Here is a 57,671-nt window from a genome sequence, read left to right as displayed (position 1 = left end):
TAATAAAAATAAGTCGAGGAAGCGCACTTGTGTTGCATCAATACCGACTGGGCTAAACGGGTTCACATCTAATGCGCGCACTTCGATGTATTCAACCCCTGCCCGCGCCAATGCTTGCGAAGGTTTTTCGCCTTTCTTTGTCACTCGTTTGGCACGAATTGGTGCATAAAACTCGTTTTCAATTTGTAAAATATTGCTGTTAAGTTGACGGAACTCACCATCAACATTAACCCCAATTTGAGCAAACTTTTTCGATGGCATTTTAATCGCGGCGCCCACACCTTCGAGATATTCTGGCAATGAGTTGTAGCTGATATTTAACGTGTCTTGCTCTTTGTTGGTGTAGCCTAAATCACTCATACGCAACGAGGTTGCATAAGGCAAATATAAGGTGCCCTTTCCGGTTTTTTCAAACTCAAAGTCGACTTCTTGATCTTTAATAAACGAGCTACATAACGCAGGCGATGAACCAAATAAATACGGTAATACCCACACTAGGCGGCGGTAGTTACGGATCATGCCAAAATAAGACTCAGAAACAAAATCATCAAAAGTGATACTTTTGCTGCAACACGCGGTGCCATTGCCGTTAGCAATTTTGTCGTCATACAAACGTTGCCATAAGTCATTGGATACCGAAAAGTTAAAATGCACACCCGCAATAATTTGCATGAGGGCACCATATCGGTGAGTTAAGCCTTTACGGTATAACGTTTTCATCTTACCGGTATTGGAAGTGCCATAACGCGCAACGGGGATGCTAGCGACGTCACCGACAAAACAAGGCATGCTGACTGGCCACAATTTTTGGCCATTAAGATTGCGAACGCTGTAAGCATGAGTTTGAGTTAAGCCTTCAAGTAAATCATCGATACTTTTACTTGCAGGAGTAATAAATTCGAGTAATGCTTCACTGTAATCTGTGGTGATCCGCGAGTTGGTTAATGCTGACCCAAGCGCTTTTGGATGCTCGTCTTGAGCTAAATGACCTTTTTCATCAATACGCAATGCTTCACGTTCAATACCACGTAACATGCCCAATAATGCCTCTCGGCCTTGAGTGTCGCTTAAGTGTTCGACTTTTTCATTGAAAGACTTCAATTTATTACTCTCTTTTATGGATTCGCATTGCGAGTAAACAGCTAGACCTGATAATAAAGGATATTGTTACTAAATTCGCAAAAAATGTTTCTCTACGTGAACTAGTCATCTTGCTAGCTACGCTGAATAAAATAAAAACGGCAACACACTACGGTTACCGTTTATAAGGCCTAAGCCGTTCAAATACTTTAATGACCGACGTTGATGAGCTAATACGAACGATGGCGATTAGTTTGGTCAATGACATTAAAAAAAGCCAGTAAGCATCGCCTCTGGCATAACAATATGAGGTTAACACTGGCTTGTTTCAAGTGCCAGTGTTAACTCGGAGCGTATCAAGTGTTCAACTACTGGGCAAGTGTTACTGTTTCAACCTGATAACCCAGTGCGCGTAAACTCGGTTCAATGCTGGCTTTGTCGCCGACAACGAGCATTACCATATCGTCAATATTCAATAACTTATTCGCAAGCTGGTTTAACTCTTTTGTCGTGATATTGTTAACGATTTCATCTTGCTTTTGGGTAAAGTTTTTATCGAGTTGATAACGTTGAATCATTCGCAAAAATCCTGCTTTTTGATACGGCGTTTCGTACTCAAGTGCTTGGCTTTGTGCAATCGAGCTGCGCATAAAGTTTAGCTCATCGTCGCTCATGCCGCTTGCTTGATAAGCGTTAATCTCATTTACAAACTCGACTAAAGCATTTGCTGTCACATCACTACGCACACTGGCGTAAGCCATAAACTCACCCGAATCTTCGGCACCGACAAACATGGTTCTTGCGCCATAGGTGTAGCCTTTGTCTTCACGTAGGTTCAAGTTAATACGGCTATTAAAAGCACCACCTAATGAGTAGTTCATCAGGTAAGCTTTAAAGTAATCGCCTGTGGCATCGTAAATTAACGATGTTTTGCCAATGGTAATCACCGATTGTGCAGCACCTGGTTTATCGATTAAATAAATGGTGTTTTTGGGGTGCACAGGTACATCAGGTAACTTAGCGACTTGAGTTGCATCACCTTGCCATTGTGAAAACACTGATAATTTAGGCAATATTTGTTGTTGGTTTAAATCTGACACCACGACCATCTGCGCGTTACCGGCACGATATTGCTGCTGATAATATTGCTTTACATCATCTAAGGTCATAGCCGATAACGATGCGACCGTACCGTTGCTGCTAATGCCCATTGGGCTTTGACGCCCGTAAAGTAGCTCATTAAATCCGCTGCTGGCAATGTAGTTAGGATCAGACAATTGATGCTGTAAACCTTGTATTGCCTGCTGCTTTACACGGTCAAAATCAGCTTGTAAAAAACCTGGGCTAAATAAACGCTCTTCAACCAATGCTAAGGTAGCATCTAGATTTTCAGTTAAGCTCGATACTTTAATGTAGCTTTGTTCACTACTCGCGCCAAAGCTAATGGTTGAGCCTAGCATGTCTAATGCACCGGCAAGCTCTTCGCTGCTGCGCTTAAGGCTTGACTCATTTAACATTGAAGCTGTTAAATCGGCCACGCCGGCTTTATCAAGCGTTGCGAGGCGATGACCGCCGTTTAGGTAAATTAATAACTCTACGGTCGGCGTTTCGTTACTTTCTGTGCCCATCACGTTAATGCCGTTCTCAAGCTTAGCTTGCCAAAGCTGCGGCACTGTAAGTGACGGCGCGGCTGAAGATGCTGGCATGTTATTGCGGTCAAAAGATGATTTAGCAAATGCGGTGTTTGTTAACCCTGTTACCGCATCTTGCGCTATTGGTAGCACTGTCGGCTCAAAGTTGTCAGCATGGGCAATTAATTGCGTTTGCCCTTCTGGCACTATGCTCATGACTACCATTGGTTTGTTTTTGATGTAAGTATTAAACACTCGCATGACATCTGCTTTAGCCACATTGGCATATCGGGCTAAATCAGAGGCCACCATATCTGGCTGACCAAAGAAAGTTTGGTTAGCCGCTAATGTAGACACTTTACCTTGCACACTTTGCATGCCAAATATGGTATCGGCTTCAAACTGCACTTTGACTTTTTGTAAGTCATCATCGGTCACACCACGTTGCTCAAACTCAGCAATAGTCTGGTTAACCTTGGTTTCAATGTCAGCGAGATTACCGCCTTTAGCGGGGTTTGCAACCGCATACAAAGACAACTGACATGCTAGTTCCTGGCAAGGATGGCTGACACCGGCTTGTACGGCGAAACCTTCTTTAACGAGGTTTTTATAAATCAGTGAGGTTTTACCGCCACCTAAGATATTGGCCAATAAGTCGAGTGCGGCTTCATCTGGATGCTGGGCATACACGGTTGGAAAACCAATATAAAGTAACGGCAAATGGACTTTATCTTCCATCGAAATATAGCGAGTTTTATCTAATGTCACTGACGTTTTTTCGTCTGGTTTGACTTCTGGCCCACGCGGAATTTCACCAAAGTATTGGTTAATCCAGGCTAAAGTTTGCGCTTCATCAAAGTCGCCGCCAATCGTTAATGTGGCATTGTTGGGGCCGTACCAGCGTTGAAAGAAGTGCTTAACATCGTTTGCAGTAGCACGGTCTAAATCTTCTGGCCAACCAATAACCGGCCAAGAATAAGGGTGTCCCGCTGGATAAAGTGCTTGATTGAAGCGTTCATTTAAGCGCCCATAAGGGCGGTTGTCGATGCGCTGGGCACGTTCGTTTTTAACGGTTTCGCGTTGTACTTCAAATTTTTTGTCGGTTAATGCTGGCAATAAAAAGCCCATGCGGTCTGACTCTAGCCAGAGCATTTTTTCGAGTTGATTGCTCGGTACGGTTTCAAAATAGTTAGTGCGGTCGGTATTAGTGGTACCGTTAAGTGTGCCACCAGACTCGGTCACCACTTTAAAATGCTGCTCGTCTGCGACATGCTCAGAGCCTTGAAACATCATGTGTTCAAATAAATGTGCAAAACCACTGCGACCTGCAAGCTCACGAGCTGAGCCTACGTGATAAGTCACGTCAACATGCACTAATGGATCTGACTTGTCTTGATGTAAAATTACCGTCAGGCCATTAGCCAGTTGGTACTTTTTATAGGGAATACTCACTTGGTTTTCGGCCTGGGTAACAGCTTCAATTAAGCTGACACCTTGAGGCAATGATGATGCTTGTTGCCCATCATATGCACAGCCTGCAAGAGCAGCACTGATGGCACTGGCCAATAACCATTTTTTTAAATGTAGTTTCAAAATCGAGTCCATCCTTTTAGTAAAGCGTCTAACGCACAAGGAACTTGTTGCGCTAGCCTATTCATTCGAGATTCATTTCATATTGTCATACCGACAGAAAGATGAAAACAATCACACTGTAACGTAATATTTTTCCGACAAATATCAATAATGTTGATGCCACTAGAGGCCACTTTAACCAGCCAGCAAGCAGACATAGCACATCACCCACGAGTGGCAACCAAGATAATAACAACGACCAAATGCCGTAACGTTCAACCCACACCAAGGCGGTTTGATGAGATTTGCTTTGAATGTCTTGCGGATTTTTAGCCATCCGACCAGCGCGGCCTAAGCCGTAACTCGTCAACGCGCCCAACGTATTGCCTAACGTCGCCATAAGTAGCAATTCAGGCCACATTGTCGACGTATCATTGAGTAACGCCACCAGCAAGACTTCGGAGCCGCCCGGTAATAAGGTGGCCGCTAAAAAAGCGCCAGAGAACATCATCCATAAACTGGTCATGACTTGTTTTATCGTCTCGCAAAAAGGTTATGAGTTAGCGGGCCATACGTTAGACCAACAAAAATCGGTTTTGTTATTGAAATAGGTTAAAAAAGCGTAAAAAAATTAAAGTTATAATAACAAACCCACTTATTCTTATAAGTTATAACAAAATAACGTTGTCGGCTATGAGTTCAGTTCATACAATGCAATTAATAATTATTAACCTTATGCGGGATCACTGGACGTTTTAAACGCCATGGCCTGCTATTTAACCCATTAACATGCTATCGAATTGGCATAACACCGTGGGTTTACACTTGGAATTGACATGATACTGCAAACGCTCAATCGTATTCCGTTTTGGCAAAAAGTTATTGCTGGTTTTGTATTGGGTACCCTCACCGGAGTTGGTTTAGGTGAATCGGCGGTCATACTAAAACCCCTTGGCGATTTATTTATCAGTGCGATTAAAATGCTGGTTGCACCGCTGGTATTTTGTGCCATCGTGGTCAGTATTACCTCGCTAGGCTCGCAAGGTAATTTAAAGCGCTTAAGTTTTAAAACCTTAGCGATGTTTATGTTTACTGGCACCATTGCCTCGTTTATCGGTCTCACCATTGGTAGCCTTATCGACATGGGCGGTAGCCTGACGCTGGCCACCACAGAAGTGCGCGAACGTGATATCCCTGGGTTTGCACAAGTATTATTAAACATGATCCCGGTGAATCCATTTGCTTCGCTAGCTGAAGGTAACGTGTTGCAAATTATTGTATTTGCTGCGTTGGTGGGCATTGCAATTAATGCTGTGGGCGAAAAAGCCGTTCCGCTTAAAAATATCATGGAAGCGGGCGCGGAAGTGATGTTCCAGTTAACTCGCATGGTACTTAAATTAACCCCTATCGGCGTATTTGGACTGATGGCTTGGGTTGTGGGCGAGTATGGCTTAAGCACGCTTTTGCCGTTAGGTAAGTTTATTATGGCGATTTATATTGCTGCGCTTATCCACATTATTGTTGTTTACGGTGGCCTTGTTAAGTTTGCAGCAGGGTTAAGCCCAATACAGTTTTTCCGCAAAGCATTGCCAGCGCAGGTCGTGGCGTTCAGTACCGCATCAAGTTTTGGTACTTTACCGGCCAGCACCCGCTGCACTGAAGCCATGGGCGTGTCTAAACGTTATAGCGCGTTTGTACTGCCACTAGGCGCAACCATGAACATGGACGGTTGCGGCGGAATTTACCCTGCCATTGCTGCAATATTTATTGCGCAAATTTATGGTATTCCACTGGATATGACCGATTACATGCTGATTGCGGTGACCGCTACGGTAGCTTCGGTTGGGACTGCGGGCGTGCCTGGTAGTGCGATGGTGATGTTAACGGTAACATTAGGTGTGATTGGTTTACCGCTTGAAGGTATTGCCTTTATTGCGGCCATTGACCGTATTATTGATATGATCCGCACTGCCACTAACGTCACAGGCGATATGATGACAGCCGTTGTCATTGGTAAAAGCGAAGGTCAGTTGGATGTAGAGCAGTTTTATGCTGATGAAAAGCCGGTTGAACAAACCGCATAACGTTATCGATGTGAACATATAAATCATTAAGCCAGCACTAACGTGCAGGCTTAATGATATTAACGATATAGATTAATGATTGTCTGACGGTTTCAATACCCTATCTCGGACTCGACAGCTTTAACCCCACGATAGCGATAACGCTGTTAGTCATAGCACGCTTAAGTAAATAATCTCAACTCTAGATACATAATATAAAACCGCCCAAACCGGTTAAGATTTGGGCGGTTAATAATTTGATATGCCAATATCTAAATCAGGATGTTAAGGCTAATCTTGAATCTCAACCTTGAAACTCAATCTCAAAAATAAGCCAATCTGTGATTCAGATAATATTACCCTAACACAGCCAATAATACCCCAGCAGCTACAGCGCTACCGAGCACACCTGCAACATTTGGCCCCATCGCGTGCATGAGCAAGAAGTTTTGGTCGTTAGACTCTAAACCCACCTTGTTAACCACTCGCGCCGCCATAGGTACAGCAGATACACCAGCCGCGCCAATCAACGGATTAACTTTACCGCCAGACAGCTTACACATTAACTTAGCCATTAATACACCCGTTGCAGTGCCAATACTAAAGGCTACCGCGCCAAGGATTAAAATCCCTAAGGTTTCTATGCGTAAAAACTGATCGGCTGATAACTTTGATCCCACAGCTAGCCCTAAAAAAATGGTCACGATGTTGATCAACTCGTTTTGTGCCGTTTTAGACAAACGGTCAACCACGCCAGATTCACGCATCAAATTACCAAGACAGAACATCCCAACAAGTGGTGTTGCTGCAGGCAAAAACAGAATGGTCATTCCCAATACCATCAAAGGGAAGATGATTTTTTCTTTTTTGCTGACTTCACGCAGCTGCTCCATTTTAATTGCACGTTCTGCTTTGGTCGTCAGTAATCTCATAATTGGAGGCTGGATTAACGGTACTAATGCCATGTAAGAGTAGGCCGCAACAGCAATAGCACCTAACAAATCCGGTGCAAGCTTAGAGGCCAAGAAAATAGCCGTTGGACCGTCTGCACCACCAATAATGGCTATAGCAGCAGCATCTTGCATCGTAAATGAAAAGCCAGGTACGGCATTAAGTGCTATCGCCCCTAATAAGGTCGCAAAAATACCAAACTGAGCAGCGGCACCTAATAACAAGGTTTTCGGGTTAGCAATTAGCGCACCAAAATCGGTTAATGCCCCTACGCCCATAAAGATCAGTAGCGGAAATACACCTGTCTCAATCCCAACATGATAAGCAAAGTAAAGTAAGCCGCCTTCTTCAGTAAAGCCTGCATTAGGGATATTGGCCAAAATAGCGCCAAAACCGATAGGTAGCAGTAAAAGTGGTTCAAAACCTTTCACAATGGCTAAAAATAATAACAAACACCCTACTGCCATCATCAATACTTGGCCGCCAGAAAAATTGGCAATACCCGTTTCAGACCAAAAGGCCATTAATCCTTCCATTTTGACCTCTTATGCTAATGCAAGTAATGCTGAACCGACTGTCACGCTGTCACCTTGCTTAACAGCAAGGTTAGCGATGATACCGTCTTGTGGTGCGCGAATTTCGGTTTCCATTTTCATAGCTTCTAAAATAATGACCACCTCACCGGTTTTAACCGCTTGGCCGTTGCTTACAAGCACTTTAAAGATATTTCCCGATAGAGGCGCAGACATAGTACATTTAACCTCACCAGCAGAGGCTGGAGCAGCTTGAGCTGGTGCACTGGCCACTGATGTTGCTGATGTTGGCGCAATATTGCTAATGTCACCGCCCTCACTGACTTCAACGACAAAGCTTTGACCATCAACATTAACGGTATAGGTTTGTGGGCCTTTATCAGCAGTAACCTGCAAATCATCTGCGCTCGGTACGGGTTCAAATGCATCCGGATTGCCACGATTTTTAAGAAACTTAAGACCAATTTGATTAAACAACGCGTAAGTCATGACATCGTCATCTAACTCAGCCGCTAAACTAAAGCCCTGTTCTTTTGCAGCTTGTTCAAGCTCAACACGTAATTTATCCAGTTCTGGTGCAATCAAATCTGCGGGACGGCACGTAATCGGTGACTCGCCTTTTAACACACGTGCTTGTAGCTCTGCATTAACCGGCGCTGGAGTGGCACCGTATTCGCCTTTTAGTACGCCTTCGGTCTCTTTGGTCATGGATTTGTAGCGCTCGCCCATCAATACGTTAATCACGGATTGTGAGCCAACAATTTGCGAGGTAGGTGTCACTAATGGTAAAAAGCCAAGATCTTCACGTACCCGTGGGATCTCCTCAAGCACGGCATCCATTTTGTCTGCAGCTCCCTGCTCTTTTAATTGGTTTTCCATGTTGGTTAGCATGCCGCCAGGCACTTGTGCACGTAAGATACGTGAATCAATCCCTTTTAACGCACCTTCAAAGCGCACGTATTTTTTACGCACTTCACGGAAGTATGCGGCGATTTCTTCTAACAGCACCATGTCATAGCCCGTGGCTCTGTCAGTATCTTCGACCATAGCAACAAGTGTTTCAGTGGCACTGTGACCATAAGTTTGACTCATTGAAGAGATCGCGGTATCCAGTACATCAACCCCGGCTTCAATCGCCTTTTGATAGGTTGCGGTGCTTAACCCTGTGGTGGCATGACAATGCATCGAAACCATTAAGTCAGTTTGCGACTTTAAACGGCTAATAAGCTCATAGGCCTGCATTGGCTTAAGTAAACCAGCCATATCTTTAATACATAAAGAATCTGCGCCCATGTCTTCTAAACGCTTAGCCATATCCACCCAGGTATCGATGGTATGCACTGGGCTTGTGGTAAATGAAATTGTACCTTGTGCATGTCCGCCAACGTTTTTAACTGCCTTAACTGCCGTTTCAAGGTTACGTACATCATTCATTGCATCGAAAATACGGAACACATCGACACCGTTGGTATGAGCACGCTCGACAAAGCGAGTCACGACATCGTCGGCATAATGACGGTAGCCTAGTAAATTTTGCCCACGCAATAACATTTGCTGCGGCGTATTAGGCATGGCTTTCTTTAATTCACGAATACGGTCCCACGGATCTTCGCCAAGATAACGAATACAAGAGTCGAATGTGGCCCCACCCCATGACTCAAGTGACCAAAATCCAACTTTATCTAATAGCGGTGCAATGGGCAGCATATCGTCGATACGTAACCGCGTGGCCAGTATTGATTGGTGGGCGTCACGTAGGACAACATCGGTTAGTGCTAATGGCTTGCTCATATTGACTCCAAATTTATTTCGCGCGGTATTGATGTATCGCAGAGGTAATTGCGCTTACCAGCTTAGGATCTAATGCTGACTGAGCCGATGCTCTTGGTGCTATCGACGCAGGTGTTGGTGTAGCCACTGGCGCAGGAAAAAGCTTTGCAACAATCCCTATACCCACGATCAATAGACTTAAAAAGATAAACACTAGGCCCATGCCCATTATCATGATGCCCAGCGCATCGGATAACTGCTCAGATATCGATGTCATGCTTCCTCGCTTATTTTTCTAACCATTAAATCTTATGTCGTAAATTGTTGAGGCTGTCGATGCACCATCACTGTGCGCGATGGTGACAAGTCGATTTGCAGCCGTAATGTTGAGCCACGGATTAACAATTGCTAATTCAGAAAGCATAAATATTCAATTTAATATCGATTTAATACTCTGTTCCATTGAGTCAACGTCACGATTAACGCGACATAAACTCAAAATCCTGTCACAAAATATAAACAATATACGTCAACATTGCTATCCTTTTGTAAATTGGTCTTACCAAAAAAAATGTTCAATGACAGTGCAGCAAAGGAATGTTCAAAATAAACCACCAATAAATAAAGATTCTATAATTATTTACGTAATTTCAATCTATAAATCACAAAATAGATAACATTAACGGTCAAGCAACATGCCGAAATAGTGCATCATACTTAAGCAAACGAATAAAATAACTGATATTAAGCAATAAAAATGAATAATAATGTAATTAATTAACCTGAACTCGAGATAAGAGATGGAAACAAAATGTTTAATATCAAATCATTAAGGTTCAAATGTTTCAAACTTGTGATTTTTTGCTAACAATACCAATTCCATTAATTATCTGGTCATTCAGCGGGAGTTCTGTGCCTTCTAGGCAAGTAATAGAATTGTAGGCATAGTTGTTCTCGGCAACAGCTCCTGCGTTGCTCTACCTTCTGCATCCATGCAGTCGTACGTCAAAATGCTATTAAGCAGCATGGAAGACACAGAAACCCGCCTTACAGGAGACACTCAGACCGTTCATTTCTTTGTTGCATTGCCTTAAAAGGGAATAACCATTATTTCAACAATGCGCCTCAAACTGAACAATCTGAGTGGCTCTGATTGGTCACATAATTAATAGAATTGGTATAAGGTGAATTAACGCGTCAATAGCTAGCCGATTGCAAGTTCATTCAACGCATTTAGCGAGACAAAAGGCTTTTTGAAAACCTTTCATTATTCCCAGTTCAGATTGGTTAAGAAATATGTACTTGATTGAGCCTAAATCATCACGTTAATGAGCCCAACGAATAGCAGAAAGGATATGAAAGAGGATTAGCAATGTGAATGAGACTAGCAAACAGACATAAAAAAACGCCCTGTATAAATACAGGGCGTTTTTAATATGGTGCGCGTGGGAGGATTCGAACCTCCGACCGCCTGGTTCGTAGCCAGGTACTCTATCCAGCTGAGCTACACGCGCAAAATCGGTACAACATGCCATTTATTAGTAACACAACCATTATAGCTGCTAAAACAATAAATGGCGGAGAAGGAGGGATTCGAACCCTCGATGGGATTTAAAGCCCATACTCCCTTAGCAGGGGAGCGCCTTCGGCCACTCGGCCACCTCTCCGCAAAAATGGTGCGCGTGGGAGGATTCGAACCTCCGACCGCCTGGTTCGTAGCCAGGTACTCTATCCAGCTGAGCTACACGCGCGAAATTTGGGTTTTGGTGAAACATGAATGGTGCGCGTGGGAGGATTCGAACCTCCGACCGCCTGGTTCGTAGCCAGGTACTCTATCCAGCTGAGCTACACGCGCATTCATGGTTAACACATTAATAGTAAATGGTGCGGATGGGAGGATTCGAACCTCCGACCGCCTGGTTCGTAGCCAGGTACTCTATCCAGCTGAGCTACATCCGCATCGATTTTACTATTTTAAGAAATGGCGGAGAAGGAGGGATTCGAACCCTCGATGGGATTTAAAGCCCATACTCCCTTAGCAGGGGAGCGCCTTCGGCCACTCGGCCACCTCTCCGTTTTCTTGGCGCACATATTACTGTTTGACGAAAATAAGTCAAACCCTTTTTAGGGATCCTATCTTCATTTGGACTGTTTTTAATCACATTGGGGATAATAGCTTCAAATAGTCGTGAAAACTGTATTCATTTTTACGAATATTACTTTAAAAAATGATTTTCAAAGACTTTTTTATACCGCTCAAAAATGATCATTTACTCAAAAAACAAAAAAGTCAGCAAACTGCTGACTTTATTTTTATCGGACAAAATAGCCGAAATTAGTAATTGCCACCTTCTGGAGGCGTACCTGATTTCTCAGATTGAATACGTTGGTAGATCTCTTCACGGTGAACCGATACTTCTTTAGGTGCATTAACACCAATACGTACCTGATTACCTTTAACACCTAACACAGTAACGGTGACTTCATCACCAATCATTAATGTTTCGCCTACACGACGAGTCAAAATTAGCATTCGATTGCTCCTTTAGTTCAATCTGCATAACACGCTTTGTCCGTAATATGCGTTTATTATAAGGTTCGCTCTACATAAAATCATAGTATCTATTTCTAAATACGTCAGTTTATAAAGCATTATCTATTCGGAAATTTTAAAGTCTGACGAAAATATCAACTATCAATACGTAATAAGTCCAAATTCATCATATTTGCACTCACCACGGTGTTAAATAAATCTAAACAGCAAAACCAATAACAAAACGACAGAGATAAAACCATTAATGACCTGTGTACGCACACAGTTGCAATCACAACTTATTACCCTAGTAATCCCTTTAAACGCTTTTTACTGTTAGCGAGTTACTTCACTATGCCAAATCTACTGTTAGCACTCAAGTTATAAAGTTGAATATCTTAGACTTTATGCCCTAAGTGCCAATTAAAGCGCTATTTTGGCTAAATGTTAGCTCAAACGCTCAGTAATCCAAGGTTCAACAGATGCTAATGCAGCCGCTAAGTTCTCAGGTTGTGTGCCACCAGCTTGAGCCATATCAGGGCGTCCACCGCCTTTACCGCCTACTTGCTGAGCGACCATAGCAACCAGTTCACCTGCTTTAACTTGTTTAGTTAAGTCATTGCTAACACCCGCAATCAGGTTAACTTTGCCATCTTTTGCAGTGCCAAGCACAATAATGGCTGATTTAAGCTTCTGCTTTAATTCATCTTGCAAACCACGCAATGAGCCAGGGTCTACGCCCTCCATCAATTTAACCAGCACTTTAACGCCATTAATGTCTTTAGCATCACCTGCCATATCCGCGCTGGCTGCAGCCGCTAATTTATCTTTAAGTTGCGATAACTCTTTTTCAAGCTGCTTCACTTTATCTAATTGGGCTTTTAATTTAGTCACAACAGATGCATTGTCTGATTTGAGCAACTGCGCAGCTTCTTCTAGCATCGCCTGTTGCTCTGCAACGTAGCTCATAGCCGCAGCACCCGTTACGGCTTCAATACGACGTACACCCGCAGCGATACCGCCTTCGGAAGTGATTTTGAATAAACCGATATCGCCCGTGCGGCCAACGTGAGTACCGCCACACAATTCAATAGAAAAGTCACCCATCGTCACAACACGTACTTGGTCATCGTACTTTTCACCAAATAGCGCCATAGCGCCTTTTTCTTTGGCTTCATCAATGGCCATTTCGGCAGTTTTTAATTGATGATTACGACGGATCTGGGTGTTAACTAATTCTTCTACCGCTTTTAATTCTGACGGTTTAACCGCTTCAAAATGTGAAAAATCGAAACGCAGACGCTCAGGATTCACTAACGACCCTTTCTGTGTAACATGTGAACCTAATACTTGACGTAATGCAGCATGCAACAAGTGAGTCACAGAGTGATTTAACTGAGTACGGTGACGTAATTTTTTATCCACTTGTGCAGATAACGTTTGCCCTACGACTAATTGACCTTGCGCTAATTGGCCTTGATGACCTGTCGCTTGACCAAACTTTTGAGTATCACTCACTGTAAATTCAATACCTTGAGCCGTTAACAAGCCTTTATCACCAACCTGCCCGCCTGATTCAGCATAAAATGGGGTATTGGCTAAAACGACAATAGCATCTTGACCAGCAACAACTTGCTCAACAGCTTTACCATCAACATATAAACCCGTTACCGTTGACTCACCCGTAAGCTCGGTATAGCCACAGAACGCGGTTTCAGCATCAATAATTAAATTACTGTTGTAGTCTGCACCAAAGTTACCTGCAGCTTGAGCACGACGCCTTTGCTCTGCCATTGCGACTTCAAAACCCGCTTCGTCAACATGAATATCACGTTCGCGACATACGTCAGCCGTCAAATCGACAGGGAAGCCATAAGTGTCATACAGTTTAAAGACCGTTTCACCATCTAGCGTGTCGCCTTTAAGGGTATTTAATGCGCCGTCTAAAATGACTAAGCCGCGCTCTAGGGTTCGGGCAAACTGTTCTTCTTCTGCTTTTAAGGCTTTTTCAACAATCGCCTGCATGGCTTTTAAGCCGTTTGCCGCATCGCCCATCACGCTGATTAGCGTCGGCACTAATTTGTAGAAAAAGGCATCAGTTGCGCCTAACTTATTACCATGGCGCACTGCGCGGCGAATAATACGGCGCAGCACATAACCACGCCCTTCGTTTGATGGCATAACACCGTCAGCGATTAAAAAAGCACATGAACGGATATGGTCAGCAATAACGCGTAGCGATTTATTTTCTAAATCGGAGACACCAATAATGTCAGCAGCTTTAGCGATTAATTGCTTAAAGATATCGATTTCGTAGTTTGAATGAACACCTTGCATGATGGCTGCAATACGCTCAATACCCATACCGGTATCAACTGAAGGTTTAGGTAATGGCAACATTTCACCGTCGGCTTGACGGTTATATTGCATAAATACAATATTCCAAATTTCAATAAAACGATCGCCATCTTCTTCTGGAGTGCCAGGACGACCACCCCAAATGTGATCGCCATGATCATAGAAAATTTCACTGCATGGACCACAAGGACCGGTATCACCCATTTGCCAGAAGTTATCTGAAGCGAACGCAGCACCTTTGTTGTCACCGATACGGATCATGCTTTCAGCAGGTACGCCAATTTTCTGGGTCCAGATGTCATAAGCTTCATCATCGGTTTCATAGATGGTGACGCATAAACGTTCTTTAGGCAGTTTTAAGGTTTCGGTTAAAAATGTCCATGCAAAACGAATCGCTTCTTCTTTAAAGTAATCACCGAAACTGAAGTTACCGAGCATTTCAAAAAAAGTATGATGACGTGCGGTATAGCCTACGTTGTCTAAATCGTTGTGTTTACCACCCGCACGAACGCAGCGTTGTGAAGATGTCGCACGTGTATAATTTCGCTTATCCATGCCGAGGAACACATCTTTAAACTGGTTCATACCCGCATTGGTAAATAACAGTGTTGGATCGTTTGTGGGAACGAGTGAGCTGCTATCAACAACCTGATGTCCGTTATCTTCAAAATACTTTAAAAAAGCACTTCTTAACTCTGCTGTAGTCTGAAACATGAAATGGCCCTGAAATAGAAGAATACAAAGGTAACCAGCTTGACATGCAAGCCAGTAAATGTAGGCATTATATACTGAATTTAACGCAAGAAGCGAGACGAGCGAGCCGATTATCATCTGAGCAAAAATCGATGAATGAACGATACATTTCACAGCCATTCTCAACAGATGAAACATGTTTGCTCATTAAGTGTCTTATTAGATTTTTTACTGATTCTAGGGTCTGTTGTTCTTTGATGGTTGAATTTTGTTCGAGTTAAAAACGTTTTAATCGAGACGAATGGATTGATGCCTAGTCATCTAAGCAAAGTACATTCAACAAAGAGTAAAACGTTTTTAGCCGAACCTTTCGGGCAGCGTTTGTTGACCACTTTTACGGCGTAATCTACTTTTTATGTAGAATAACTATACCTCACAGTTTCTGCAGCGCAGTAATATATGTAAGTAGTGGCCAACAATTCGCTGCAAAAACAACCTTGAAAGATTAATAGGCCCTAAGATTAGGTCAGATTAAATATAACGCGGAACAGTGCTTAGGCGTCTCACATAAAAAGTAGGTACAGAATTTGAGTTAGAAGTGTATCGCGAGGAAATTTAAGACACTGACGCATTAAATAATTACGCTTTAGATAGAGATAACTGAAGAAAGAGATAACTGAATCGTTTTAATATTTACCGCGTTTTCTATAAAAAAATCGCGGTGCACAATATGCGCACCGCGACACTTTATTCATTTTACTTGTCAATCTATGAGTCAGATGACTAAGGCTTAATTAAAAAACTTCGCCCGTTTCTAAATCAATGTTTTCATCACCGTCATCAGCACTTGATGAACTGCCTGTACCACTAGCAAGTAACATTGAACGTAAGGTAGTATCAATTTCTGTCGCAATGGCTGGGTTTTCAGTTAAGAATTTACCTGCATTTGCACGACCTTGACCAATTTTCTCACCTTTGTAGCTATACCATGCACCGGCTTTGTCGACGATTTTGTGAAGTACACCTAAATCAACTAATTCGCCGGTACGGTTAATACCTTGGCCATAAAGAATTTGGAATTCAGCTTGTTTAAAAGGCGCTGCAATTTTGTTTTTAACGACTTTAACGCGTGTTTCGTTACCCACTACTTCATCACCGTCTTTTACAGCACCGGTACGACGAATATCTAAACGTACAGAAGCATAAAACTTAAGTGCGTTACCACCTGTTGTGGTTTCTGGGTTACCAAACATCACACCAATCTTCATACGGATTTGGTTGATGAAAATAAGTAAAGTATTTGACTGCTTAAGGTTACCCGCAAGCTTACGCATTGCCTGGCTCATCATACGTGCGGCTAGGCCCATGTGTGAGTCACCGATTTCGCCTTCGATTTCCGCTTTAGGTGTTAGTGCTGCTACCGAGTCGACAATAATCACATCAACAGCGCCAGAGCGAGTTAAGGCATCACAAATCTCAAGGGCTTGCTCACCAGTATCTGGCTGAGAACACAATAAGTTATCAATATCTACGCCAAGCTTTTTCGCATAAATAGGATCTAATGCGTGCTCTGCGTCGATAAACGCACAGGTTTTACCTTGACGTTGAGCTGCTGCAATCACTTCGAGTGTTAATGTTGTTTTACCTGATGACTCTGGTCCGTAAATTTCAACGATACGGCCTAGAGGTAAACCACCAGCACCTAGGGCGACGTCCAATGAAAGTGAACCGGTAGAGATAGTTTCAACATCCATTGTGCGGTCTTCGCCCAATTTCATAATTGAGCCTTTACCAAATTGCTTTTCAATTTGGCTTAATACGGCGGCAAGTGCTTTCTCTTTGTTTGGATCAACCTTCATTGTAAAACCCTCTTAAGGCATTCAATACGTTTAGTAAAATGCGATTTTTATTTAGGTGAGATGTTATAACTCATCTCAATATGTTCATCAGTATACTGTATAGTCATACAGTATCAAGTGTTGATCGTAATTTTTTTTATTCCTAGCCGAATTGCCTTTTTACATCAATATTTTACCCACCAAGCATTTTTATTGTGAATTGATTTATACCCCGAAGATAAAAATTGTTAATATTAGCGTCATAAAGTTTCATGCCCCAAGATTGATAGAGTGAAGAGTCCATAATGACTGTAATTGATACCAGCGATTTAGAAAAACATACCCCGATGATGCGACAGTATTTGAGCTTAAAAGCCGCTCATGCCGACATGTTGCTGTTCTATCGAATGGGCGATTTTTACGAGTTATTTTATGATGATGCTAAAAAAGCATCTGAACTGTTGGGCATTTCATTGACCGCTCGCGGTAAAAGCGGTGGCGACCCAATCCCAATGGCGGGTATTCCTTATCATGCTGTTGAAGGCTACTTAGCTAAGTTGGTACAGATTGGCCAGTCTGTGGCCATTTGTGAACAAATTGGCGATCCTGCTACATCAAAAGGCCCAGTTGAACGTCAAGTGGTACGTATTGTGACTCCTGGCACATTAACTGATGAAGCGCTATTACAAGAGAAGCAAGACAACTTACTCGCGGCGCTTTATCAAGGTAAAACGGGTTTTGGTTATGCCACGCTCGACATTTCATCAGGACGTTTTGTTGTTGCGGAACTACCGACTCGTGAAGCATTAGAAGCAGAGTTACAGCGTACTCATCCAGCTGAATTACTTTACAGCGAAGATTTTACTGACATGCTGTTAATCAATAACATGAAAGGGATCCGACGCCGCCCTGAATGGGAATTTGATTACGATACCTGTGTCAATTTATTGCTCAATCAATTTGGCACTAAAGATTTGCATGGCTTTGGTATTAGTGACGCACGCTTAGCATTACAAGCTGCAGGCTGCTTAATGCAGTATGTCAAAGACACCCAAAAAATGGCCTTACCGCACATCAATTCGATTGTGCGCTTTAATCAATCTGAATCAATCATTTTAGATGCTGCGACTCGTCGCAACTTAGAGCTAACCCAAAATTTATCTGGCGGCCGTGATAACACCCTGGCATGGGTACTCGACAATACAGCAACGCCTATGGGCAGCCGCATGTTGCAACGTTGGATCCATGAACCACTTCGCGACCGCAAAGCCGTTCAATTACGCCACGGCGCTGTAAATGAATTAATTGAACAAGACCTTTACCACACTCTGCACGAGCAACTGAAAAGCTTAGGTGATATTGAACGTATTATGGCCCGCCTTGCTTTGCGCAGTGCCAGACCACGTGATTTTTCGCGTTTAAAGCAAGCTTTAGCATTGCTGCCGACCATTCAACAAACGCTAGCAACTTGCCAGCAACAGCAAATGTCTACGTTAGCGGCGCAATTGGGTGAGTTTCCTGAGCAGCACGACTTGCTCGAACGCGCTATTGTCGATAACCCACCGATGTTAATTCGTGATGGCGGCGTGATTAAAAGCGGTTACCATGCTGAGTTAGACGAATGGCGTAAGCTGAGTGAAGGCGCCAATGATTACTTGGTCGAAATGGAAGCTCGCGAAAAACAGCAAACTGGGATCAGTACTCTCAAAGTGGGCTATAACCGCGTGCATGGCTATTACATTGAAGTCAGTCGCTTACAAGCAGATAAGGTCCCATTAAGCTATCAGCGCCGCCAGACACTAAAAGGAACTGAACGCTATATCACCCCAGAGCTTAAAGAATACGAAGAAAAAGTACTTTCAAGCCAAGGTAAAGCGTTGGCAATAGAAAAACAGCTATGGGAACAACTGTTTGACTTACTGTTACCTAAATTACAAGAACTGCAAATCTTCGCCACTGCAGCCGCACAGTTAGATGTATTAAGTAACTTTGCCGAACGAGCAGAAACCCTCAATTATCAGTGTCCACAAATGACAAACGATATCGGAATTCATATTGATGCAGGTCGCCACCCTGTGGTTGAGCAGGTGAGTCAATCAGCCTTTATTGCCAACCCAGTTAGCCTGACGCCTCAACGCAAAATGTTGATCGTAACCGGCCCCAATATGGGCGGTAAGTCAACTTATATGCGTCAGGTAGCACTTATCACTTTAATGGCTCACATTGGGTGTTTTGTGCCCGCAGATTCTGCTCAAATTGGTGAAATTGATCGAATATTTACACGTATAGGTGCATCAGACGATTTAGCATCGGGTCGTTCAACCTTCATGGTAGAGATGACCGAAACAGCCAATATTTTGCATAATGCGACAGCCAATAGTTTGGTATTAATGGATGAAATAGGCCGAGGAACCTCAACCTATGATGGTTTGTCGCTAGCGTGGTCTGCTGCTGAATATCTCGCTAAACAAGTCAGTGCGCTGACCTTGTTTGCAACACATTATTTTGAGCTAACTCAATTGCCAGAATTATTACCAGCCGTAGTCAATGTGCACTTAGATGCGATTGAACATGACGATACCATTGCCTTTATGCATGCCGTTCAAGAGGGTGCAGCCAGTAAAAGTTATGGTTTACAAGTTGCCGCATTAGCCGGTGTGCCAAATCAAGTGATCAAAGCGGCTAAACATAAACTGCATCAACTCGAAAATCGCGATAGTGCAGTATCAGAACATGCACCATCACAAGTGAGCATGAATTTACTTGCGCCGATGCCGGAGCCTTCACCCGCTTTGGTTAAGCTAACGCAAATAAATCCTGACGATTTTACGCCTAAGCAAGCTCTTGATTTATTGTATGAATTAAAACGTTTAGCACGCTAGGACCACAAAAAACAGGCCATAAAAAGGACACTGCAATGTGTCCTTTTTTATTGTGGGCAAGTTAACATTACTCTTAATATGCTAAATATTAATCCCTAAAAAGCGCTTCTACTGACAATCCTTGCGAGCCGAGTAAATCTTTTAGACGCTTTAACGCTTCAACCTGAATTTGACGAACTCGCTCGCGCGTTAGCCCTATTTCAGCCCCCACGTTTTCGAGTGTTGATGGTTCATAGCCTAACAAACCAAACCGTCTTGCAAGCACTTCACGTTGTTTCGTATTAAGCTCATTTAACCAACCTACAATTGAGTTAGATAAATCTTCACTTTGTACTCGATGATCTGGCCCAACGGAGTCGTCGTCAGCAATCACATCTAATAATGCTTTTTCATTATCGCCACCTAAAGGTGAATCAACGGAGGTAATTCTTTCATTCAGTTTAAGCATGCGACTCACATCGCCCGTTGAAACATCGAGTTTTTCAGCAATTTCTTCCGCGGTGGGTTCATGGTCAAGTTTTTGTGCAAGTTGCCTTGCAGTGCGAAGATAGACATTTAATTCTTTTACAACATGGATAGGAAGTCTGATCGTGCGAGTTTGATTCATAATGGCACGTTCAATGGTTTGTCTAATCCACCAGGTCGCATAAGTCGAAAAGCGGAAACCACGTTCAGGGTCAAACTTTTCTACCGCTCTGATCAGGCCTAAATTGCCTTCTTCAATGAGATCGAGCAACGCTAAACCACGATTGTTGTATCTTCTGGAAATTTTAACGACAAGACGTAAGTTACTTTCTATCATGCGGTTGCGAGATTTTTCGCAGCCTTTGAGGGCTTTACGTGAAAAATAGACTTCTTCTTCAGCTGTAAGCAAAGGAGAAAAACCAATTTCACCTAAATATAATTGAGTGGCATCGAGGTTTTTTTGTAAGTCTTCTTGGACTTTGTCTTCTATTTCGAGTTGCTGCACCAAATCGCCTTTTTTGGCTGCAACCTCTTGTGGTTGTTTAGCTAGATCGACAAGTGGTTCTGCTATAGCAGTACTGTTTTTGCGGCTCATAATTGCTCTCCCAAACCTAATTTGTGATATGTAATCTACTTCACTTGCCTATCCTCCGTTATTTATGTTGCTAAACAATTACTGTTTAGGTAGATATCGTAATGGGTTAACCGACTTGCCGTGATAACGCACTTCAAAATGAAGCATCACTTGGCTTGTCCCTGTACTGCCCATTTTTGCAACTGTTTGGCCTGCGCTAACATATTGCTTTTCTTTAACCGTAATCGTGTCTGCATGAGCATAAGCACTTAAAAAATCATCGTTATGTTTGATAATCACTAAGTTGCCATATCCTCGAAGCGCATTGCCTGCGTATACGACTCTACCATCTGCTGCGGCCTTAATAATGTCTCCGCGATTACCAGCAATCTTAATACCTTGATTGCCTTGTTCTGACGCCGAAAAATACCCGATTATTCGACCTCTAACTGGCCAGTGCCATTGCTGAACTTGTTGTGGCAAGTTTGCGACAGGACCGTTTGCATTTTGGTTAACTATTTGTTGGGTAGTTGTTACAGAATACGCAGGCTTTACTTTGTGATCAAGATCTTTTTTCGTTCTGTCTGATACGACCACTGGCTGTGGCTTTGCGACTGCAACAGGTTGGATTGTTTGCGATTCAGTACGACGGGGAACCGATGAGTATGGCTGAGTAATGGCTTTAGTTTGCACCGGTGAAGCATAAGCTTGTGGTGCGCTAGCACCAGTAGACACTGAACTATTAGCGCTTGCTAAATTAAGTGTTTGCCCTGGATAAATAGTATAAGGCGCGTGCAGATTATTCTCTCTAGCAAGCGCAGCAAAGTGTCGCCCAGCGCCCCATGCAATAGAATACAAAGTATCACCTTTTTTTACGGTGTACTTATGGGTTTTAAGCGAGCCTTTGTGATAACGAGGACCATGATTTTTTGATGATAAACTATCAACCGGCGCGGGACGTTCAGCTTGAAAGCTACATCCTGTCAGCATGATTGCTAAGACCAAACCATTTGGCCAACCGGTATTCATCAAACAATGTCCTTAAGGAAAATACATAGGCGCACAGCGAATAGGCGCATTTTACATGATAAAGCATCACTCAGATCAAAACATGAAGCAGAACTCATGTTTTAGGCTAAATCACCATTGATTAATGGCACAAATTTAACCGCTTCGATTATTTCAGAATGGAACGTTGCGCCAGTACGAGTAATTTTAAGCAATTGTTGTGTATCTTCGCCCACGGGAATAATTAATACCCCGTTATCAGCAAGCTGTTCAAGTAATGCTTGTGGGACAGAAGCCGCCGCAGCGGTCACCATAATGCCATCAAATGGACCACGATTAGGCCAACCTTGCCAACCATCACCGTATTTAAATGACACATTGTGCAAGTCTAGGCGCTTAAGCCTTTGTCTGGCTTGAATTTGCAGGGCTTTAATTCTTTCTATTGTACAAAGCTCTGGAATGAGCGAAGCAAGCACTGCCGCTTGATAACCCGAACCAGTACCAATTTCGAGTACTTTTTGTGGGTTATGCTGCAGCAAAAGCTCTGTCATGCGCGCCACAATGTACGGCTGAGATATTGTTTGACCTTGGCCAATGGGTAACGCGGTATTTTCATAGGCTTTGTGCGCTAAGGCGTCGTCGAGAAATAACTCACGCGGGGTGGTGGCCACTGCGTGTAATACCGCAGGGTGGCGGATCCCAGCATCAGACAACTTTTTTGCCAAATTCATTGCTGATGTTGAAGCAACCCTAGTCATATTTTTGTTATCCACTCAGCTAATCCGTTTAGTTGATTGTATGCAGTTAAATCGACAGTTAACGGTGTAATCGACACGTACCCGGCTGCAACAGCACCAAAATCAGTGCCTTCGCCAGCGTCTTGTTCACTGCCAACTGGACCCAGCCAATAGATATCTTTACCAGCAGGGTCTTGGGTTTTTATCATACCTTCCGCTTTGTGCCTGGCACCTAAACGAGTGACTTTAATCCCTTTAATTTGATCAACTGGTAAGTCTGGCACATTCACATTTAAAATTTGGTCGCTATTAACAGGGTGTGCTAATAACCCTTTTACAATTTTTGCAGCATAGACAGCAGCACTATCATAGTGAGTTAACGATTTACCCACTAACGAAATTGCTATCGCCGGTAAACCTAAAAAGCGCCCTTCCATCGCAGCCGCAACGGTCCCTGAATAAAGGGTATCATCGCCCATATTGGCACCCGCATTAATGCCTGAAACCACAATGTCGGGCTCATCTTGGCACAACTGCCTAATGGCTAAATGCACGCAATCAGTAGGTGTACCATTGACTGAAATATAACCGTTATCTAAGTTATTAATTCTTAATGGATTAGTCAAGGTTAATGAATTGCTCGCGCCTGAACAATTTCGATCGGGCGCAACGGTAAGCACTTGTGCAAACTCACTCAGTGCCTGGGTTAATGCGATAATACCTGGGGCATTAACACCATCATCATTACTGACTAAAATATTAATCATTGCTTAGGGCTCTTTATTCGGTTGCTGTTCATCTTGCAATAAACGCTGCGCTTGTTGTTCTGCCACCATGATTTGTCTTTGTTGTTCTTGGACATCTTGATAATCAGCAAGCTCACGCAACACAGATGTCGCATAACTGCCTGCTGGCAGCATAAATTCAAGCGTTAATACATCGTCGTTAAACTGCCATTTCATCCCTTGCGGCTCAAGTAAAAGAGGTCGTCTTTCTTGGGAGAGTCCTGCATTTTCAAGGCCAGATAAATCATCGGAATAATCGCTTAACGGCGCCATTTCAAGTGCCAGCGCATCATCTTTTGCCAAGGGAATTCCACGCCCCCAAAGAGGAGCAGATAATTGAATGTCTTTTTCAGCTAGGCGGGAATTAAGCACATCATCCCACGCATCAACAGTAAAATAACTCTTGCTGCCCGCTAACATCACACAATCACCTGCGATGGTATTGATTTGTTGTGTGGCTAAGCGATGTGACACCACTAAGTTAAATATGTTTGATCGCACTGCAGACAAGTACATGCTGCGTTTATTGCGATCTTTTATATTACGGCCGCCGCTTAACATCTGACGACCCATGACTAAATTTTTACCCTCGTGACCAAAACGTTGTTCACCAAAATAGTTAGGCACGCCGACTGAAGCAATACGTTGTAAGCGAGATTCAACATCAACTACATCGGTAATATTGCGTAAAGTGAGCACAAAACGGTTGCCTAATAGCGCACCAATGCGCAGTTTTTTACTGTGACGACTACTTGATAAAATAGTGAGTTTATCGCTATTAAGCTGTGCCCACTCTGGGGTTTCTTTGCCAGGAATACGAATGCCAAACCACTGCTCTGTGACGGCGTTTTTGTCTTTTTGGCCAGCATAAGTCACTTCTTTAGGGTGGACTTTAGCAAATTTCGCCAGCATCTCAGCAACATAAACTGTGTTCAGGCCATTTTTTTGAATATGCAACATATGATGCTCGCCTTCACCTGTTGGGGTAAATGGCAAAATTTCTTTCACAATAAAATCACTATTGTGTGTGCGTAAATCAGCTTGGCTTAACGGTTTATCTAGCAGGTAATGTAATTCGTTCATCTGGCAAACATTCTCTATATTATTAACGCGATTGATTAACCATCAGTACGACAGCTTCTACAGCAATACCTTCTTTACGTCCGGTAAAACCTAATTTTTCAGTGGTCGTTGCTTTTACATTGATGTTATCGATATCCGTTTGCAAATCAGCACTTAAACACTCACGGATTGCTTCAATATGCGGTGCCATTTTAGGGGCCTGGGCAATCACCGTGACATCAAGGTTACCTATCACAAACTGCTTTTGACGAGCGAGCTCATAGCAATGCTTCAACAGCTCACGACTATCCGCTCCGGCAAAGTTAGCATCGGTATCTGGAAAGTGTTTACCAATATCGCCTAATGCCATCGCACCCAGTATCGCATCACTGACAGCATGTAAAATCACATCACCGTCAGAGTGAGCAATTAAGCCTGTCTCATAAGGCACGACCACTCCCCCTAAAATAAGCGGTTTGTCGCCACCAAACTTGTGTACATCAAAACCATGGCCAATACGTATATTCATGTTAATCCTTGTGATGAGGTTATCATTACAATAAGGCTATTATGTTTATTGCATAAATTTTAGTGTGTTTATTGCATAAAATTTTTGTGCTTGTTGCATAGTTTTATTGTGCTTGTTGCATAAATAATGCTGCAAGTTGTAAGTCATCAGGGTGAGTCACTTTAATATTATCCACACGACCACTCACTAGCCCTGGCATCACTCCAGCCCATTCCATTGCACTCGCCTCATCAGTAATATTGACCGTTGCAGCAAGTGCCTGAGATAAATTATTTTTCAGCGCAGTGATGGGGAAAAACTGTGGGGTTAATGCGTGCCAAAGTAACGCTCGCTCAACGGTATTGGTGATTAAACCACTGGCATCGCTGCGCTTCATGGTATCGCGCACTGGCGCCGCCAAAATTGCACCTTGAGGGTATTGTTTTAACGATGCAATCAACTTGTTAATATCTTCATGGCGTAAACAAGGTCTGGCTGCATCGTGAACTAACGCCCATGCTGTAGGGTTAATCGACATGGCATGTTCCAGCGCAGCAAGAACTGAGTCAGCTCGCTCACCACCGCCAATCACTTGTATAAGCTTAGGGTGTTTAGCTTGGGGAAGTTGCTTGAAATATTGATCTTGTGGATGCAAAGCGACAATAACCTGATCAATGCGTTCGTGCGACAATAATACATCCAGGGTGTGAGCCAAAATACTTTGCTGACCGAGCATTAGATACTGCTTTGGCTTATTAGTCCCCATGCGACTGCCGATACCAGCAGCTGGAACAATGGCAATAATTGACTGAGGATTATTTTGCATAGTAAACCATTTTTAGAATTATTATAGCCCGTTTAACGCGTCATTATCACTGCACAACTAGCTATGGATTAAACGGTTGATCCCGTGATTCGGTGCTAATTACACGATAAAAGGTTTCGCCTTCTTTAACCATTCCAAGCTCGTTTCGGGCGCGCTCTTCTATCGCTTCAGTGCCACTGAGTAAGTCGATGATTTCTTCTTTGAGGATTTGATTGCGAGCCACCAGCTTTTGATTGCTTTGCTGTTGGGCTTCAATCTGGGTTTGCAGCAAGACATATTCAGAAAAATTATTATCGCCCTGCCATAGCCGATATTGTAAAACAGCCAGTAAACCAATCATTAATAATATTAGTTGTTTCATAATATCAAGTTACGTCGCATTAACCCTTAGAATGTATATTGGATATAGTACAACAAAAAAGGCCACCGAGTGGTGGCCTTTTTAAGCTAAAGCAAAAATTATGCTTGGCCTTTCACTTCTTTAAGACCATTGTATGGTGCTTTTGAACCTAGCGCTTCTTCAATACGCAGTAGCTGGTTGTATTTAGCAACACGATCACTGCGGCTTAATGAACCGGTTTTGATTTGGCCTGCTGCGGTACCTACGGCTAAATCAGCAATCGTTGAATCTTCAGTTTCGCCACTACGGTGAGAAATCACCACGGTGAAACCGGCATCTTTTGCCATTTTAATTGCAGCCAACGTTTCAGTTAACGAACCGATCTGGTTGAACTTAATTAAGATAGAGTTAGCGATGCCGTTGTCGATACCACGCTTAAGAATTTTAGTGTTGGTTACGAATAAATCGTCACCCACTAATTGGATTTTATCACCCATTAATTTAGTTTGGTGAGCAAAACCATCCCAGTCAGACTCGTCAAGACCATCTTCGATAGAAACGATTGGGTAACGTTCAGTAAGACCTTGTAAGAAGAAGTTGAATTCTTCAGAAGTGAATTTTTTGCCTTCACCTTTAAGATCATAAATATTAGCTTCTTTGTCATAAAATTCAGAAGCTGCACAATCCATCGCTAATGTGATGTCTTTACCTAACTCATAACCTGCGTTGGCAACAGCGACTTTAATTGCTGCTAGCGCGGCTTCGTTAGAGGCTAAGTTTGGAGCAAAACCACCTTCATCACCTACTGCAGTTGAATGGCCGTCAGCTTTAAGGACTTTAGCAAGGCTGTGGAATACTTCTGCGCCCATACGTAAACCTTCACGGAATGTCTTAGCGCCAACCGGTTGAATCATGAACTCTTGAATATCAACACTGTTGTCTGCATGCTCGCCACCGTTGATGATGTTCATCATAGGGAGTGGCATTGAATAAACACCAGGAGTACCGTTTAGATCAGCAATGTGCGCATATAAAGGTACGTGCTTAGCAGCAGCAGCGGCTTTAGCAATCGCCAATGAAACAGCAAGAATAGCGTTAGCACCAAATTTAGCTTTGTTTTCTGTACCGTCTAAGTCAATCATAATTTGGTCAAGTTCTGCTTGAGCCAATGCATCTTTACCTTTAATCGCGTCTGCAATTGGGCCATTTACAGCAGCAACAGCTTTTAATACGCCTTTACCTAAGTAACGCGCTTTGTCGCCATCACGAAGTTCTAATGCTTCACGACTACCCGTTGATGCGCCAGATGGTGCTGCAGCCATACCCACATAACCGCCTTCTAAATGCACTTCTGCCTCAACGGTTGGGTTGCCACGCGAATCCATAATCTCGCGACCAATCACTTTAATAATGTTAGCCATAATATCCTCGTACTGTGTCAGTAAATTAAAAAATGTAATAAAAGTTAAAAGCCAATACCAATAAAACCACTCGACAACCTAATATTGCTGATTTATTGGTATGTAACTTTCAGTTTTGTAATTTTATTCTATTTAGAGCTTAGGATAAATCGAATTGGTCTCTGCTTCAACTTAGTTTTAACCGCAGTGAGACATCAATAAGCCGATTATTTGATCTTACGCATATATCATAGACAAAAAAGCCGCTAATGCAGAACATTAGCGGCTAATACGTATTAGCTTATGTCGCGTTTTTGATACGCTGAAGAAGCAGCAATAAAGCCTTCAAATAATGGGTGGCCATCACGAGGCGTTGAGGTGAATTCTGGGTGGAATTGACCAGCAACAAACCAAGGGTGATCTGGCAACTCAATCATTTCAATCAACTTACGATCTGATGACAAACCACTAAACACTAAACCGGCTTTTTCAAGACGTTCAATGAAGTTGTTGTTTACTTCGTAACGATGACGATGGCGTTCAACACAGGTTGTTGAATTGTATGCTGTAGCCGCTCTTGTGCCTTCTTTTAAATGGCATAACTGAGCGCCTAAACGCATTGTGCCACCTAAATCAGAAGATTCATGGCGTTTTTCAACATCACCTTCTTCATTAATCCATTCGGTAATCAAACCCACGACTGGATAAGGTGTTTCAGGATTAAACTCCGTAGAGTGAGCACCTTCTAAACCGGCAACATGGCGTGCAAATTCGATTAACGCAACTTGCATACCTAAACAAATTCCAAAGTAAGGTAAGTTGTTTTCGCGTGCAAATTTAGCCGCAAAGATTTTGCCTTCTACGCCACGTTCACCAAAACCGCCAGGGACTAAAATACCGTCAAGGCCTTGTAATACTTCTTCGCCTTTAGCTTCAACCGTTTGTGAATCAATGTATTTGATGTTCACGGTAACGCGGTTTTTTAAGCCTGCATGTTTTAATGCTTCGTTAACTGACTTATAAGCATCTGGCAATTCAATGTACTTACCTACCATACCAATAGTGACTTCACCATTTGGATTGGCTTCTTGGTAAATAACATTTTCCCACTCAGACAAATCAGCTTCGTTGCAGGTTAAATTAAAACGTTTGATAACTAAATCATCTAACCCTTGTGAACGCAGCAACGCTGGGATTTTGTAGATGCTATCAACGTCTTTTAATGAAATAACAGCACGTTCTTCTACGTTACAGAATAACGAAATTTTTGCTTTTTCATTGGCTGGGATCGCACGGTCGCCACGACAAACCAATACATCCGGCGCAATACCAATAGAACGCAACTCTTTAACAGAATGCTGCGTTGGCTTGGTTTTAATTTCCCCTGCGGCACCTAAGAATGGCACTAAGGTTAAATGCATAAATAAAGTGCGTTCACGTCCTAGTTCTGCACCTAATTGACGGATAGATTCAAGGAAAGGTAATGACTCGATGTCACCTACCGTGCCGCCAATCTCTACGATTGCAACGTCATGACCTTCACCACCGGCAAGCACTTTTTCTTTGATGGCGTTGGTGATGTGTGGAATAACCTGAATGGTTGCACCTAAATAATCACCGCGGCGTTCTTTACTAATAACTTCTTCGTAAATACGGCCAGTAGTAAAGTTGTTACGACGGTTCATTTTAGTGCGAATGAAGCGCTCGTAGTGACCTAAGTCAAGATCGGTTTCAGCGCCATCTTCAGTCACGAATACTTCACCGTGCTGAGTAGGACTCATCGTACCTGGGTCGACGTTAATGTATGGATCCAGTTTCATAATGGTTACATTAAGGCCACGCGCCTCTAAAATTGCTGCTAGCGAAGCTGCTGCAATGCCTTTACCTAGTGATGAAACAACGCCACCAGTAACGAAGATATACCTTGTAGTCATGCTGAACCTGAGAAAATGTGTTGGAAAAAAACGTGCTTGTAAGAAAGCACTAGGACGGGGCGATATCATACCAAAGCCACCTCGATTCGACAAACTTAAACGCGCTATATTTAGCTTAATTTGCCTTTTCGTGCTGCTTTACTCGATCCCAATAGCCGTCTAATTCAGTTAATGTATGCTGTTCAATCGCTTTACCGCTGTCGGCCACATATTGTTCAACTCCCCTAAAACGTCGCTCAAACTTAGTGTTTGCTTGGCGTAAAGCTTGTTCAGGATCGACTTTTAAATGGCGAGCTAAATTCACGACTGCAAATAATAAGTCGCCCATTTCATCTTGCACTTTATCTTTAGAGTAATCGGCATCATTAGGCTGCTTATTCACCTCGACGAGCACTTCATCAATCTCTTCATGTATTTTAGCCACAACGGGTTCAAGCTCTACCCAGTCAAAGCCGACTTTAGCCACCCGATGCTGAATTTTTCGCGCTCGCGACAATGCCGGTAACGCTGTGGGGATATCATCAAGGGCTGAGTGCAACTGTTTTTGTCGACGCTCATTAGCTTTAAGCTTATCCCATGCTTGGCTCAGGTCCTGAGAATTGGTAATAGGACCACTGATTTGGCCATCAGCCTGAGCAAACACATGAGGATGACGTCGGGTTAATTTATCGCTTATACGCTCAATAACCGTGGCAAAGTCAAACATGCCTTGCTCTTGACCTAATTGGCAATAAAACACAACTTGAAATAACAAGTCGCCCAACTCATCGGGTAACTCCTGCCACGCTTTGCGCTCTATTGTGTCGACCACTTCATAGGCTTCTTCTAGGGTAAAAGGCACAATGGTGGCAAAGTCTTGAGCAAGATCCCACGGGCAACCGGTTTGCGGATCGCGTAATTGCTTCATAATGTCTAATAACGGCTGCATGTTTGCCACGTTGTTTATCCTCTAAATTTGAAAAGCTTTTAAATTAAAAAGGCACCTAGATTAAGGTGCCTTTGCGCTGAGTCTTGCCTTTTAATCTTGCGGGGTTATAGCCGGCGAGATTCAATCACACCATCAACTTGCGATAATTTAGCAATAATGCGCGATAAACCGTCTAGGTTATACAACTCAAGTTCAAGCTCTACCGTTGCGGTTTGGGTTTTCACATCTGATGATGAGCTCATGGCCATCACATTCGATTTTTCAGCGGCTAGCACTGTGGTTAAGTCGCGTAATAATCCACTGCGGTCATGGGATAATACTCGCACTCGAATACGGTATCCGCCAGAGTAGTTTTCGCCCCAAATTACATCAACACTGCGCTCAGGGTGAGCCCGCATGAGCTCTTTTACTTGTTCACAATCACTACGGTGCACCGAAATACCACGGCCCATGGTGATATAACCAAATATTTCATCGCCGGGCACTGGCTGACAACAACGAGCAATATGGCTCATCAAGTTACCAACACCATTAACTTCTACTTGGCCTTTATCTGATTTTTTTGGTTTATGTGATGCTTTCTTAAGAATGTCTTCAACTAAGTCTTCATCCGTATCGACGACTTTGCGGATTTTAGTTTCGGTAAAATTCACCACCTGATTTAACCGTAAATCACCACCGCCAATGGCCGCTAGCATGTCGTCCATCGTGTTAAGATTAAAACGCTCAACAGCCACTGCAGCATCTTTAATTTTTAAACCAACACGCGACAATTCAGATTCGAGCATCTCTTTACCGGCGGCAATATTTTTGTCGCGGTCTTGTTGCTTAAACCAATGTTGAATTTTAGAGCGTGAACGTGACGACTTAATATAACCTAAGTTTAGATTTAACCAGTCGCGTTTAGGGTTAGGCGTTTTTGAGGTGATAATTTCAATGCGCTCACCCGTTTCAACTTGATAAGTAAATGGCACAATTCGGCCATCAACTTTAGCGCCTATACATTTATGTCCTACTTGCGAGTGAATGTAATAAGCAAAATCGAGTACGGTTGAGCCAAGCGGTAAATCGACCACTTCACCGTTAGGAGTAAACACATAAACACGGTCTTCAAATACTTGGCTACGAACCTCATCAACCAAGTTACCACTTTCGGCCACATCTTCTTGCCACTGTAAAATTTTACGCAGCCAGTTAATTTTTTCTTCGTAACCGGTTTGCTTAGTGTTACCCGCGCCTTCTTTATATTTCCAATGCGCAGCAACCCCTAACTCAGAGTCTTGGTGCATTGCTTCAGTACGAATTTGAATTTCGACGGTTTTGCCTTCAGGCCCCACTACTACGGTGTGGATCGATTGGTAACCATTTGGTTTTGGATTGGCCACGTAATCGTCAAATTCGCGCGGAATGTGGTGCCATAAATCGTGCACCACGCCCAAGGCGCCATAGCAATCTTGCAATCGCTCGGTAACAATACGTACAGCTCTTACATCAAACAATTCATCGAATTTAAGATCTTTGCCCTTCATTTTGCGCCAAATACTGTATATGTGCTTTGGGCGACCATACACTTTTGCGCGAATTTCGTCGTTGTCTAAACGCTGTTGCAGTTGCGTGACGAATTTGTCGATAAACACTTCGCGGTCAACACGTTTACCGTCTAACTGTTTGGCAATGTCTTTATAGACTGTTGGGTGCAAATAGCGGAACGAAATATCTTCGAGCTCCCACTTAAGCTGACCAATACCTAAACGGTTAGCAAGAGGGGCATAAATATCGGCGATTTCACGGGCTAACAATACACGAGTTTCTTCGTCAGCATTTTTAACCGCACGCAATAAACACACGCGCTCTGCCAATTTAATGACGACCGCGCGCACATCTTCAACCATCGCTAACAGCATTTTACGAATATTATCGATTTGCGGTTCGGCATCACGCGAATTTTCGCTGACTTTCAGTGCGCCAATGGCATTCATGGTGACAACACTGGCAACGAGTCTTGCTAAATTGTCGCCATACTGTTCAGCTAATTGCTCTTCGTTTAATACACCAGCTTCAAACATTAAAAACAGCACTGCAGCTTGAAGCGTTTCAATGTCCATGTTGAGCGGCGCGAGGATTTCGATCATTTCACGAGCGCGCGCAAGCAATTCAGTATGGGCCAGTTTATTTTTGACCGGTAAGGCCTCAACTTGCTGGATCAATACTAATAATTTTTGAGCGTCGTCTTTGTCGTCGAGATAACGAGCGACCCACTCATCTAATTGGAATGCTTGCGTATTAAAATGTGCTTCGCGAACAGATACCATGAACCCTTCCTTAGCCGCATGACCGACTGATATCTACCAACATTGTATTCTTAAAGGAATAAATGAGGCATTAATTACAACTGAACACGTTATCTTGAAGCCATAGACTTTTTTGTCAATTTAAACGAGCTCAGTTGAACAAATTTATAGCATACCATTTGATATTGCAGTAAATACTGCCAGCTTATTTACATAATTCAAATAAAACCATGGCTTCGGTATGGTGCGTTTGCGGAAACATATCCACTAAACCTACTTTGGCAATACGATAACCATTGGCTAATAATACACTACTGTCGCGCGCTAAACTTGCTGGATTACACGATACATACACTACTTTTTTAGGCTGCATCTTCTGTAACCACTGTAAACTTTCATAGGCACCAGCACGGGCTGGGTCGAGTAATAACTTATCAATTTTACCTAACCAGGCTTGTTCTGATAAGTCAGCACTTAAGTCTGCATGATAAAACGTTACATTGTCTAAGTGATTATCTAAAGCATTTTGCTTAGCCTGCTCAACCATTTCTGGCACACCTTCAACCCCAATCACTTGCGCCGCTTTTTTTGCAAGAGGCAAGCTGAAGTTCCCGACACCACAAAACAAATCAAGAATACGCTCACCCGCTTGAGGGTCTAACCATTCAATAGCTTGGTCCACCATCGCTTGATTAATGGTGCCATTAACCTGGACAAAGTTACCCGGGGTAAATGAACATCGCACACTTTCGGCGGCCAAATGATAATAAGGCAACGTTACAGCTTGCTCAATCGAAGCGAGCGAAGGATAAAGCTGGGTTAGTAGCCCGGCATCATCTTGTAGCAACAGATTAAGCTGATGTTTTTCAGCAAAGCCACTTAACCAGCGAATATCGGAGTTAGGCAGTTTTTTAGTCACTCTGAGTACAACAAAATGACCATTATCAGCCTGAGTCAATTCAACATGGCCGATGCTCGCTTTGGCTTTTAATTGGTTTAAGTTAGCCGCTAAAGGCGTAATTAAATCCGACAAAGGAGCCGCTAATACCGGGCATTGGTTAATTTCAATAATTTGATTACTGTTACCAGCACGAAATCCCAGCTGTAAACGTTGGCTGCGTTTATCTAATACGGTAGCGAGGCGAGCCCTACGTCGATAATGCCAGCCATCGCCAATAATCGCCTCTGCCAACATCTGTGTATCGATAGCATCTGAACTCGACTTAGCCATTAAATCAACCAAGGCTGATTGCTTATAATCACGCTGAGCTTGAATGTCCATATGCTGTAAATCACATCCACCACATCGACTATAATGCTGACAATGAGGTTTGACTCTACTTAACGCTGGACTGGCAATATTGATTAGTTTGGCTTTAGCATAACTTTTCTTTTGCTCAATAAGCTGCACCGTTGCTTGCTCGCCGGGTAACGCACCGGCAATGAACACCACCTTACCTTGAAGCTGTGCCATACCTGCACCGAGGTGGTCTAGTTGGGTGACATCTAGCGTGAGCTTTGCAGATAATTGTTTAGATTTGTTCGGTTTTTCTTTGAAAAATTGTGCCATTTCGGCCTCAGATGTCGAATAAAAAACTAGTCAAGAGTGCGCTGTTTCTGGCAGTCTAGACGCAATAATAGCGATTTAGCATCAGGAACACACCTAACAGCCATGAAAAGTGCCAACAATATGACCAAATACAGCCTACGTTCTTGGGTTCTGGTACTTGCGTTAGCGCCCACAATTGTCGTGGGTATTCTACTTGGAAGTTATTTCACGATAAACCGCTTTTATGAATTGGAAGACACCTTAATTATAAAAGGCAGCAATATTGTTGAACCTTTAGCCATTGCCAGTGAGTTTGGCATTATTAATCAAGACCGCGAATCGACAAAACGTCTTCTGGCGGCATCGCAAATTAATAATGCTTCGTTAATTCACTCCATTGCAGTATTTGACGCTGAAAATCAATTATTTGTAACGTCTCATTATCATAAAGATTTCGAAACAATGCGCTTTAAAAAGCCATTAACGGCACTTATTGGTACAGAACACGAAACCATTGGCGATACGCTCATTATCCGTGTACCCATTATTTCGCATACCGGCCTTGAAAGCTCGTTGCTCAGTAGCTTAAATCGCGTTAGCGATACCGAACAAAACACACAACAAAATCAACATTTCATAAAACCTATTTTCAACAACCAGCAAGAGCAAATTTTAGGCTACATTTCCGTTCTGCTTAATAAAGAAAATGCACTACTCGAGCAACATAGAGCGGCCATAGCGGCCTTTATTATTGTGTTAATAGGCGTGCAATTTAATCTATTTTTTACATTCCGTCTGGTAAAGCATGTTAACCATCCGATTACTGAAATGGTGCGTGTGGTCGCCAAAATTCGTGAGGGTAAACTGGATACACGCCTTGAAGGTAATTTAATCGGTGAGCTTGATTTACTTAAGCGCGGTATTAATGCCATGGCGGGCTCTTTATCCGAATATCACGACGAGATGCAGCAAAATATTGACCAAGCCACATCAGACTTACGTGAAACCCTAGAGCAAATTGAAATTCAAAACGTTGAGTTAGACTTAGCCAAAAAACGTGCCTTAGAAGCAAGCCGAATTAAGTCTGAATTTTTAGCCAACATGTCGCACGAGTTACGCACACCGCTCAATGGTGTCATCGGTTTTGCAAGGCAGTTGTTAAAAACGCCGCTGCATACTAGCCAGCTGGATTACATTAAAACCATTGAACGAAGCGCCAGTAACTTACTGGGTATTATTAACGATATCCTCGACTTCTCTAAACTTGAAGCGGGCAAAATGGTACTTGAAAAAATGCCATTTGCACTGCGTGAAACACTTGCTGAAACGCTTACCATTATTGCTGGCAGCGCCCAAGAAAAGGGTCTGGAGTTGGTCATTGATATTGATAGCAATGTCCCTGAGAGTGTGAGTGGCGACTCTATGCGCGTGAGCCAAATTATTACCAACTTAGTGGGTAACGCGATTAAGTTTACCGACTCTGGCAGTGTCATCCTTAAAATTCACTTAGTCGGTCATGACGAGGACAATATTACTCTTCGATGTGAAGTTATCGATACCGGCATTGGCATCGACGAGAGCCAGCAAGAATATTTATTCCAAGCATTTGGCCAGGCAGATTCTTCTATATCACGCCGATTTGGTGGCACGGGATTAGGCTTAGTTATCACCAAGCGCCTCATTAACCAAATGGGAGGTCAAATTGGCTTTACGTCTGCCCCCAATAAAGGCTCAAACTTCTGGTTTATTTTACCACTTGGGATCAGCCAATTTGAAATAGGCGAAGTCTTGCCAGTCAATGTCCTACAACATAAATCTGTGTTGCTGTATGAGCCTCGCGAGTTGTCTCGAGACACCCTTAACCGCCGGTTAGTCTCTTGGCAGTTAATTTTAACCAATGTTGCAAACCCAGAAAACTTGACCTCGGTACTGCAAAGTCAAAATAGTAAATTTGATTATATTATTATGAGCTGCCATGGTTTTGTTGATAACGCCGAATTAATTCATTTATTACAGCAAGCGCGTCAGCATACTGATTGCTTAGTGCTGTTGCATGACTGTGTTGATCAAGATGTAATTATTAACGTGCTTAAAGCCAATGCAGATGTCCTGCTTAACACGCCAATAAGTGACTTTACCTTAGCACGCCATTTAATATACCCACCCACGCCAGCTACATTAGTCAGCTTGCCTGAACAGCCCATTGTCGAAGACACTCACCGTATTAAGGCCTCTGTGCTAGCGGTTGACGATAATATGGCTAATTTAAAACTAATTGACACTTTATTAAAAGAATTGGTTGTCAATGTGGTGATCGCAAGCAATGGTAAAGACGCCATAAAGCAAGCCCAAGAACATGCATTTGATTTAATTTTTATGGACATTCAAATGCCCGGCACAGACGGTATTACAGCTACCCAACAAATCCGCTTCGCATCGCTTAACCGTCACACCCCTATTATTGCGGTTACGGCTCATGCCATTGCAGAGGAGCGAGAGAAAATTCTCGCCTGTGGCATGGACGGCTTTTTACCGAAACCTATCGATGAAGTATCGTTAAAAGGGGTGATTAATCGCTGGATCACCAAGCCTAAATTTACCCATTTCGACAACACCATATTAAATTGGGATTTGTGTTTAACTCAAGCCAATCAAAAACCAGACTTAGCATTAGACATGCTAAAAATGCTGGTTAGCTCGCTTCCTGAAACGGTTGAGGCTATCGACAATGCCTTAGAAAAACATGATTCTGCAACATTATTACAAGCAGTGCACAAACTGCATGGCGCAACATGCTATTGCGGCGTACCGACAACACAAAAACTTTGTAAAGATATCGAATCAGCCTTAAAGCATAAAATTGATATCGATGATCTTGAACCTGAAATACTAGAGTTACTTGATGAGTTAACTAAGGTAGAATCAGCAGCAAATCAAGTGATAAACCAGCTATCAGTGGATACTCCTAATGACCAGTAAACCCGGATTCTTTAAACGCCTTAAGGCGCTATCTTTACCGCAAAAACAGCTTTTTGCACTTGCCTTGTGTCAACGTATGTTACCTAATTACAAACTATTCTCTGAAGTATGTGAGTTTGGTGAGCCTCAAGTATTAAGCACCGCACTTGAGCTATTATGGCAAAGCCAATACGACAAAAAGCTTAAATTCAATATTGATGTACATTTACAACGTCTCGATGAAAACACTCCAGATCCAAGCGATTTTGAAGCTTATGGTGCCTACCCCGCGATGGATGCTGCTGTTGCTATCGCAACGTTAATGAGTGCTATCGACAGTAAAATTGAAGAAGACATTACCAATATCAGCAAATTATCATCAAGTACCGTCGCAAACTACATTGAAGCGATTAGTGATGAATCATTAATGGATGAAGAGTTAGATGAGTTTGTTTTTTCGCATCCAGTAATGGAAGAAGAAAAAGAGCTTCAAGGTATGTTGCTTGATATTATCGAAGCCAACCCAGACATTAACAGCGAGTTAGTGAAAGGATTACGTAAAGATATAATTGACGCTGGCGTGTCAAACATTGGCATTAGCGAGTAATCGGTACAGGCATTAACTTGAGGCTACAAATTGATGTTTGCAGCCAAGTAAACACCTTGATATCTTAATAACAGCCTTAATAATAGCCTGAATGTTTCAGGCTATTATTCGTTATAATGAGTATGAAGATAAAACCTCATACCTTGCAATATCCCTTATAATACCGACCATAACACGCTGTGATATTGATATTTAAAACGTCAAAGGCCCTATGAAAAAAATTTTCTATCAAGGCTTCACCTTCACCAATCCAAACGGTAAAACCGACAATTGGACACTCGTGATTGGCAATCAAGTTCGCGTAGGCTCGTTATTTGAATTAAGACGACAAGTGCACTTTTTTACCGAACTGGGTATTTTACCTCCGCCAAAAATTGCTAAATAACGCGCATTCACAGCGTGGTGTTCTCAACATTTTTACTCCTCAGCGATAAACCTCAACTGCGGATCTAAACGATAAATCTAAGCGATAAATCTAAGCGATAAAATCGATTATCTACGTCCAACACTCAAATAGTCTTTACATATCAGTATTAATTCAATGGAATGATGAAAAACTATCACCTTGAGCCTAAGTCTAATTGCATCGCAGCGAGTAAAAGCAGTAAAGTGACAACATTATCATTTTGCTAAGGAATTGCGAGGGATGTCTAGTATTCTTACCCCGCTAATCGCTGTCTTCGCCATTATGCTGCTAGGCAGCTTAGTTCAAAAGTTGAGACTGCTTCCCGCCGACACCGATGTCGTGCTTAATCAGTTTGTCTATTATGTGGCCTTCCCTGCTATTTTATTAATTGTATTAGCAGAAACACGTATTGAAGACATTGCTCAATGGGGCTTTATTGCCGGCTTTAGTTTAGCCATGGTAATCACTTATGCATTCGTTATTGCGCTGTCTCTTTGGCAAGCACCAAAGCAACAAGCCATCGCGGCAATGCGTGGATTAAACTCAACCTTTGGCAATACTGCCTTTATTGGCATCCCATTAATGAGTTTAATGTTTCCCAATAACAAAATGGCTCTCGTCGCTGCGGCCATCGCCAGTTTGTTATCAGTCATCATGTTCGCTTTTGCACTGGTGTCTATCGAACTTGCTAGCCGAAACAAACAATCCTCTGAACCAGCCATTTTAATCATGGCTAATGCACTGGGTAAAAACCCTATCGTTGTTGGCAGTGCCATTGGGATCGCATTATCGGCTTGTCATATCAGCCTCCCTAATAGCGTGTCATTGATGTTACATCAATTGGGTAATACCTCGAGCCCTTGCGCCCTATTTGCCATTGGTATGGTGTTAGTCAAAGCCTTACGTCAACAAACAGGCAGTAAGCTGTTTACAGCCAGCTTAATTGCTGAACTCAATGTGATTAACCTGTTTAAGTTGGTCATTCAACCTCTTATTGCCTACGGCTTATTAATTGCATTTGGGGTTGAGCTACAATGGTTAATCATGGGGGTGTTACTAGCCTCACTCCCTACTGCAGCAAGTGTTTACTTACTGGCAGACCGTTACCAGGTGCATGCAAATGTGAGTGCGCAAGCAATACTCTATGGCACGTTAATGACCTTTATCAGCCTGCCGATCATTGAATCTTTATTGAAGACTTACGCTTAAAGTTAATTGAATTAATGATGTGTTCAATCGGCTAATGATTGAGATTGGTATAACTATCGTGCGATTCGTGATTAACAAATAGACAAAGATAATTTTCGGTCTACTACTTTACTGTATAAAAAATCAGTATATACTGTTTATCAATACAGTGGTTTGGTGGTTTCATAGACAGGAATTCATTATGCTTTGCCAACTCAGCATCAACAATTTTGCTATCGTACGTTTTTTAGAACTCGACTTTAAAGCCGGTATGACAAGCATCACCGGGGAAACCGGTGCAGGTAAATCGATTGCAATCGACGCTCTGGGTTTGTGTTTAGGCAACCGCAGTGATGCCAATACTGTGAGACCCGGCGCGAATAAAACCGAGGTCAGTGCACGCTTTACCCTACACGATGTGCCGTTAGCAAAACGCTGGCTTGAAGATAATGATCTCGACGCTGACGACGAATGCATTCTTCGTCGTACCATTAATAGTGATGGACGTTCTCGCGCCTACATCAACAGTAATCCCGTTCCAGTGACGCAATTAAAAGCTATAGGCCAATTATTAATTGGTATTCATGGCCAACATGCCCATCATGCGATGCTCAAAAGTGAGCATCAATTAAATCTGCTCGACAGTTACGCCAACCACAAAATATTACTTGATAACGTGAGCGCTAGTTATGTTAGGTGCAAACAAGTTGAAAATGAACTCAAGCAACTAGAACAAGCTCAGCACGAACGTATTTCACGCCAACAACTGTTGCAATATCAAGTAGAAGAGCTAAACGAATTTAACCTAGGTTTAGACGAGTTTGATGACATTGAGCAAGAACATAAACGCTTGGCAAATGGCACTGATTTAATCGAACGGTGTCAGGCTGGTTTGCACTTACTTACCGAAAGTGACGATGGCAATATTGAATCACTGTTAAATAAAGTCGCCGCCATTGCAGACACGCTTCAAGGCTATGATGAATCACTTGCGCCTATTAGTACCATGCTGAACGATGCGTTAATCCAAGTTCAAGAAAGTGCTAGCGAAATCGAGAGCTATTTAAGCCGTCTTGAATTAGATCCTGAGCATTTTGCTTATCTTGAAAAACGCTTATCAACGGCAATGCAATTAGCACGCAAGCATCATGTAGGCCCAGATAAATTGGCTTTGCATCACCAAGCGCTAATGGCAGAACTCAAAGAACTCGCTGGCGATGAAAGCAAACTTGACGAGATAAGACTGCAATTAGATGCGAGCAGAAATGCCTATTTAGTCAATGCACAGAAACTCAGCCAAAGCCGCAATCGTTATGCTAAAGAGTTAGATAAATTAGTCACCCGCTCAATTCATGAACTTAATATGCCTAAAGGTAAATTTAGCATCGAAGTGAATCACGACCCAGCCAACATTTCAGTGAATGGCTGTGACAACATTGAATTCATGGTGACCACTAACCCAGGGCAACCTTTACAACCGATTTCCAAAGTCGCTTCAGGCGGTGAGCTATCGCGTATAGGTTTAGGTATTCAGGTGATAACCGCTAAAAAAGTCGCAACCCCAACATTAATATTTGATGAAGTTGATGTGGGTATTTCAGGCCCTACGGCATCTGTAGTCGGCAGAATGCTGCGCAGCCTTGGAGAATCAACTCAGGTGTTGTGTGTTACCCATTTACCTCAAGTTGCAGGAAATGGCCATCAACACATGTTTGTAAATAAGTTTAATAAGGCCGGCAGCACTGAAACCACCATGCAAGCACTAGATAAAGATCAACGCGTTAATGAACTGGCACGTCTACTCGGTGGAGACGTAATTACTGAAAACACCTTAGCCAACGCCCGCGAATTATTGCAATAGCGTCATGGCTTATCAAAAGCTAACCATCATATTACCATTGTGTTAAATGGACTTTGAGGATAAAGAGTGATGATGACTTTGTTAAAAACGATAGGCGTGCTGGTTGGGTTAATAAGCAGCTTATTAGTCTTTGCCGTTGTTTGCTTAGTGGCAATCAACGCGTCTGACAGAACAAAGTCTCCAAATACATTATTAGTTGAAAGTTGGCTAAAACAGCAGCCTGTTGAGTCGAATGAAAATGGGTTTACCTATGCCATGGCGTTACTCAACGCCACAAAGGAGAATCAATCGGGCCAATCTACCACGGCGCTCACTTTTAATGCTCAACAGAATAAATTAACAGCTAACTTTAAAGACGCTTGCCAACTAACAGATTGGGATACTTGTAATGCGTTTTTTAGCCACAATAGCGAAACCATTAAACGTGTAATTCATACTCATCAAGCGAATATTGAAAAATACAATACATTAATTACTATGCCTGATTGGCAAGAAAGCGATGAGTCTTTAACAACTCAACACCTACCTCACTGGAGCCTGCTTTTTCAACTAAGGGATTTAAGCATACTTGCAGCAATAAATAGACCTGACTCAACGCCCCATAAAATCGATGTTGATGCTGCGATAGTATTCTTAAACAAAGATGCTCATTTTTGGAATAACGTTTATCACTCCTCTCGTTCGGTATTAAGTCATACTATCGCCAATAATATGCTTAAAAAACAGCTGAGTTTTGCGAGTACTTTAGTGAAAGAAAATCCAAATATCGTGACGAAAAATACTACATGGCAATCAGCTTTTACATTGTCTCAACGTGACTTTGAGCGTATTTTTTCAGGTGAATGGCTATTTGCTCGTAATATCATGCAACAAGCGGTAACAGATGCACAAAAAAACAGCGCGCCATTTTACGAAAAATGGTTGGTGAATACTTTTGTTCATCTCATTGATGATGATAATCTTCGTTCTGAGTATTTCGTCAATGTGGTCAAAGAGCCAGTGTTAACCAGTTCATCAACACTTAAACAGCCTGATTATTGTGGCACTGACAATAAGTTGCAGCAATTATGGCAATTACGCTATAACCCGATTGGTAAAATATTAAGTTGTACTTATTATGAAACAGATCTGAAGCTGCGCGTCGTCAACATGAATAATGAAATAGAACAGCTACGCAACAATTTAATGTTGCCTCAATAAACTTTAGTATCGTTGAGTTTGTAACAACAAGCATCAAATATAAAAAAAGAGCATATAGTGCTCTTTTTTTCGATGTTTAAGGCTTCGTTATAATTTATGGCAGCGTTATAAATAATACACAGCCAACTGCACGCCGATTAATGCAAATATTCCCGCTAAGACATCATCGATCATAATCCCAAAACCACCATGAACTTTGGCATCAAGCCAGCGGATAGGCCAAGGCTTAATTATGTCAAAAAAGCGAAATAATGCGAAACCAAGCACTAACCACATAATACCGACAGGCACCGCTATCATAGTGATCATTAAACCGACCACTTCATCCCACACAATCGCACCGTGATCATGGACGCCCATGTCTTTGGCGGCTTTTCCACAAATATAAAAACCAGCAAGCATACTTAACACAGTAATTAACAAGTATTGCGTTAAGCTTAATTGTTGCATTAATAGCACTATAGGCACAGCCGCTAAGGTGCCAAAGGTACCAGGTGCTTTCGCCGCTTTTCCGCTACCAAAGCCTAATGCTAAAAAGTGAATAGGATTAGCTAAAGACAGCTTATTGACGAATTTATCTTGAGTGATAAGTTTCATAATCGGTTAACTAAAATGTTCAAAAGTTCGGGAAACAGGGACAAATGCCTTACCGTCGTCGACTAATTTAAGTTTATCACCAGCACAGATTTGGCCAATTTTGACAAATTTAACCCCTGCATGGATAAGCGCAGTATCAATAGCGCCACGTTGAGACTCTGGAACAGTAAACGCTAACTCGTAATCTTCACCGCCTGTTAACGCATAACTCAGCGCGTCTTCACGACTTAAGTTGGCTTTAAGTGAAGCAGATAACGGTATTTGATTCACATCTATAATAGCACCCACTTTAGAGGCTTTTAACACATGGCCAATATCTGACATTAACCCATCAGACAAATCAATCGCACTGGTGGCTAATGTTCTTAACGCTTGGCCTGCTAATACCCTAGGGGTTGGATAATAATGACGATTAATCAGGTATTCTTTATCTTCAGTATTAACGGTTTTAGTGCCTCTTAAAATATCTAAGCCTAACGCTGAATCACCTAATGTACCTGTGACGTAAATCCAATCGCCAATTTTAGCGCCGGCACGTGTCAATGCTGTGCCTTTTATCACCTGGCCATTGATGGTGATGCTAATACTGCGTGGGCCGCGAGTGGTATCGCCACCAATTAATGCTACGCCATAATATTCTGCAATTTCAAAAAGCCCTTCGCTGAAACTTGCTAACCATGATTCATCCACACTCGGCAGCGTCAAAGCCAAAGTAAACCATGCTGGCTCAGCACCCATTGCGGCGAGATCAGATAAATTTACGGCTAAAGATTTATACCCTAATGCGTGGGCTGGAATATCGGCTAAAAAATGGACATTTTCAACGAGAGTATCGCATGAAATCGCAATTGATTTGTTTTCAGCAGGATTAACCAAAGCGCAGTCGTCGCCAATGCTAAGCGCAACATCGCGTCGTTTTTGGCCTTTATTACGAAAGTAATGTTCGATAAGTTGGAATTCTTTCACATTCAGTTTGGTGCGGTAAACCGACCACCTTAATTTAGAAACAATTAATAGAAATGAAAAACGGTATCCGAAGATACCGTTCTGGTATTACTTTTGCTTCACAATCTTATCAAGCAGACCGTTAACGAACTTGTGACTATCGTCTGCACCAAACACTTTCGCTAATTCGATACCTTCGTTAATTGCCACTTTAAACGGCACATCTTTACGGAAGGTCAACTCGTAAGTTGCCAAACGCACGATAGCTTTTTCAACTGGTGAAACATCTTCGAAATCACGATCTAAATGTGGCTTTAGCAAATCATCAATCTGTGAAGTTTTTGACGCTACACCTGATAATAATTCACGAAAATAAGCAACATCTACACCATCAGTGTTCTGTTCAGTTAAAAACTCATGTTCTACGTCAGCAACATTGTTCTTACTTAACTGCCATGAATAAATGGCTTGAACGGCTAAACGGCGGGCCTTACGGCGCTCTGAAGGTTTCATACTTTTCCTACTATTACAGCTGTTGTTCTAGTTGTTGCAGTACGTTAACCATTTCAAGTAAACCCAGTGCAGCTTCGCCGCCTTTATTACCTGCTTTAGTACCTGAACGCTCAATAGCTTGTTCAATGGTATCTGTAGTTAACACACCGAATGAAACAGGTAGGTCATATTCTAAAGCAACTTGTGCAAGACCTTTGTTACATTCACCGGCAACAAAATCAAAATGAGGAGTACCGCCACGGATCACCGCACCAAGTGCAATAATGCCGTCAAACTTGCCACTTGCAGCAACACGCTTCGCCGCTAGTGGTAATTCAACTGCGCCAGGAACACGTACAACAGTGATGTTGTCGTCACTTACCTGACCGAAACGCTTTAATGTGTCTATTGCACCATCAAGCAGACTTTCAACTAAAAAGCTATTGAATCGCGATATTACGATCGCCACTTTGGCATTTTTCGCTTCGATATTACCTTGAACTACGTTCATTCTATCTTACCTAAATTAGCTAAAGCACCCGGCTCGGGGCAAAAAGAGGCGCTATGATATCACAGCCATTAGCCCTGAGCGCTATGCAATTAATGAAATTGTTAAATTTACCACTTACCAACATTACTCGGCAATATAGTCCGTCACTTCTAAACCAAAGCCTGACAACGAGTGGTAACGCTTTGGTGAACTTAATAGGCGCATACTCGTCACGCCTAGATCGGATAAAATTTGCGAACCGACACCCACCCGACGTGATGTTCCTTGCCACATTGCGGGCGCTGGCGATTGGCCATTATCTTCAGCTTCAAACGCTTTTACTTTTGCCAATAACTGACTTGAATGTTCATCGTTACCCAGCAGCACTAAAACGCCGCCATCTGCTGCGATACGTTCCATGGCTTTCTCTAACGGCCAACTGCGTTTTTGATCGCGCTCAGAGTGCAGTAAATCGTTGAAGGTATTTTGCAAATGAACCCGCACCAAACAGTTTGCTTTAACTTCGTCTTTAACCAAAGCATAATGCAATTGATTATCGATAGTGTCTCTAAAAGTAACCATAGTAAATTCACCAAAACGGGTCGGTAATTTACACTGTGCTTCACGTACTACGGTGGTTTCATTGGTGTTACGGTATTCAATTAAATCGGCAATAGTACCGATTTTAATGCCGTGTTTTTCGCTGAATATTTCAAGATCTGGGCGGCGCGCCATGGTGCCGTCGTCATTCAAAATTTCGACAATGACACCCGACGGCTCACAACCGGCTAATCGCGCTAAATCGCAACCGGCTTCAGTATGACCAGCGCGCGTTAACACGCCACCCTCTTGTGCCATCAACGGAAATATATGACCAGGCTGTACTAAGTCAGACGCTTTAGCATCTTTAGCCACGGCCGCTTGTACCGTTACCGCGCGGTCGTGGGCGGAGATGCCTGTGGTTACACCCGTTGCCGCTTCAATCGAGACGGTAAAGTTAGTCGAAAATTGGGCATTATTATTGGTAACCATTAGCGGTAAATTAAGCTGCTGACAACGCGCTTTGGTCATCGTTTGGCAAATAAGCCCACGGCCGTAGGTTGCCATAAAGTTGATTGCTGCTGGCGTCACTTTATCAGCGGCCATAATCAAATCACCTTCATTTTCTCTGTCTTCATCGTCCATCAAGATAACCATTTTACCTTGACGAATATCTTCAATGATTTCTTCTATGCTATGTAGCGCCATTGTCAGACCTTTATATATTAAGAGTTTGCTTCAATTCTGAAGTTGTCATTCTATTTTTATTTTATAAGTAAGCGGGTATAAAAGTTAATACGCTTAACGTAAGAAACCAGACTTGGCCAATAACTCCATCGTCACACCCGATGATGGCTTGGCATGGTCTGCTTCAGGCTGCATTAACCGCTCTAAATAACGAGCAATTAAATCCACCTCAATGTTAACGTTATCACCCACTTTTAAATTCACTAATGTAGTTTCACCGGCAGTGTGAGGCACGATAGTTAATCTAAAACGACTTCCATCTACTTCATTAACGGTTAAGCTCACACCATCGATAGTAATCGATCCTTTATGAGCGATATAGCGACTCAGTGTTGCGGGGGCTTTTAACCAAAATTCTAGCGCTTTGCCTCTGTAGGCACATTGTTCAACTTTAGCGATACCATCAACATGGCCGCTGACCATATGACCACCTAACCTTGTTGTCGCCGTAACGGCTTTTTCAAGGTTTACTTTTTGGCCCACTTGATAATAACTAAAACCGGTTAACGCCACCGTTTCAGCGGAGATGTCAGCCACATAACCGTCAGCTAAGCGCTCAACCACGGTTAAACACACACCATTAGTGGCGATACTGTCGCCTAATTTCACGTCGGTTAAATCTAATTTACCACTGGCAACGGTTAAGCGAATATCGTTACCTTTGCGATCAATTTTACGTAATGTACCAAGGGCTTCGATTATCCCAGTAAACATAATGACTCACTTTTAACGTTTATACTTTGCTGTCGCTCAGACTTTTAGCCTTGGCAACAAGCAATTAATAGGGTTTGTTATATCTGAGGATATAACGCTTATCATTGCCAATACTGCGCTCATCAATGAGTTGCAACATGGGCGTTTGTTCTATGGAAGTATAATCTGGCAATTGCAGCATATTGCGTCCATGACTGCCAAGGATCTTAGGGGCTTGGTAAATCACAATATCATCCGCTAAATTTTGTGCTACAAATGCACCCGCTAACGTTGAACCGGCTTCGACTAACACAGAATTTGCTGTGTTGCCTAAATACGTTAACAAGGCCAACAACGGGATTCTACCTACCGAGTCACACTCTAGAACTAAAAAAGACACATGCGCTGGAAATGTCGCTTTGACTTGCTCAGGATATTCACAACACGAGACCAATAAAATCGGGCTCAGTATAGAAAATAATTGTGGCGTTGCCGTTAGTCTTGCAAGGCTATCTAATATGACTCTTAGAGGCTGAAAAATGTCATTCGGGTTAAGGCGAGTCGTTAACTCACCTAATGATTCAAAACGGACATTTAAACTGGGATCGTCAATTAGCACGGTTTCAACGCCAGTAATTAACGCACAGTGACTGGCTCGATACTTTTGCACATCAGCACGAGCAGCGCTGCCTGTAATCCATTTTGAGACGCCATTAGATAACGCTGTTTTTCCGTCTAAACTGGCAGCCACTTTAACCGTGACCCAGGGTAAACCGGTTTTCATGCGTTTCATAAAACCCAGGTTAAGTGCATAAGCTTGCTCAGTGAGTAACCCCACATCCACTTGAATGCCGGCCTCTCTTAACATTGCAATACCACGACCAGACACTTCAGGATTGGCATCTGTCACTGCGACGACCACTCTAGCAACCTTGGCATTTATCAAGCCTAATGCACATGGCGGCGTACGCCCATAATGACTGCAAGGCTCTAATGTTACATACGCTGTTGCACCCTGTGCAGTTAATCCATTTTCATTAACCATCTTTAGGGCGTTCACTTCTGCGTGTCCCTGGCCGGCACGTTGGTGATAGCCCTCACCGATAATCTGTCCATCAGCAACAATCACACAACCGACACATGGATTGGGCCGCGTGGTATAACGGCCTCGCTCTGCCAGCATAATGGCTCGGCTCATCATTTCAATATCGACGCTAGACCCGTTAGACATGGTTATCACTCTCGTTTGATATCATGTTAAGCACACAAAATAGTATTCAAAAAATTAGCGTTTAGTCGGTGATTACTTTTGCAGTTTGGCAATCGCTTCGCCAAATTGAGAGACATCTTCAAAAGCACGATAAACCGAAGCAAAGCGAATATAAGCCACTTTATCTAAGCTCATTAATTGCTCCATCATCAGATTACCAATCATTTCAGAGTCCACTTCACGTTCACCTGTTGCGCGCAGCGTTGATTTAATCTTGGTCAGAGCTTGTTCTATTTCATCAATGGATACCGGGCGTTTTTCAACTGCACGCAACATACCGCCGCGCAGCTTATCTTCGTCAAACGGTTGTCTGGTGCCATCACGTTTTATCACTCTAGGCATGACTAATTCAGCGCCTTCAAATGTGGTAAAACGTTCATGACATTCGGTACATTCCCGGCGACGGCGTACTTGATGGCCATCGGCCACTAATCGAGAATCGATAACTTTGGTGTCGGTCGCGCTACAAAAAGGGCAATGCATTGAACCTCCTGCAGAAAACAAAATGGCCGCTAAAATTAGCGGCCATTAAAGTTTATCCTATTTGTTGAGCAAGGTTAACCTAAACCTCAACAGCAATAGTGATTAACCGTATACAGGGAACTTAGCACATAACGCCAACACTTGGCCTTTAACGCGCTCAATAACCGCTGTGTTAGATGCATCATCTAAAATGTCGCATATCCAGGTTGTCAGCTCTTTCGCTTCAGCTTCTTTAAAGCCGCGACGCGTAATGGCTGGTGTGCCGATACGAACACCTGATGTGACAAACGGTGAGCGTGGATCGTTTGGTACTGAGTTTTTGTTAACCGTAATGTTGGCACTGCCTAAAGCGGCATCGGCTTCTTTACCGGTTAAATCACGACCGATTAAATCAACCAACATTAAGTGGTTTTCAGTTCCGCCAGAAACGATTTTGTAACCGCGCGCTAAAAATACTTCAACCATGGCTTTGGCGTTTTTAACCACTTGCTGCTGGTATACTTTAAACTCTGGCTCTAATGCTTCTTTAAATGCAACCGCTTTACCCGCGATAACATGCATTAATGGGCCACCTTGACCGCCAGGGAATACCGCTGAGTTTAGCTTCTTATACAAGTCTTCATCATCAGCCGCAGAAATAATAATGCCGCCACGTGGACCCGCTAAGGTTTTATGCGTTGTTGAAGTCACAACGTGTGCATGAGGCACTGGCGTTGGATAAACACCCGCAGCGATTAAGCCTGCAACGTGCGCCATATCAACAAATAAATAAGCACCGATTTTATCCGCAATTTCACGCATTTTAGCCCAGTCAACAATACCTGAGAACGCCGAGAAACCACCAATCATCATCTTCGGCTTATGTTCAACCGCTAAGCGTTCCATTTCGTCGTAGTCAATTTTGCCAGACTCGTCGATACCGTAAGGGATGATGTTATAAAGCTTGCCAGAAAAGTTAACTGGAGAACCGTGAGTTAAATGACCACCGTGAGCGAGGTTCATCCCTAGAACAGTATCACCAGGTTGTAATAACGCCATAAACACAGCGCTATTAGCTTGTGAACCTGAGTGCGGTTGCACGTTGGCGTAAGTGGCGCCAAATAATTCTTTTGCGCGTTCTATTGCTAATGTTTCAACAACATCAACATACTCGCACCCACCATAGTAACGCTTACCTGGATAACCTTCAGCATACTTGTTAGTTAACTGAGAACCTTGCGCTTCCATCACACGTGGACTGGTGTAGTTCTCAGACGCAATCAATTCAATGTGTTCTTCTTGACGACAAGTTTCATCTTCAATGGCTTTAAATAATTCTGGATCGTAATCCGCAATATTCATCGCTTTCTTCAACATGGTAGCTCCAACATCAATTTCTATATAGTAGGGTTGCGCGGTATTCTACTCTGCAACGATGATCATTCACAGTATAAACAACATGAAATTCACTGTGTTCTGAATACAAAACGATTCAAGTTAATCCGCCGAGGTGGTATTTAATCTGCTTCGCTGCACCGCAAAATTAATTCCATAATCCCCTGTTGAGTTACGCAAAGAATACAGTAGAATTATCGTCATCTTTGTTGACAACTAGACTGAATAAACATGGCTCAATTTGTATATAGCATGCTTCGCGTGGGTAAGATTGTCCCACCTAAAAAGCAAATTTTAAAAGACATTTCATTAAGCTTTTTCCCCGGCGCTAAAATTGGCGTACTTGGCTTAAACGGTTCAGGTAAATCTACTCTGCTACGCATCATGGCCGGTATTGATACCGACATTGAGGGTGAAGCACGCCCAATGCCTGGACTTAAAATTGGTTATTTACCGCAAGAGCCGCGCTTAAATGAGCAGCAAACCGTCCGCGAAGCCATTGAAGAAGCGGTAGGCGAAGCTAAAAATGCCTTAACCCGTTTAGATGAAGTGTATGCAGCCTATGCTGAACCCGATGCAGATTTTGATGCACTGGCAAAAGAACAAGGTGAATTAGAAGCCATTATTCAATCTCAAGATGCCCACAACCTTGACCGCATTCTTGAACGTGCCGCTAATGCACTACGTTTACCAGAATGGGATGCCAAAATTGAAGTGCTTTCTGGTGGTGAACGTCGTCGAGTCGCCATTTGCCGTTTGTTGCTTGAAAAACCAGAAATGCTATTACTTGACGAACCAACCAACCATTTAGATGCTGAGTCAGTGGCATGGTTAGAGCATTTTTTACAAGAATATAACGGCACCGTTGTGGCCATTACCCACGACCGTTACTTCTTAGATAATGCGGCTGGCTGGATTTTAGAACTTGACCGCGGCGAAGGTATTCCATGGGAAGGTAACTATTCATCATGGCTTGAACAAAAAGATGCACGTTTACAGCAAGAGTCATCAACTGAAAGCGCTCGTCAGAAAACTATTGCTAAAGAATTAGAATGGGTGCGCCAAGGTGCTAAAGGTCGTCAATCAAAAGGCAAAGCCCGTATGGCTCGCTTTGAAGAATTGAACACCAATGATTACCAAAAGCGTAACGAAACCAACGAACTGTTTATCCCACCAGGACCTCGCCTAGGTGACAAGGTCATCGAAGTGACTAATTTAACCAAGTCATACGGTGATCGGGTGTTAATTGATGACTTAACATTCACTGTGCCTAAAGGGGCTATCGTGGGTATTATTGGTGCTAACGGTGCCGGTAAATCAACGTTATTTAGAATGATATCGGGTGCAGAACAACCAGACAGCGGTTCGATTTCTGTGGGTGAATCTGTGCAAATTGCTTCAGTTGAGCAGTTCCGTGATTCTATGGATGATAAAAATACCGTGTGGCAGGAGATTTCTGGCGGTTTAGACATCATGCGCATCAACAACACAGAAATACCAAGCCGTGCCTATGTTGGCCGCTTTAACTTCCGTGGTGGCGATCAACAAAAAATCATTGGCACCTTATCGGGCGGTGAACGTAACCGAGTACACTTAGCCAAGCTACTGCAAGCTGGCGGCAACGTATTATTACTCGACGAACCGACCAACGACTTGGACGTTGAAACTTTGCGGGCACTAGAAGAAGCGTTATTGGAGTTCCCTGGTTGCGCCATGGTTATTTCGCATGACCGTTGGTTCCTCGACCGTATTGCAACGCACATCCTTGATTACCGTGATGAAGGTAAAGTGAACTTCTATGAAGGAAACTATACTGAATACTCAACCTGGCTAAAAGAAACACTGGGTACTGATGTAGTTGAACCACACCGTTTAAAATACAAGCGCATAAGCAAATAGCCTTGGTTCTTTATAAGTAACGTTTGGTTCTCTACAAGTAACGTTTGATACTAAAACAGAGACTTCGGTCTCTGTTTTGCTTTATCAGGTTGATTTACGTTTATATTTATGCGGTTTCAATATAAACTCGCTTCAACATCTAGAAGTGTCAAAATTTTGTCAATTTATTGTGAGCAATGCACCACAATCTGTTTGTAAAGCCAAAATAACTTCAGTATTATAAATTATTAACGGATTATTTTGCTCTTTGCTGATAACACTCAGCGCATTACAGAGTGTTGATGGTTCCAGCTTGTAGAGAAATATTATGGAGAGATCAGTGAGATACGGTTCAATTAGCCTTGCTTTATTGTGCTTATACGCAAGCAATTCGTTTGCGGCACTCGAAGTCATCACCAATTCAGAAAAACAGACACTGAACAAAATCGAAACCGAATATGATATCGATAGTCTGCTGATCAATGTGAATGACAAATTCTCTCAACTTAATAAGAAAGCTTACGACGTTGAAGGCCTAAAGAAAACTATCGCATCAGAACAGCAACGTTATGATGAACTAATCGATGGTTTGCCTCAGGCTATCCGTGCAAAATCGGCATTGCCAGATACCTACAAACAAATTGAAGAGTCTGTAATATTAGTCGATGAATTAACACTTAAAGCTGAAGAAGACAGTAAACGTCTTGAAACAGAAAAAGTGGAAATTTTGTCTGAATACGAACAAATTAATAAACAGAGAACCTCAAAAAGCCAGCAGTTGTTTAAACTCAAAACTGACATTACTAACCGCTTAATTGCTGACTTATCAAAATCAAGCAGCACCCTTCCGGTTAACATTAATGGCTCAACTGAATGTTCTAAGTACCAGACGATTGCCGACTGCTTAAAAGAATCTCAAAGCAGTATTCTTAGCAATACGCGTAACGAGTCTCCATTCTTAAACGATAAAAGTGTATTACTGTCGTATGAAGTGATTGACGCGAACATGAACATGAGAGGCGATTTAAACTATAAAGTGGCCATGAAGTTCAAGCCATCTTATAACAACAAAATCGACGACATGCTCAATGAAAAATTAGGCTTAAAATCAGCAATGGTCACGTTAGTCAGTAACGTACCTGCAGATTGGTTTGTTAACGGAATTAAAATTGGTACTGGTAAAAAACTGTTCCACGAAATTCCATTAGGCAAGCACGGTATTTTAGCGTCTTACCAAAACCAAGACCAATCTAGTGTAGAAAGCATTGAAGGCAATGGCGTATTCAATTACAAGTTCGCTAATGTGGCCGCCGCTAAAAAACCAGTAAGCAAACCCTCTGTTGTGGTTGCCGAAGTACCAAAAGGGATACTTAAGCCATCGGTAAAATCGGCACAACAACCCGTAGTTCAAAAACCTAAAGCGAAATACACGCTGTTTTCAGACCAAACAAGCATTAAATTAAGTGATGATGATGCAAAGAAAACATCGAGCGATAAAGGCTACGAATACTTTATGGGCGTAACCCCTGCCACGAAAAAGCAAAACATTGAGTTCACTAACGAGCCTATCGAAAAGTAATTCTGTTGTGCTAGAAATATGATGGGATGACCCATTTGTAAAACCGAAAGCCATATCATTCGATATGGCTTTTTTGTGGATAACTGAGAGTAAAAGTCTCAAGTCGGCCGCTCCATCGCCTGTGAAGGATTACTTGGAAATGAGTATTTGAGCATGATGGTTTGAATATGATGGCTTGAATATGATGGTTTGAAAAAGTGCCTTGTTACAAACAAACCAAAAGCTTTACATTACTTTACGCTTATTTTTGTCCAACATAATTACAATATATTCATATGCCAATTCACCACCAGCGGCTCCCCGCACATTGTTTATAGAGATGTCCCAACATGATAATAAAGCATGGCTTGAATACGCTTTCAGCGGCCTTGATGATCCTCACCACCAGCGTATTAAGTATCAGTGTGATAGCGGCGCCAAAACCTCAACGAGTTGAAAAAGTGGTCCCAGTCGTCACCGCAAGTGTTGAACAGCATGACTTATCTCAATCTATTACGCTTATCGGTAAATTAGCCGCAACAGATTCAGTCATGATTGCTCCGCAAGTGGGCGGGAAAATAGCCAATATTGCAGTGACCTCTAATCAACATGTCACCAAAGGCCAAGTCTTGCTGAGTTTAGATAATAGCAAGGCGAAAGCCAGTGTTTTAGAAGCTCAGGCATACCATAAAGATGAAGTCCGTAAACTCAATGAGTTTTTAAAGCTGATTAATGTCAATGCCATCACCCAAACCGAAATAGAAGCACAAAAGTCGAGTGTCGACATTGCCCTCGCCCGTTTACAGTCAGCGCAAACCGACTTGGCCTATCACACCTTAGTGGCCCCTTTTAGCGGCAATACCGGCCTAGTTAACTTTAGCCGTGGAAAAATGGTCAGCATGAATGAAGAATTATTGTCATTAGACGACTTATCGATTCTGCAATTAGATTTACAAGTCCCTGAACATTACTTATCACTGTTAAGCACAGGCATGGCGGTTAATGCTATCAGCAGAGCCTGGGCAAAAGACACATTTGTCGGCAACATTATTGCTATCGACCCACGCGTTAATGAACAAACACTAAACCTGAATATTCGCAGTCAATTTGACAATCAACACGGTAAATTAAAACCAGGCATGATGATGTCGGCAACACTTACGTTCCCCAGTGTTTCAGCCCCTATCGTTCCAGTGCAAGCATTAGAGTACTCAGGCACCAAACGATTTGTGTATGTGATCAACCAAGATAACATCGCTAAGCGTACCGAGGTGGTATTGGGCGCACGCATTAAAGACCAAGTGTTGATTGAGTCTGGGATCCATATTGGCGACAACATTGTGGTCCAAGGGCTAGTGAATATGCGCGATGGCATAAAAGTGAAAGACCTTGCCCATCCAAGCTCAGCAGAGCAAACCCGCGCTAAAACAGCTCTAACACAGGAGCGCAAATAATGTGGCTGAGTGATACCGCCGTTAAACGCCCGGTTGTGGCCATTGTACTGAGCTTGTTGCTTTGCGTGTTTGGTATGGTGTCTTTTTCTAAACTGGCTGTAAGAGAAATGCCTGATGTACAAAACCCTGTTGTGACGGTTATGACAACCTACAGCGGAGCATCGGCAACCATTATGGAAAGTAAGATCACTAAAGCCCTTGAGGATGAACTCACGGGGATCAGTGGTATTGATGAGATCACCTCAACCACCCGCAATGGCATGTCACGCATCTCAATTGAATTTGAATTAGGCTGGAATTTAACCGAGGGTGTCAGTGATGTCCGTGATGCGGTAGCCAAAGCCCAACGCCGTTTACCCGACGAAGCAGATGACCCCATAGTGTCAAAAGATAACGGCACGGGTGAACCCTCAATCTACGTCAATTTAAGCTCAGAAAACATGGACCGTACTCAATTAACGGACTATGCACAGCGCGTATTAGAAGACCGATTTAGCCTTATCACCGGCGTCAGTTCTGTCAATATCTCTGGCGGCCTGTATAAGGTCATGTATGTGCAATTAAAGCCTCAATTAATGGCCGGCAGAAATGTCACCACCAGTGACATTATTAGTGCATTAAACACCGAAAACCTTGAAACACCCGGCGGCGAAGTCCGTAACGACACTACGGTGATGTCTGTTAGAACCAAGCGCCTCTACTTCAGCCCTGAAGATTTTAATTACTTGGTGGTGCACACTGCCTCAGATGGTACGCCAATTTACCTCAAAGATGTCGCCAATGTTTTTATTGGCGCAGAGAATGAAAACTCAACCTTCAAAAGCAATGGCATTGTTAACTTAAGCTTAGGCATTGTGCCGCAGTCAGATGCCAATCCATTAGAGATTTCAAAGCTCGTTCAACAAGAAGTCGACAAAGTACAAGGCTTTTTACCACAAGGGACTAAGCTCGTTGTTGATTATGATGCTAACGTGTTTATCGACCGCTCGATTAACGAGGTCTACAACACCTTATTCATTACCGGAATATTGGTTGTCTTGGTCTTGTATATTTTTATTGGCCAAGTCAGAGCCACATTGATCCCCGCAGTAACGGTACCAGTGTCATTAATTGCGGCATTTATGGCCGCATACAGCTTGGGTTATTCGATAAATCTATTAACGTTAATGGCCTTAATTTTAGCGATTGGTTTAGTCGTTGACGATGCCATTGTAGTAGTAGAAAACATCTTTCATCATATCGAAAAAGGCGAGGAACCATTACTTGCCGCCTATAAAGGCACTCGTGAGGTGGGTTTTGCGGTCATATCGACCACGCTAGTGTTAGTTATGGTCTTTCTTCCCATTTCATTTATGGATGGCATGGTCGGCCTGCTTTTTACTGAGTTCTCAGTCATGTTAGCGATGTCAGTGATTTTCTCATCATTGATCGCGCTCACTCTTACGCCAGTGATGGGCAGTAAGCTTCTTAAAGCCAACGTGAAGAAGAATCGCTTTAATCTCTGGATTGATAAAGGTTTTGCTCGCCTAGAAACCAACTATCGCCGTATGGTGACATGGGCATTAGCTTGTCGCATTGCCGCCCCTGTTGTTATCTTAGCCTGTATAGGCGGCAGTTACTTACTCATGCAACAAGTGCCCTCACAGCTTTCTCCTCAAGAAGACCGTGGTGTGTTATTTGCCTTTATCAAAGGCGCTGAAGGCACAAGTTACAATCGTATGATAGCCAACATGGACATTGTCGAGAGCCGATTGATGCCGCTTTTAGGCCAAGGCGTAGTGAAATCATTTAGCGTTGAAGCCCCTGCTTTTGGTGGACGTGCTGGCGATCAAACCGGCTTTGCGATTATTCAATTAGAAGATTGGGCCGATCGTGATATCGATGTAAAGCAAGCACTTGGGTTAATCAGTCAAACCTTAAAAGACATTCCAGATGTCATGGTTCGCCCTATGCTTCCTGGCTTTAGAGGGCAATCAAGTGAGCCAGTGCAGTTTGTGCTTGGTGGTTCTGACTATCCAGAATTGTTTAAATGGGCGCAAATTCTGCAACAAGAAGCTGATGCCAGCCCGATGTTAGAAGGCGCTGACTTAGACTATGCCGAAACCACACCTGAACTTGTGGTTACCGTTGATAAGCAACGTGCTGCCGAGTTAGGTATTAGCGTTTCTGAAATATCAACCACACTTGAAATCATGCTCGGAGGCAGAAGAGAAACCACTTTTGTTGAGCGCGGTGAAGAATATGATGTGTATCTTCGTGGTGACGAAAACAGTTTTAACAGCGTGACGGATCTTAGTAAAATTTACTTTAGAAGCGGTAAAGGCGAGCTAATCACGCTAGACACGGTGACTCACGTTGAAGAAGTCGCCTCGCCGCAACGCTTAAGTCACACCAATAAACAAAAGTCGATCACCATTAAAGCCAATTTGGGTGAAGGCTATACTTTAGGCGAAGCGCTCGACTTTTTAGAGCAACGCGCCGTGAGTTTATTGCCAGGGTAAGAGCATGAAAATTCACTTGCCAAAAATAACCTTTTCAAGGTAATTGGTGTTGCGATTAGCTTTCATTTGTTTTGCTCTTACTCCTTTCTTAAAGCTTGTCTCTGACTGAAGACGATTC

The 57,671-nt window shown here is 42.8% G+C and carries 42 protein-coding genes, 6 tRNA genes and 1 pseudogene (1 of these 49 running past the window's edge); 12 read left to right on the top strand and 37 right to left on the bottom strand.

Annotated elements, in window-relative coordinates; translation table 11 throughout:
- The 3 genes from gshA to AC19MV_RS19865 all read right to left on the bottom strand — a co-directional run.
- Nucleotides 1–1,101: the 5' portion of a glutamate--cysteine ligase gene (gshA, locus tag AC19MV_RS19875; protein WP_498309717.1), read on the bottom strand. The gene continues 525 nt to the left of window position 1, outside the view; 1,101 of the gene's 1,626 nt are visible here — the first part of the coding sequence; it begins with the start codon at nucleotides 1,099–1,101; its stop codon lies off the left edge, out of view.
- 347 nt (nucleotides 1,102–1,448) lie between these two features.
- Nucleotides 1,449–4,304: a M16 family metallopeptidase gene (locus AC19MV_RS19870; RefSeq protein ID WP_498309716.1), complete on the bottom strand. Its 2,856-nt coding sequence runs from the start codon at nucleotides 4,302–4,304 to the stop codon at nucleotides 1,449–1,451.
- Nucleotides 4,305–4,389: 85 nt separating this feature from the next.
- A complete protein-coding gene (locus AC19MV_RS19865; RefSeq protein WP_160053706.1) occupies nucleotides 4,390–4,809 on the bottom strand; it encodes a YqaA family protein in 420 nt (139 codons plus the stop codon).
- A 310-nt stretch (nucleotides 4,810–5,119) separates the two neighbouring features.
- Here AC19MV_RS19865 and AC19MV_RS19860 point away from each other — a divergent pair, with 310 nt between their 5' ends.
- The gene (locus AC19MV_RS19860) at nucleotides 5,120–6,367 is read left to right on the top strand and encodes a dicarboxylate/amino acid:cation symporter (RefSeq protein ID WP_432398958.1); all 1,248 of its coding nucleotides are present in this window, start codon (nucleotides 5,120–5,122) and stop codon (nucleotides 6,365–6,367) included.
- Nucleotides 6,368–6,702: 335 nt separating this feature from the next.
- On the opposite strand, the gene AC19MV_RS19855 is transcribed toward AC19MV_RS19860, so the two are convergent.
- From AC19MV_RS19855 to recA, 12 genes are all read right to left on the bottom strand, one after another.
- Nucleotides 6,703–7,833: a sodium ion-translocating decarboxylase subunit beta gene (locus AC19MV_RS19855; RefSeq protein ID WP_498309715.1), complete on the bottom strand. Its 1,131-nt coding sequence runs from the start codon at nucleotides 7,831–7,833 to the stop codon at nucleotides 6,703–6,705.
- Between the two features lie 9 nt (nucleotides 7,834–7,842).
- Nucleotides 7,843–9,621, bottom strand: a complete 1,779-nt coding sequence (gene oadA / locus AC19MV_RS19850) for a sodium-extruding oxaloacetate decarboxylase subunit alpha (protein WP_498309714.1) — start codon at nucleotides 9,619–9,621, stop codon at nucleotides 7,843–7,845.
- 13 nt (nucleotides 9,622–9,634) lie between these two features.
- Nucleotides 9,635–9,877: an OadG family transporter subunit gene (locus AC19MV_RS19845; RefSeq protein WP_498309713.1), complete on the bottom strand. Its 243-nt coding sequence runs from the start codon at nucleotides 9,875–9,877 to the stop codon at nucleotides 9,635–9,637.
- A 1,160-nt stretch (nucleotides 9,878–11,037) separates the two neighbouring features.
- A tRNA-Arg gene (locus tag AC19MV_RS19840) sits at nucleotides 11,038–11,114 on the bottom strand.
- 61 nt (nucleotides 11,115–11,175) lie between these two features.
- A tRNA-Ser gene (locus tag AC19MV_RS19835) sits at nucleotides 11,176–11,267 on the bottom strand.
- A gap of 7 nt (nucleotides 11,268–11,274) precedes the next feature.
- Nucleotides 11,275–11,351: transfer RNA gene (locus AC19MV_RS19830), tRNA-Arg, on the bottom strand.
- Nucleotides 11,352–11,378: 27 nt separating this feature from the next.
- Nucleotides 11,379–11,455 (bottom strand) — tRNA-Arg (locus tag AC19MV_RS19825).
- A gap of 27 nt (nucleotides 11,456–11,482) precedes the next feature.
- Nucleotides 11,483–11,559, bottom strand: a tRNA-Arg gene (locus AC19MV_RS19820).
- Between the two features lie 23 nt (nucleotides 11,560–11,582).
- Nucleotides 11,583–11,674, bottom strand: a tRNA-Ser gene (locus AC19MV_RS19815).
- Between the two features lie 261 nt (nucleotides 11,675–11,935).
- Complete coding sequence (csrA, locus tag AC19MV_RS19810; RefSeq protein WP_160053698.1) at nucleotides 11,936–12,133, bottom strand: carbon storage regulator CsrA; 198 nt, start codon at nucleotides 12,131–12,133, stop codon at nucleotides 11,936–11,938.
- A 447-nt stretch (nucleotides 12,134–12,580) separates the two neighbouring features.
- Nucleotides 12,581–15,205: an alanine--tRNA ligase gene (alaS, locus tag AC19MV_RS19805; RefSeq protein ID WP_498309712.1), complete on the bottom strand. Its 2,625-nt coding sequence runs from the start codon at nucleotides 15,203–15,205 to the stop codon at nucleotides 12,581–12,583.
- 773 nt (nucleotides 15,206–15,978) lie between these two features.
- Nucleotides 15,979–17,043 (bottom strand): recombinase RecA, encoded by a 1,065-nt coding sequence (recA, locus tag AC19MV_RS19800; RefSeq protein WP_432398963.1) that lies wholly within the window; start codon nucleotides 17,041–17,043, stop codon nucleotides 15,979–15,981.
- Between the two features lie 284 nt (nucleotides 17,044–17,327).
- Between recA and mutS the strand changes: the two genes are divergently transcribed.
- Nucleotides 17,328–19,904: a DNA mismatch repair protein MutS gene (gene mutS, locus AC19MV_RS19795; protein WP_498309711.1), complete on the top strand. Its 2,577-nt coding sequence runs from the start codon at nucleotides 17,328–17,330 to the stop codon at nucleotides 19,902–19,904.
- An 88-nt stretch (nucleotides 19,905–19,992) separates the two neighbouring features.
- On the opposite strand, the gene rpoS is transcribed toward mutS, so the two are convergent.
- The 13 genes from rpoS to rlmD all read right to left on the bottom strand — a co-directional run bounded on the left by rpoS (nucleotide 19,993) and on the right by rlmD (nucleotide 34,332).
- Nucleotides 19,993–20,964, bottom strand: coding sequence for an RNA polymerase sigma factor RpoS (gene rpoS, locus AC19MV_RS19790; RefSeq protein ID WP_432398965.1), 972 nt, complete (start codon nucleotides 20,962–20,964; stop codon nucleotides 19,993–19,995).
- A 78-nt stretch (nucleotides 20,965–21,042) separates the two neighbouring features.
- Entirely contained in the window at nucleotides 21,043–21,975 is a 933-nt protein-coding gene (locus tag AC19MV_RS19785) for a peptidoglycan DD-metalloendopeptidase family protein (protein ID WP_498309710.1), read from the bottom strand.
- Nucleotides 21,976–22,073: 98 nt separating this feature from the next.
- Nucleotides 22,074–22,709 (bottom strand): protein-L-isoaspartate(D-aspartate) O-methyltransferase, encoded by a 636-nt coding sequence (locus AC19MV_RS19780; protein WP_432398967.1) that lies wholly within the window; start codon nucleotides 22,707–22,709, stop codon nucleotides 22,074–22,076.
- Complete coding sequence (gene surE, locus AC19MV_RS19775; RefSeq protein ID WP_498309709.1) at nucleotides 22,706–23,455, bottom strand: 5'/3'-nucleotidase SurE; 750 nt, start codon at nucleotides 23,453–23,455, stop codon at nucleotides 22,706–22,708. Before surE ends, AC19MV_RS19780 begins: the two co-directional genes overlap by 4 nt.
- Nucleotides 23,456–23,458: 3 nt before the next feature.
- Nucleotides 23,459–24,556: a tRNA pseudouridine(13) synthase TruD gene (truD, locus tag AC19MV_RS19770; protein WP_498309708.1), complete on the bottom strand. Its 1,098-nt coding sequence runs from the start codon at nucleotides 24,554–24,556 to the stop codon at nucleotides 23,459–23,461.
- 22 nt (nucleotides 24,557–24,578) lie between these two features.
- The gene (gene ispF / locus AC19MV_RS19765; protein WP_432398970.1) at nucleotides 24,579–25,064 is read right to left on the bottom strand and encodes a 2-C-methyl-D-erythritol 2,4-cyclodiphosphate synthase; all 486 of its coding nucleotides are present in this window, start codon (nucleotides 25,062–25,064) and stop codon (nucleotides 24,579–24,581) included.
- Between the two features lie 103 nt (nucleotides 25,065–25,167).
- Nucleotides 25,168–25,869 (bottom strand): 2-C-methyl-D-erythritol 4-phosphate cytidylyltransferase, encoded by a 702-nt coding sequence (gene ispD, locus AC19MV_RS19760; protein WP_498309706.1) that lies wholly within the window; start codon nucleotides 25,867–25,869, stop codon nucleotides 25,168–25,170.
- A gap of 61 nt (nucleotides 25,870–25,930) precedes the next feature.
- Complete coding sequence (gene ftsB, locus AC19MV_RS19755; RefSeq protein ID WP_432398972.1) at nucleotides 25,931–26,230, bottom strand: cell division protein FtsB; 300 nt, start codon at nucleotides 26,228–26,230, stop codon at nucleotides 25,931–25,933.
- Nucleotides 26,231–26,328: 98 nt separating this feature from the next.
- Nucleotides 26,329–27,630: a phosphopyruvate hydratase gene (gene eno / locus AC19MV_RS19750; protein WP_432398973.1), complete on the bottom strand. Its 1,302-nt coding sequence runs from the start codon at nucleotides 27,628–27,630 to the stop codon at nucleotides 26,329–26,331.
- Nucleotides 27,631–27,905: 275 nt separating this feature from the next.
- Nucleotides 27,906–29,543, bottom strand: coding sequence for a CTP synthase (gene pyrG, locus AC19MV_RS19745; RefSeq protein WP_498309704.1), 1,638 nt, complete (start codon nucleotides 29,541–29,543; stop codon nucleotides 27,906–27,908).
- 115 nt (nucleotides 29,544–29,658) lie between these two features.
- Nucleotides 29,659–30,471, bottom strand: a complete 813-nt coding sequence (gene mazG, locus AC19MV_RS19740; RefSeq protein WP_498309726.1) for a nucleoside triphosphate pyrophosphohydrolase — start codon at nucleotides 30,469–30,471, stop codon at nucleotides 29,659–29,661.
- 104 nt (nucleotides 30,472–30,575) lie between these two features.
- On the bottom strand, nucleotides 30,576–32,783 hold the full coding sequence (relA, locus tag AC19MV_RS19735) for a GTP diphosphokinase (protein WP_498309702.1): 2,208 nt from the start codon (nucleotides 32,781–32,783) through the stop codon (nucleotides 30,576–30,578).
- Nucleotides 32,784–32,967: 184 nt separating this feature from the next.
- Nucleotides 32,968–34,332 carry a 23S rRNA (uracil(1939)-C(5))-methyltransferase RlmD gene (gene rlmD, locus AC19MV_RS19730; protein ID WP_498309700.1) on the bottom strand — a complete coding sequence of 455 codons (1,365 nt, stop codon included), beginning with the start codon at nucleotides 34,330–34,332 and terminating at the stop codon, nucleotides 32,968–32,970.
- A gap of 120 nt (nucleotides 34,333–34,452) precedes the next feature.
- On the opposite strand from rlmD, the gene barA reads away from it, so the two are divergent.
- The 6 genes from barA to AC19MV_RS19700 all read left to right on the top strand — a co-directional run bounded on the left by barA (nucleotide 34,453) and on the right by AC19MV_RS19700 (nucleotide 42,531).
- A complete protein-coding gene (gene barA / locus AC19MV_RS19725) occupies nucleotides 34,453–37,290 on the top strand; it encodes a two-component sensor histidine kinase BarA (RefSeq protein ID WP_498309698.1) in 2,838 nt (945 codons plus the stop codon).
- Nucleotides 37,280–37,876 (top strand): YjaG family protein, encoded by a 597-nt coding sequence (locus AC19MV_RS19720; RefSeq protein WP_432398979.1) that lies wholly within the window; start codon nucleotides 37,280–37,282, stop codon nucleotides 37,874–37,876. The genes barA and AC19MV_RS19720 overlap by 11 nt, the downstream gene beginning before the upstream one ends.
- Before the next feature lie 211 nt (nucleotides 37,877–38,087).
- The gene (locus tag AC19MV_RS19715; RefSeq protein WP_160053679.1) at nucleotides 38,088–38,261 is read left to right on the top strand and encodes a DUF3319 domain-containing protein; all 174 of its coding nucleotides are present in this window, start codon (nucleotides 38,088–38,090) and stop codon (nucleotides 38,259–38,261) included.
- Nucleotides 38,262–38,522: 261 nt separating this feature from the next.
- Nucleotides 38,523–39,491, top strand: coding sequence for an AEC family transporter (locus AC19MV_RS19710; protein WP_498309696.1), 969 nt, complete (start codon nucleotides 38,523–38,525; stop codon nucleotides 39,489–39,491).
- Nucleotides 39,492–39,672: 181 nt separating this feature from the next.
- Nucleotides 39,673–41,331, top strand: coding sequence for a DNA repair protein RecN (gene recN / locus AC19MV_RS19705; RefSeq protein ID WP_498309695.1), 1,659 nt, complete (start codon nucleotides 39,673–39,675; stop codon nucleotides 41,329–41,331).
- 69 nt (nucleotides 41,332–41,400) lie between these two features.
- Nucleotides 41,401–42,531, top strand: a complete 1,131-nt coding sequence (locus tag AC19MV_RS19700) for a hypothetical protein (RefSeq protein ID WP_498309694.1) — start codon at nucleotides 41,401–41,403, stop codon at nucleotides 42,529–42,531.
- Nucleotides 42,532–42,636: 105 nt separating this feature from the next.
- On the opposite strand, the gene AC19MV_RS19695 is transcribed toward AC19MV_RS19700, so the two are convergent.
- From AC19MV_RS19695 to glyA, 9 genes are all read right to left on the bottom strand, one after another.
- Complete coding sequence (locus AC19MV_RS19695) at nucleotides 42,637–43,128, bottom strand: phosphatidylglycerophosphatase A family protein (protein WP_432398984.1); 492 nt, start codon at nucleotides 43,126–43,128, stop codon at nucleotides 42,637–42,639.
- Nucleotides 43,129–43,134: 6 nt separating this feature from the next.
- Nucleotides 43,135–44,094: a thiamine-phosphate kinase gene (gene thiL, locus AC19MV_RS19690; protein ID WP_498309692.1), complete on the bottom strand. Its 960-nt coding sequence runs from the start codon at nucleotides 44,092–44,094 to the stop codon at nucleotides 43,135–43,137.
- An 87-nt stretch (nucleotides 44,095–44,181) separates the two neighbouring features.
- On the bottom strand, nucleotides 44,182–44,586 hold the full coding sequence (gene nusB, locus AC19MV_RS19685; protein WP_432398986.1) for a transcription antitermination factor NusB: 405 nt from the start codon (nucleotides 44,584–44,586) through the stop codon (nucleotides 44,182–44,184).
- A 13-nt stretch (nucleotides 44,587–44,599) separates the two neighbouring features.
- Nucleotides 44,600–45,076: a 6,7-dimethyl-8-ribityllumazine synthase gene (ribH, locus tag AC19MV_RS19680; protein WP_160053672.1), complete on the bottom strand. Its 477-nt coding sequence runs from the start codon at nucleotides 45,074–45,076 to the stop codon at nucleotides 44,600–44,602.
- Between the two features lie 123 nt (nucleotides 45,077–45,199).
- Complete coding sequence (gene ribBA, locus AC19MV_RS19675; RefSeq protein ID WP_498309690.1) at nucleotides 45,200–46,303, bottom strand: bifunctional 3,4-dihydroxy-2-butanone-4-phosphate synthase/GTP cyclohydrolase II; 1,104 nt, start codon at nucleotides 46,301–46,303, stop codon at nucleotides 45,200–45,202.
- 93 nt (nucleotides 46,304–46,396) lie between these two features.
- Entirely contained in the window at nucleotides 46,397–47,056 is a 660-nt protein-coding gene (locus AC19MV_RS19670) for a riboflavin synthase (RefSeq protein WP_498309688.1), read from the bottom strand.
- 64 nt (nucleotides 47,057–47,120) lie between these two features.
- Nucleotides 47,121–48,266, bottom strand: a complete 1,146-nt coding sequence (gene ribD / locus AC19MV_RS19665) for a bifunctional diaminohydroxyphosphoribosylaminopyrimidine deaminase/5-amino-6-(5-phosphoribosylamino)uracil reductase RibD (protein ID WP_498309686.1) — start codon at nucleotides 48,264–48,266, stop codon at nucleotides 47,121–47,123.
- 72 nt (nucleotides 48,267–48,338) lie between these two features.
- On the bottom strand, nucleotides 48,339–48,788 hold the full coding sequence (gene nrdR / locus AC19MV_RS19660; protein WP_456042860.1) for a transcriptional regulator NrdR: 450 nt from the start codon (nucleotides 48,786–48,788) through the stop codon (nucleotides 48,339–48,341).
- Nucleotides 48,789–48,890: 102 nt separating this feature from the next.
- Nucleotides 48,891–50,144, bottom strand: coding sequence for a serine hydroxymethyltransferase (gene glyA / locus AC19MV_RS19655; protein ID WP_432385522.1), 1,254 nt, complete (start codon nucleotides 50,142–50,144; stop codon nucleotides 48,891–48,893).
- Between the two features lie 249 nt (nucleotides 50,145–50,393).
- On the opposite strand from glyA, the gene ettA reads away from it, so the two are divergent.
- The 4 genes and pseudogenes from ettA to AC19MV_RS19635 form a co-directional block, all read left to right on the top strand.
- On the top strand, nucleotides 50,394–52,061 hold the full coding sequence (gene ettA, locus AC19MV_RS19650) for an energy-dependent translational throttle protein EttA (RefSeq protein ID WP_432398992.1): 1,668 nt from the start codon (nucleotides 50,394–50,396) through the stop codon (nucleotides 52,059–52,061).
- A 319-nt stretch (nucleotides 52,062–52,380) separates the two neighbouring features.
- Nucleotides 52,381–53,619 (top strand): hypothetical protein, encoded by a 1,239-nt coding sequence (locus AC19MV_RS19645; protein WP_498309684.1) that lies wholly within the window; start codon nucleotides 52,381–52,383, stop codon nucleotides 53,617–53,619.
- 329 nt (nucleotides 53,620–53,948) lie between these two features.
- Complete coding sequence (locus tag AC19MV_RS19640; protein WP_498309682.1) at nucleotides 53,949–55,052, top strand: efflux RND transporter periplasmic adaptor subunit; 1,104 nt, start codon at nucleotides 53,949–53,951, stop codon at nucleotides 55,050–55,052.
- Nucleotides 55,052–57,547, top strand: a pseudogene (locus AC19MV_RS19635) (efflux RND transporter permease subunit); the annotation flags it as partial. The gene AC19MV_RS19640 and the pseudogene AC19MV_RS19635, both read left to right, overlap by 1 nt.
- Between the last annotated feature and the right edge of the window lie 124 nt (nucleotides 57,548–57,671).

It is taken from the genome of Shewanella sp. MF05913 (assembly GCF_059758095.1).
This window is presented reverse-complemented; position numbering and strand designations above follow the sequence as displayed.

What these genes read in the sequence shown, in the direction of transcription:
- AC19MV_RS19865 (WP_160053706.1), bottom strand. Translation starts at nt 4,809, where the DNA reads ATGACCAGTTTATGGATGATGTTCTCTGGCGCTTTTTTAGCGGCCACC.
- AC19MV_RS19860 (WP_432398958.1), top strand. Translation starts at nt 5,120, where the DNA reads ATGATACTGCAAACGCTCAATCGTATTCCGTTTTGGCAAAAAGTTATT.
- AC19MV_RS19855 (WP_498309715.1), bottom strand. Translation starts at nt 7,833, where the DNA reads ATGGAAGGATTAATGGCCTTTTGGTCTGAAACGGGTATTGCCAATTTT.
- oadA (WP_498309714.1), bottom strand. Translation starts at nt 9,621, where the DNA reads ATGAGCAAGCCATTAGCACTAACCGATGTTGTCCTACGTGACGCCCAC.
- AC19MV_RS19845 (WP_498309713.1), bottom strand. Translation starts at nt 9,877, where the DNA reads ATGACATCGATATCTGAGCAGTTATCCGATGCGCTGGGCATCATGATA.
- csrA (WP_160053698.1), bottom strand. Translation starts at nt 12,133, where the DNA reads ATGCTAATTTTGACTCGTCGTGTAGGCGAAACATTAATGATTGGTGAT.
- alaS (WP_498309712.1), bottom strand. Translation starts at nt 15,205, where the DNA reads ATGTTTCAGACTACAGCAGAGTTAAGAAGTGCTTTTTTAAAGTATTTT.
- recA (WP_432398963.1), bottom strand. Translation starts at nt 17,043, where the DNA reads ATGAAGGTTGATCCAAACAAAGAGAAAGCACTTGCCGCCGTATTAAGC.
- mutS (WP_498309711.1), top strand. Translation starts at nt 17,328, where the DNA reads ATGACTGTAATTGATACCAGCGATTTAGAAAAACATACCCCGATGATG.
- rpoS (WP_432398965.1), bottom strand. Translation starts at nt 20,964, where the DNA reads ATGAGCCGCAAAAACAGTACTGCTATAGCAGAACCACTTGTCGATCTA.
- AC19MV_RS19780 (WP_432398967.1), bottom strand. Translation starts at nt 22,709, where the DNA reads ATGACTAGGGTTGCTTCAACATCAGCAATGAATTTGGCAAAAAAGTTG.
- surE (WP_498309709.1), bottom strand. Translation starts at nt 23,455, where the DNA reads ATGATTAATATTTTAGTCAGTAATGATGATGGTGTTAATGCCCCAGGT.
- truD (WP_498309708.1), bottom strand. Translation starts at nt 24,556, where the DNA reads ATGAACGAATTACATTACCTGCTAGATAAACCGTTAAGCCAAGCTGAT.
- ispF (WP_432398970.1), bottom strand. Translation starts at nt 25,064, where the DNA reads ATGAATATACGTATTGGCCATGGTTTTGATGTACACAAGTTTGGTGGC.
- ispD (WP_498309706.1), bottom strand. Translation starts at nt 25,869, where the DNA reads ATGCAAAATAATCCTCAGTCAATTATTGCCATTGTTCCAGCTGCTGGT.
- ftsB (WP_432398972.1), bottom strand. Translation starts at nt 26,230, where the DNA reads ATGAAACAACTAATATTATTAATGATTGGTTTACTGGCTGTTTTACAA.
- eno (WP_432398973.1), bottom strand. Translation starts at nt 27,630, where the DNA reads ATGGCTAACATTATTAAAGTGATTGGTCGCGAGATTATGGATTCGCGT.
- pyrG (WP_498309704.1), bottom strand. Translation starts at nt 29,543, where the DNA reads ATGACTACAAGGTATATCTTCGTTACTGGTGGCGTTGTTTCATCACTA.
- mazG (WP_498309726.1), bottom strand. Translation starts at nt 30,471, where the DNA reads ATGCAGCCGTTATTAGACATTATGAAGCAATTACGCGATCCGCAAACC.
- relA (WP_498309702.1), bottom strand. Translation starts at nt 32,783, where the DNA reads ATGGTATCTGTTCGCGAAGCACATTTTAATACGCAAGCATTCCAATTA.
- rlmD (WP_498309700.1), bottom strand. Translation starts at nt 34,332, where the DNA reads ATGGCACAATTTTTCAAAGAAAAACCGAACAAATCTAAACAATTATCT.
- barA (WP_498309698.1), top strand. Translation starts at nt 34,453, where the DNA reads ATGACCAAATACAGCCTACGTTCTTGGGTTCTGGTACTTGCGTTAGCG.
- AC19MV_RS19720 (WP_432398979.1), top strand. Translation starts at nt 37,280, where the DNA reads ATGACCAGTAAACCCGGATTCTTTAAACGCCTTAAGGCGCTATCTTTA.
- AC19MV_RS19715 (WP_160053679.1), top strand. Translation starts at nt 38,088, where the DNA reads ATGAAAAAAATTTTCTATCAAGGCTTCACCTTCACCAATCCAAACGGT.
- AC19MV_RS19710 (WP_498309696.1), top strand. Translation starts at nt 38,523, where the DNA reads ATGTCTAGTATTCTTACCCCGCTAATCGCTGTCTTCGCCATTATGCTG.
- recN (WP_498309695.1), top strand. Translation starts at nt 39,673, where the DNA reads ATGCTTTGCCAACTCAGCATCAACAATTTTGCTATCGTACGTTTTTTA.
- AC19MV_RS19700 (WP_498309694.1), top strand. Translation starts at nt 41,401, where the DNA reads ATGATGACTTTGTTAAAAACGATAGGCGTGCTGGTTGGGTTAATAAGC.
- AC19MV_RS19695 (WP_432398984.1), bottom strand. Translation starts at nt 43,128, where the DNA reads ATGAAACTTATCACTCAAGATAAATTCGTCAATAAGCTGTCTTTAGCT.
- nusB (WP_432398986.1), bottom strand. Translation starts at nt 44,586, where the DNA reads ATGAAACCTTCAGAGCGCCGTAAGGCCCGCCGTTTAGCCGTTCAAGCC.
- ribH (WP_160053672.1), bottom strand. Translation starts at nt 45,076, where the DNA reads ATGAACGTAGTTCAAGGTAATATCGAAGCGAAAAATGCCAAAGTGGCG.
- ribBA (WP_498309690.1), bottom strand. Translation starts at nt 46,303, where the DNA reads ATGGCGCTACATAGCATAGAAGAAATCATTGAAGATATTCGTCAAGGT.
- AC19MV_RS19670 (WP_498309688.1), bottom strand. Translation starts at nt 47,056, where the DNA reads ATGTTTACTGGGATAATCGAAGCCCTTGGTACATTACGTAAAATTGAT.
- ribD (WP_498309686.1), bottom strand. Translation starts at nt 48,266, where the DNA reads ATGTCTAACGGGTCTAGCGTCGATATTGAAATGATGAGCCGAGCCATT.
- nrdR (WP_456042860.1), bottom strand. Translation starts at nt 48,788, where the DNA reads ATGCATTGCCCTTTTTGTAGCGCGACCGACACCAAAGTTATCGATTCT.
- glyA (WP_432385522.1), bottom strand. Translation starts at nt 50,144, where the DNA reads ATGTTGAAGAAAGCGATGAATATTGCGGATTACGATCCAGAATTATTT.
- ettA (WP_432398992.1), top strand. Translation starts at nt 50,394, where the DNA reads ATGGCTCAATTTGTATATAGCATGCTTCGCGTGGGTAAGATTGTCCCA.
- AC19MV_RS19640 (WP_498309682.1), top strand. Translation starts at nt 53,949, where the DNA reads ATGATAATAAAGCATGGCTTGAATACGCTTTCAGCGGCCTTGATGATC.